General features: G+C 42.1%; 42 protein-coding genes, 1 tRNA gene and 1 riboswitch (2 of these 44 running past the window's edge). Of the genes, 30 read left to right on the top strand and 13 right to left on the bottom strand.

What is annotated here, in order from left to right:
- Positions 1 to 1,552, bottom strand: partial view of a tetratricopeptide repeat protein gene (locus QJ048_RS11940; RefSeq protein ID WP_282334585.1) — the 5' portion only. Its footprint begins 1,481 nt before the window's first position; only the first 1,552 of its 3,033 coding nucleotides appear in the window; its start codon is at positions 1,550 to 1,552; its stop codon lies beyond the left edge, outside the window.
- 334 nt (positions 1,553 to 1,886) lie between these two features.
- Between QJ048_RS11940 and QJ048_RS11935 the strand changes: the two genes are divergently transcribed.
- Positions 1,887 to 2,294 (top strand): DoxX family protein, encoded by a 408-nt coding sequence (locus QJ048_RS11935; protein WP_282334584.1) that lies wholly within the window; start codon positions 1,887 to 1,889, stop codon positions 2,292 to 2,294.
- A gap of 179 nt (positions 2,295 to 2,473) precedes the next feature.
- The gene (locus QJ048_RS11930; protein WP_282334583.1) at positions 2,474 to 2,887 is read left to right on the top strand and encodes an acyl-CoA thioesterase; all 414 of its coding nucleotides are present in this window, start codon (positions 2,474 to 2,476) and stop codon (positions 2,885 to 2,887) included.
- Positions 2,888 to 3,020: 133 nt separating this feature from the next.
- On the opposite strand, the gene QJ048_RS11925 is transcribed toward QJ048_RS11930, so the two are convergent.
- Together QJ048_RS11925 and QJ048_RS11920 are read right to left on the bottom strand one after the other, a co-directional pair.
- A complete protein-coding gene (locus QJ048_RS11925) occupies positions 3,021 to 4,289 on the bottom strand; it encodes an aspartate kinase (protein ID WP_282334582.1) in 1,269 nt (422 codons plus the stop codon).
- Positions 4,290 to 4,615: 326 nt separating this feature from the next.
- Positions 4,616 to 6,988 (bottom strand): TonB-dependent receptor, encoded by a 2,373-nt coding sequence (locus tag QJ048_RS11920; protein WP_282334581.1) that lies wholly within the window; start codon positions 6,986 to 6,988, stop codon positions 4,616 to 4,618.
- Positions 6,989 to 7,060: 72 nt separating this feature from the next.
- Positions 7,061 to 7,168: riboswitch (TPP riboswitch) on the bottom strand.
- Between the two features lie 144 nt (positions 7,169 to 7,312).
- Here QJ048_RS11920 and QJ048_RS11915 point away from each other — a divergent pair.
- From QJ048_RS11915 to der, 6 genes are all read left to right on the top strand, one after another.
- Entirely contained in the window at positions 7,313 to 8,026 is a 714-nt protein-coding gene (locus QJ048_RS11915) for a head GIN domain-containing protein (RefSeq protein ID WP_282334580.1), read from the top strand.
- An 87-nt stretch (positions 8,027 to 8,113) separates the two neighbouring features.
- Complete coding sequence (locus QJ048_RS11910) at positions 8,114 to 8,830, top strand: head GIN domain-containing protein (protein WP_282334579.1); 717 nt, start codon at positions 8,114 to 8,116, stop codon at positions 8,828 to 8,830.
- Between the two features lie 207 nt (positions 8,831 to 9,037).
- Positions 9,038 to 9,109 (top strand) — tRNA-Met (locus QJ048_RS11905).
- 17 nt (positions 9,110 to 9,126) lie between these two features.
- Entirely contained in the window at positions 9,127 to 9,666 is a 540-nt protein-coding gene (locus tag QJ048_RS11900; RefSeq protein WP_282334578.1) for a hypothetical protein, read from the top strand.
- A gap of 92 nt (positions 9,667 to 9,758) precedes the next feature.
- Positions 9,759 to 10,628 (top strand): GTPase Era, encoded by an 870-nt coding sequence (era, locus tag QJ048_RS11895; protein ID WP_282334577.1) that lies wholly within the window; start codon positions 9,759 to 9,761, stop codon positions 10,626 to 10,628.
- Positions 10,629 to 10,767: 139 nt separating this feature from the next.
- Entirely contained in the window at positions 10,768 to 12,084 is a 1,317-nt protein-coding gene (gene der, locus QJ048_RS11890) for a ribosome biogenesis GTPase Der (protein WP_282334576.1), read from the top strand.
- 240 nt (positions 12,085 to 12,324) lie between these two features.
- Here the strand turns inward: der and QJ048_RS11885 are convergent, their stop codons facing one another.
- Positions 12,325 to 13,887: a T9SS type A sorting domain-containing protein gene (locus tag QJ048_RS11885; protein ID WP_282334575.1), complete on the bottom strand. Its 1,563-nt coding sequence runs from the start codon at positions 13,885 to 13,887 to the stop codon at positions 12,325 to 12,327.
- A gap of 454 nt (positions 13,888 to 14,341) precedes the next feature.
- Here QJ048_RS11885 and QJ048_RS11880 point away from each other — a divergent pair, with 454 nt between their 5' ends.
- The 5 genes from QJ048_RS11880 (at position 14,342) to QJ048_RS11860 (ending at position 18,955) form a co-directional block, all read left to right on the top strand.
- The gene (locus QJ048_RS11880) at positions 14,342 to 14,998 is read left to right on the top strand and encodes a protein-L-isoaspartate(D-aspartate) O-methyltransferase (RefSeq protein ID WP_282334574.1); all 657 of its coding nucleotides are present in this window, start codon (positions 14,342 to 14,344) and stop codon (positions 14,996 to 14,998) included.
- Between the two features lie 207 nt (positions 14,999 to 15,205).
- On the top strand, positions 15,206 to 15,616 hold the full coding sequence (locus tag QJ048_RS11875) for an EVE domain-containing protein (protein ID WP_282334573.1): 411 nt from the start codon (positions 15,206 to 15,208) through the stop codon (positions 15,614 to 15,616).
- Positions 15,617 to 15,788: 172 nt separating this feature from the next.
- On the top strand, positions 15,789 to 16,478 hold the full coding sequence (locus tag QJ048_RS11870; protein ID WP_282334572.1) for an SIR2 family NAD-dependent protein deacylase: 690 nt from the start codon (positions 15,789 to 15,791) through the stop codon (positions 16,476 to 16,478).
- A gap of 168 nt (positions 16,479 to 16,646) precedes the next feature.
- The gene (locus QJ048_RS11865; protein ID WP_282334571.1) at positions 16,647 to 17,432 is read left to right on the top strand and encodes a hypothetical protein; all 786 of its coding nucleotides are present in this window, start codon (positions 16,647 to 16,649) and stop codon (positions 17,430 to 17,432) included.
- Positions 17,433 to 17,641: 209 nt separating this feature from the next.
- Complete coding sequence (locus QJ048_RS11860) at positions 17,642 to 18,955, top strand: hypothetical protein (protein ID WP_282334570.1); 1,314 nt, start codon at positions 17,642 to 17,644, stop codon at positions 18,953 to 18,955.
- Between the two features lie 61 nt (positions 18,956 to 19,016).
- Here the strand turns inward: QJ048_RS11860 and QJ048_RS11855 are convergent, their stop codons facing one another.
- Complete coding sequence (locus QJ048_RS11855; protein WP_282334569.1) at positions 19,017 to 20,315, bottom strand: saccharopine dehydrogenase C-terminal domain-containing protein; 1,299 nt, start codon at positions 20,313 to 20,315, stop codon at positions 19,017 to 19,019.
- A 256-nt stretch (positions 20,316 to 20,571) separates the two neighbouring features.
- Here QJ048_RS11855 and QJ048_RS11850 point away from each other — a divergent pair, with 256 nt between their 5' ends.
- Positions 20,572 to 21,165 (top strand): porin family protein, encoded by a 594-nt coding sequence (locus tag QJ048_RS11850; protein ID WP_282334568.1) that lies wholly within the window; start codon positions 20,572 to 20,574, stop codon positions 21,163 to 21,165.
- A 222-nt stretch (positions 21,166 to 21,387) separates the two neighbouring features.
- Here the strand turns inward: QJ048_RS11850 and QJ048_RS11845 are convergent, their stop codons facing one another.
- Complete coding sequence (locus QJ048_RS11845) at positions 21,388 to 21,603, bottom strand: hypothetical protein (RefSeq protein WP_282334567.1); 216 nt, start codon at positions 21,601 to 21,603, stop codon at positions 21,388 to 21,390.
- A 308-nt stretch (positions 21,604 to 21,911) separates the two neighbouring features.
- On the opposite strand from QJ048_RS11845, the gene gyrA reads away from it, so the two are divergent.
- The 10 genes from gyrA (at position 21,912) to QJ048_RS11795 (ending at position 31,336) form a co-directional block, all read left to right on the top strand.
- Positions 21,912 to 24,536 carry a DNA gyrase subunit A gene (gyrA, locus tag QJ048_RS11840; RefSeq protein WP_282334566.1) on the top strand — a complete coding sequence of 875 codons (2,625 nt, stop codon included), beginning with the start codon at positions 21,912 to 21,914 and terminating at the stop codon, positions 24,534 to 24,536.
- A 27-nt stretch (positions 24,537 to 24,563) separates the two neighbouring features.
- On the top strand, positions 24,564 to 25,844 hold the full coding sequence (locus QJ048_RS11835; protein WP_282334565.1) for a hypothetical protein: 1,281 nt from the start codon (positions 24,564 to 24,566) through the stop codon (positions 25,842 to 25,844).
- A gap of 113 nt (positions 25,845 to 25,957) precedes the next feature.
- Positions 25,958 to 26,371 (top strand): energy transducer TonB, encoded by a 414-nt coding sequence (locus tag QJ048_RS11830; protein WP_282334564.1) that lies wholly within the window; start codon positions 25,958 to 25,960, stop codon positions 26,369 to 26,371.
- 954 nt (positions 26,372 to 27,325) lie between these two features.
- On the top strand, positions 27,326 to 27,649 hold the full coding sequence (locus tag QJ048_RS11825; RefSeq protein WP_282334563.1) for an ArsR/SmtB family transcription factor: 324 nt from the start codon (positions 27,326 to 27,328) through the stop codon (positions 27,647 to 27,649).
- A gap of 175 nt (positions 27,650 to 27,824) precedes the next feature.
- Entirely contained in the window at positions 27,825 to 28,301 is a 477-nt protein-coding gene (locus tag QJ048_RS11820; RefSeq protein WP_282334562.1) for an SRPBCC family protein, read from the top strand.
- Positions 28,302 to 28,528: 227 nt separating this feature from the next.
- Entirely contained in the window at positions 28,529 to 28,930 is a 402-nt protein-coding gene (locus tag QJ048_RS11815) for a DoxX family protein (protein WP_282334561.1), read from the top strand.
- Positions 28,931 to 28,955: 25 nt separating this feature from the next.
- Positions 28,956 to 29,528 (top strand): YdeI/OmpD-associated family protein, encoded by a 573-nt coding sequence (locus QJ048_RS11810; protein WP_282334560.1) that lies wholly within the window; start codon positions 28,956 to 28,958, stop codon positions 29,526 to 29,528.
- Between the two features lie 215 nt (positions 29,529 to 29,743).
- Entirely contained in the window at positions 29,744 to 30,043 is a 300-nt protein-coding gene (locus QJ048_RS11805) for a hypothetical protein (protein ID WP_282334559.1), read from the top strand.
- A gap of 113 nt (positions 30,044 to 30,156) precedes the next feature.
- Positions 30,157 to 30,720, top strand: coding sequence for a DUF4256 domain-containing protein (locus tag QJ048_RS11800; protein ID WP_282334558.1), 564 nt, complete (start codon positions 30,157 to 30,159; stop codon positions 30,718 to 30,720).
- Positions 30,721 to 30,907: 187 nt separating this feature from the next.
- Positions 30,908 to 31,336: a helix-turn-helix domain-containing protein gene (locus QJ048_RS11795; protein WP_282334557.1), complete on the top strand. Its 429-nt coding sequence runs from the start codon at positions 30,908 to 30,910 to the stop codon at positions 31,334 to 31,336.
- Positions 31,337 to 31,425: 89 nt separating this feature from the next.
- On the opposite strand, the gene QJ048_RS11790 is transcribed toward QJ048_RS11795, so the two are convergent.
- The 3 genes from QJ048_RS11790 to QJ048_RS11780 all read right to left on the bottom strand — a co-directional run bounded on the left by QJ048_RS11790 (position 31,426) and on the right by QJ048_RS11780 (position 39,604).
- Positions 31,426 to 33,210, bottom strand: a complete 1,785-nt coding sequence (locus QJ048_RS11790; RefSeq protein ID WP_282334556.1) for a UvrD-helicase domain-containing protein — start codon at positions 33,208 to 33,210, stop codon at positions 31,426 to 31,428.
- Positions 33,203 to 35,356 (bottom strand): AAA family ATPase, encoded by a 2,154-nt coding sequence (locus QJ048_RS11785; RefSeq protein ID WP_282334555.1) that lies wholly within the window; start codon positions 35,354 to 35,356, stop codon positions 33,203 to 33,205. The genes QJ048_RS11790 and QJ048_RS11785 overlap by 8 nt, the downstream gene beginning before the upstream one ends.
- Before the next feature lie 75 nt (positions 35,357 to 35,431).
- Positions 35,432 to 39,604 carry a hybrid sensor histidine kinase/response regulator transcription factor gene (locus tag QJ048_RS11780; RefSeq protein WP_282334554.1) on the bottom strand — a complete coding sequence of 1,391 codons (4,173 nt, stop codon included), beginning with the start codon at positions 39,602 to 39,604 and terminating at the stop codon, positions 35,432 to 35,434.
- Between the two features lie 446 nt (positions 39,605 to 40,050).
- Here QJ048_RS11780 and QJ048_RS11775 point away from each other — a divergent pair, with 446 nt between their 5' ends.
- The 5 genes from QJ048_RS11775 to galA all read left to right on the top strand — a co-directional run bounded on the left by QJ048_RS11775 (position 40,051) and on the right by galA (position 50,632).
- The gene (locus QJ048_RS11775; protein ID WP_282334553.1) at positions 40,051 to 43,026 is read left to right on the top strand and encodes a SusC/RagA family TonB-linked outer membrane protein; all 2,976 of its coding nucleotides are present in this window, start codon (positions 40,051 to 40,053) and stop codon (positions 43,024 to 43,026) included.
- Between the two features lie 106 nt (positions 43,027 to 43,132).
- Positions 43,133 to 44,743 carry a RagB/SusD family nutrient uptake outer membrane protein gene (locus QJ048_RS11770; RefSeq protein WP_282334552.1) on the top strand — a complete coding sequence of 537 codons (1,611 nt, stop codon included), beginning with the start codon at positions 43,133 to 43,135 and terminating at the stop codon, positions 44,741 to 44,743.
- Between the two features lie 32 nt (positions 44,744 to 44,775).
- The gene (locus QJ048_RS11765; RefSeq protein ID WP_282334551.1) at positions 44,776 to 45,825 is read left to right on the top strand and encodes a SusE domain-containing protein; all 1,050 of its coding nucleotides are present in this window, start codon (positions 44,776 to 44,778) and stop codon (positions 45,823 to 45,825) included.
- A gap of 192 nt (positions 45,826 to 46,017) precedes the next feature.
- Positions 46,018 to 47,037, top strand: a complete 1,020-nt coding sequence (locus tag QJ048_RS11760; protein ID WP_282334550.1) for a glycoside hydrolase family 53 protein — start codon at positions 46,018 to 46,020, stop codon at positions 47,035 to 47,037.
- Between the two features lie 202 nt (positions 47,038 to 47,239).
- Positions 47,240 to 50,632, top strand: coding sequence for a beta-galactosidase GalA (galA, locus tag QJ048_RS11755; RefSeq protein ID WP_282334549.1), 3,393 nt, complete (start codon positions 47,240 to 47,242; stop codon positions 50,630 to 50,632).
- A 233-nt stretch (positions 50,633 to 50,865) separates the two neighbouring features.
- Here galA and QJ048_RS11750 read toward each other — a convergent pair whose 3' ends face one another.
- Together QJ048_RS11750 and QJ048_RS11745 are read right to left on the bottom strand one after the other, a co-directional pair.
- Positions 50,866 to 52,881 carry a hypothetical protein gene (locus QJ048_RS11750; RefSeq protein ID WP_282334548.1) on the bottom strand — a complete coding sequence of 672 codons (2,016 nt, stop codon included), beginning with the start codon at positions 52,879 to 52,881 and terminating at the stop codon, positions 50,866 to 50,868.
- 203 nt (positions 52,882 to 53,084) lie between these two features.
- Positions 53,085 to 53,825: a class I SAM-dependent methyltransferase gene (locus QJ048_RS11745; protein WP_282334547.1), complete on the bottom strand. Its 741-nt coding sequence runs from the start codon at positions 53,823 to 53,825 to the stop codon at positions 53,085 to 53,087.
- Positions 53,826 to 54,223: 398 nt separating this feature from the next.
- On the opposite strand from QJ048_RS11745, the gene QJ048_RS11740 reads away from it, so the two are divergent.
- Positions 54,224 to 55,564, top strand: coding sequence for an oligosaccharide flippase family protein (locus QJ048_RS11740; RefSeq protein ID WP_282334546.1), 1,341 nt, complete (start codon positions 54,224 to 54,226; stop codon positions 55,562 to 55,564).
- A 127-nt stretch (positions 55,565 to 55,691) separates the two neighbouring features.
- Here QJ048_RS11740 and QJ048_RS11735 read toward each other — a convergent pair whose 3' ends face one another.
- Complete coding sequence (locus QJ048_RS11735; RefSeq protein WP_282334545.1) at positions 55,692 to 56,999, bottom strand: NAD(P)/FAD-dependent oxidoreductase; 1,308 nt, start codon at positions 56,997 to 56,999, stop codon at positions 55,692 to 55,694.
- Positions 57,000 to 57,274: 275 nt separating this feature from the next.
- On the bottom strand, positions 57,275 to 57,671 hold the 3' portion of the coding sequence (serA, locus tag QJ048_RS11730; protein ID WP_282334544.1) for a phosphoglycerate dehydrogenase. Its footprint extends 836 nt past the window's final position; only the last 397 of its 1,233 coding nucleotides appear in the window; the start codon falls outside the window, past its right edge; the stop codon is at positions 57,275 to 57,277.

The following is a 57,671-nucleotide window of genomic DNA, read 5'->3' as shown; positions in this document are numbered from 1 at the left end:
AGCAATAACCAAGATCGTAATTCGCACTTACCGGTTTCACGTCGCCACTTGTCACCGGTGTTTTCAGATAATCGTTGTAATAACGTATCGCGTCATCTGTTTTATCCAGCCTGAAAGAAATTTCACCTTTCCAAAAGTTTACCAAAGGCAATACCGATTCGTTGAACTTCGCTCTCAAAGCCTTGTCCAATAAGTCATTCGCGGCTATCAGCATACCATCATTCACAAACTCCATTGCACGGCCATACAACACACGGGGATAGAGGCGCTGTACTGTTTCAGAAGGCGTTTTGATGCTTTCCAGCAAAGTAAGTGCATCTTTAAAGTTGTTGGTGTTCGCCATTAAAGCAACCATCAATTCTCTCGCCTCATTGATGTAAGAAGAGTTCGGATACTGTTGAATAAAACTTGCCAGTTCGCTTTGAGCCACATCCTGGTAACCTAATTCGTATGAAAGTTTGCCGTAGTTGAATTGGGAAATTTCCTTTTGCTTTTCATTGCTGCTATTGTTGGAGCAGAACAGGAAAGCATTGCGGGCATTGGCTTTTTGATTTGTTTTCAAATAAGCATCGCCTAGCAAATACATTGCGTTTTGCGCCAGCGAATCTTCTTTTCCACCCAATTGTTTAAACCCATCTATCGCTTTTGAGTAAGTACCGGCATTGTAGTAGCAATAGGATAGTTCATACAGATCCCGGCGGCTCACTTGTTTTGATTTGCTTACAAAAGCTTCCAGGTAAGGCAGTGCTTTAGCAAATTCACCCTTCTCAAAATACGCGTGGCCGATCAATTGCTTGAACTCGGCATCATAATACTGGTCGCCTTTTTTCAGTTTTGCTTCCGCGTATGAAAGTGCCTGGTCTTTTTGGCCGGTATTGTAATAGATGGTTGCGATGTAATAAGGCACGACTTTTTTGTAATTCGGTGCGTCCTCCACTTTTTTGAAACCATCCAATGATTCTTTGTATTTGCCTTCGTTGAAAAGAATGAAACTATAATAGTAGTTCGCGTCTAAATAGTTGGGATCTTTTGGCATTTGCCTGATGGCATCAAATAATGGTTTTGCCTCATCAAATTTTTGCAGGTTAAACAACGAATAAGCCTTGTGAAATTTCATATCGGCAATTTCACGGTTGCTTAATGCGTCGATGCTCGCCATGTTGTAATATGTCACCGCATCGGCATAATTTTTTTGGCGGAAAAAATATTCTGCCAAATGATAGGCCATCATTTCTCCACGCGTCGTATTGTTGTTGGCGGCAATGTAGGATTTTGCCATGTCAGAGGACATCGGCTCATCTTGTTTGAGCCCGCAAACAATTGCGTAATACTTTACCTCAAGATATTCCAGCGCCTTATCGGTGCGGTCCGGATGCGTAAGCTTTACGTCTAATTCTTTAAAGATCGGATAAGCCAAACTGTAATATTCCTTTTGGAAATATTCCTTTGCTTCTTTAAAAGCAATCTGCGGATCGTTAATGGCTTTTGTTTGCTGCGCCGTGGCACTTATAGCTATAAATGCTGAAAATGCTGTACAGATATATCTTTTCATGAATTATGGCTTGTTAAAATAGTAACGCGGTAAAGTTTCAAAATATTTTCCCTATGACCAAACATCGTTCCAAACAGGTGTGGATAAGTAGGAGTATTAACATTTTCTTGGGGGAAAGAAGGAAATTTAGTTATGAATTGGGAGCGATGAATGATAGATAAAGGCTAGCCGCATGAAAATTCAAAAGTAAAAAGTCAAAACCTTGAACCCGATACTGAGGATTCTTAGAAATTCGGCGACCGTTTTGATTTTTGAATTTTTACTTTTGAATTTTGATTTTCGCATTGAACAACATATCCACATATCCATTATTTTTGGCAAAATTCAATTCTTCATGAAAAGATTGTTGTCAATTACTTGTGCTGACTGGGCTTTTAACCTTGGAACTTTTTTACTGAGAATAGGAGCAGGCGCTTTATTGATGCCACACGGTTATGACAAACTGGTTCACTTCGCAGGCAAAAAAAATACTTTCATGAATTTTATGGGCATAGGCAGTCCCGCCAGTTTGTGTCTTGTTATTTTCGCAGAATTTTTCTGTTCGTTGTTTGTAGTAGTGGGGTTGTTTACCCGCATCTTCGCCATTCCACCTGCGATCGCGTTAGGTGTTGCACTCGTTAAGGCACATCACGGTGACGTATTTGGCGCCGGTGCAAACGCCGCATTATTCTTAACCTGTTTTCTTGCCATTCTTTTAATGGGACCGGGCAAAGCAAGTGTTGATGGGATGATTGGGAAGTAATTAAAATTGAAAGTTGAAAGTTGAAAATATAGGGGCGAATTGCATTCGCCCTGCTTCTTTGCATTGTTACTCATTTCGCCAATCCACTCGGTAGCTGCAACCGTTAATTATTCTTTATTAATTATTAATTACCTTGGCGCCTTCTAATTTCTAGTTCCTAATTTCTAATTCCTGACAAAATGTATTCCAGCGAAACACAAATACGCGTTCGTTACGCAGAGACAGATCAAATGGGCGTCGTGTATTATGGCAACTATGCTCAATATTATGAAGTGGGCAGGGTAGAAGCCATCCGCCAATTGGGTTTTGCTTATGCGGAACTGGAAAGAACAGGCGTGATCATGCCCGTAGTGGAAATGCATTGTAAGTATCTCAGACCTGCACTGTATGATAATCTGTTAACGGTAAAAACTATTCTAAAAGAGCTGCCGCTCCATCATAAAATTGAATTTCACCAGGAAGTGTATAATGAGCAGGGCAACCTGTTAAACACAGGAAAAGTAGTGTTGTATTTCCTCGAAGCCAAGACCATGCAGCGCACTGTTATGCCAGCAGCCATGAAAGAAAGATTGGCAGAATTCTTTCCGGCATAATTTGAAAATTTGCTAATTTGAAAATGCTTTAGGTGAATCATTCCGCATTTATATTATTAGCCTTATGGGCTGCCAATACTAAATAACGACTGATACACTGAACGAATTTTCAAATTTTCAAATCTTCAAATTCTCAAATTGCTGCCACCAGCGCCTGCACTGTGTCCACCGTCTGCTGCTTAATCAACAATTTCTTATCGGCAATCAGTTCGTCGAGAATGCCGTTGTTGTAATGGCGAACCGTTAGCAACGTCAAATCTTTTTGCAATTGCACATCAAACATTTCGGAAGCGGCAGCAGCGATCTTTTCAATCTTCTCTGGTTTGTTATCTACACAGCAAACAAAACTAATTGCCGCATTTTGAGTGAGGTTTGGACGCATGTTTTGCGCTTCCAGCAGCTGATACAATTTGCCCACCGCATGTTCGCCTACAAAAGAATAATCTTTAGAATTCAATTGCAGCAACACCTGGTTTGTTTTGATCACAATGATAGGGGGCAAGTTGTTTACTTTGCTGTTGTGAATGATCGTTCCCGGTAAATCTTTATTTAAAAAACATTTTACCAATAAAGGAATGTTCTTGTTCTGCAGCGGTTTGATGGTTTTAGGGTGAATGACCTGTGCGCCGTAGTAAGCCATCTCGATCACTTCTTTATAGTTCAGCTCGTTGATCAGTTGTGCAGCAGGAAATAATTTGGGATCGGCATTCATCACCCCTTCCACATCTTTCCAGATTGTTTGGCTTTCTGCATTCAGCATGTTGGCGAAAATAGCAGCGGTGTAGTCACTTCCTTCGCGACCAAGTGTCGTGCTTTCGTTATCGGCAGTAGCGCCAATAAAACCTTGTGTGATGACAAAGTTGGTTTCGTCAAACAATGGCAATACCTGCTCATTCACTTGCTGTTCAGTAAATGCCCAATCAATATTGGCATCACGGAAATTATTATCGGTCCTGAAAATATCACGCACATCGATCCATGTATTGGAGATTTGCTGGTCATTCAAATACAAACTAATGATCGCTGTAGAAAGTAATTCACCGGTACAGACTATCTGATCATAATAGTAGTCAAACTCCCGAACCGGTCTGTCGTGTAACAGCCATTCAACTTCCGTGAAAATATCCAGCAACCGGTCGTTTGCTCTCTGCACATTTTGTTGCAGGAGTTGCTTCGCTGTTTCCAGATGTTCATTTTTAATTGCAGTGAAAAGTTCGAGCGCCTTTTCTTTTTCGCCCTCAAAGAAAGCTTCCGCCACCTTCTCCAATGCATTGGTGGTTTTGCCGATGGCAGAAATGACAATCAATATTTTTTCACTTGAAAAGCTGCGAAGAATAGAGGCTACATTTTGAATACGTTCAATGCTGTTAACGCTGGCCCCGCCAAATTTGAAAACTTTCATGCGTGCGAAGGTAAAATTTATTGGCACACAGATAAGATTTCACGCAAAGGCGCAAAGGAATATTTTTTCATGCAAGAAAACTGTTTTTTTTCACGCAGCGAACGCTGCGAAAAAGCGACGCAAAGAGTTCTCGAAGGTCGACGTTTCAACGTAAGTTTTTTAAAAGATCTATATTCCAGACTCTTTAACCCATCAACAAACTCCAAACGATAACCTCCCCTGCATCGCCCGCTTTGTTGCGTTCGCTGCGTGAAACCCTTTGCGTTCTTTGTTTTTCCTTTGCGCCTTTGCGTGAAATCTCCAAGCGTCATCTGTGTGCCGTCTCTCTACAACTTCACGTTCACGCCTACCATAAAATTCGTTCCGGCATTCGGGAAGTAATAATTGTCGTTTTGGATGGAGCCATTTAGCATGGTTGCATATGCTGCGCCGTTTGTTTCAAAACGTTTGTTGAACACATTATTCACCTGGCCGATGATGTTCCACTCGCTGAACAGTAAATGCTTGATGGTAAATGTCGCCATCACATTTTGCGAATAATAATCGCTCAGCTTTCTTGTTTCATCCTGGGTATTATCAAGATATTGCTTGCCCACAAATTTCGCCGGCAAACTGATCACCAGGAATTTTGCCGGAATAAAGTTGATCGTTCCGCCAGCAATGATTGAAGGAGAGAAGGATATATCAGTGTTTTTATATTCTTTCGGAATTTGCTTTACCCACTCTCCGCTATTATCGTAATCGTCAAAATACGCATTGAATGATTTGATCTTGTTTTTGCTGAAAGCCAGGTTGGCATGGATGTTCATCCAGTTGTTCACGACCACGCTTCCCTGCAGTTCAATGCCTGCGCGGTAGCTGTTAGGCACATTCACACGAACGTAAGCTCCAACATCATTCATTTGTCCGGTTAAAACCAGTTGATCTTTGTAGTTCATGTAATACAAAGTTGCCCCATATGAAAACCATGAGCTCTTTTTTTCCATACCCAACTCAAAGTCCTGCAGTTGCTCACGCTTTGGTTGTTGTGAAGGATTTGCCTGGAAGTCGTCGCGGTTTGGTTCTTTACCTGCCATTGCAAAACTGAAATATGCATTGTAACTATTACGATTGTAGCTTATACCTGCTTTAGGATTGAAGAAGTCAAACTGACGGGAGATCGTCATTTCAGGGAAATCTTCAAAGCCCTCCATTCTGTGATAAACATGACGGTATTGCATGTCGCCAAATAGGTTCCAGTTCGTGCTCAATTGATGCAGCCATTTCACATAAACATTCTGATCTCTTTTTACCGCAGGATAATTGTAATAACGGTAATCTTTCGGGATGCCTACTTGCGCCCAAATCACGTCACCATAATGCTTTCCATCATATTCTGACCAGCCGCCGCCTATTGTTACTTCGTCTTTGGCAGACTTATGTTGAAAGCTCAAAACCTGTCCGTAGAAATAGTTATCGAGCCATCGCTGACGAACCAAATCGGTTTGTGTAACCGGAGCGCCGTTGATGGTTGTATCCGATAAACCATAGTTTTCAAAAGGTTGTTGTGCTTTGTATTCTTCATAATAACCTTTACCGCGAGTCAGGAAAGACGCCACGTTGAACGACCAGGTTTTTGATAACTCCTGGTTTACGAACAACTGATAATGGTCCTGCCAGTAATTGTCAGTTTGATTATTGTACGGATCACCGGGCTTTTCTGTACCGCAAGAGTTGTACGTACGATCTGTGTACAGCAGGGCTTCCGGCACACCGTTCCATGCCTGGTAAGTTTTTTCCTTTCCTTTTATCAAATTAAAACGAACAGATGTTTTGTTGTTAATATAAGCACCTGACAAGTACAATGATTGTAAATCGCTGCTTGCACGATCGATATAACCATCGCTTGTTATGCGGCTCAATCGTGCATCGACAGTGAAATGGTCATTGATCAAACCAGATCCTGCTTTCACCGTATTTTTCCATGTATTGAAAGACCCGAAACTGTTATTGATTTCGCCATACGCCTTGTCATTAAATTCGTTGGTGCTCAAATTGATCGTTGCACCAAACGCCCCCGAACCGTTTGTAGACGTTCCAACACCGCGTTGTACCTGAACAGAATTCAGCGAAGAGGCAAAATCAGGAAGATCCACAAAATAAGATCCCTGGCTTTCAGCGTCATTATAAGGAATGCCGTTCAATGTAACGTTGATGCGGGTTCCATCTGTTCCGCGAATGTGGATGCCTGTGTAGCCAACGCCATTTCCGGCATCTGAATTCACCACCACAGAAGGCGATTGGTTCAGGAGAAATGGCAGGTCCTGGCCGAGATTATTTTTCTCTATTTCCTTCTTACTGATATTTGTTTTGGTAAACGGAGATTTCTCGGAAGCTCGTACAGCCTTGATTTCTACTTCTTGTAGAAACAAATCCTGACGCTGCAGTTTTATTTCTGCGACAGTGGAAGAAGGCGATAATTTTTCTTCCAGTTTTTTAAACCCTACATTGGTAATATTTACAGTGTACGTTCCTTTTTTAACGGCCATGTAAAACAAACCGCTTTCATTGGTAGTAGTAATTCCGGCGCCTTCTACATCAATAGTGGCACCATTTACCGGAGATCCAGTAGCAGCATCTGTTACTTTGCCCTTGATTGTTTGGGCAAAAGTGAAAATTGATAACAAGATGAAGCAAATCCCCAAAATCAATTTTTTCATGCGAAATGCATTTGAGGTTAATAAAAATTGTTTTTGATGGAAATGCTGCGTAAGCGAATGCGGATAGAAACAACGAAGTTTTGGCCACCTTCCCTGCGCAGGCATTACCCTGATCAGGTTCTACGGGTATTATCTCAGCCATTTTGCATTTGCAAAAATTAGGCACCCCGGGAACTGAATTTTACAAGTCGATTACAAAAATGTGCCGGGCCCGGATCACGTCGTTATAATTGATTGTAAATAATACCGCAAAATTAATGGATAAAAAATGGAAAAACCTGTAACTTTTTTTCCGCAGGGCCGTCACACCTTAAAATAACTGTTATGCAAAAAATGCTCTTGTCCTTGCTGGGCCTCGCATTTGCCATGGTTGCCATAGCGCAGAATAAAGTTGTGAAAGACAACAACGCAGAAGTGAGAACCGTGGGAAAATTCAACGCCATTGATGTATCGGGAGGCATTCAACTCATGCTTTCCCAGGGAACCCAACAAGTGGTAGCCAGCGCAGCCACAGTAGAAGATCGTAACAATCTTATTACTGAAGTTCATGACGGTGTTTTGAAGATTTCTTTCGATTACAGTTTATATCCCAGAGGCACCAAGGGTAAGCAATTGAAAGTATATGTAGCCGTTCCGGAACTCGCTGCATTAGAAGGTTCTTCGGGTGTGCAGATCACGGTTGACGGCAGTCTTAGCTCCGGCCAAATGGTATTGAGTCTTAGTTCAGGGAGCAGTTTTAAAGGAACGATGAAAAGCAGTAAAATGGTGGTGCACCAAAATAGCGGATCACAGGTATCTCTTTCAGGAAGCGGGGACGAACTGGTAATAAAAACCAGCAGCGGCGCAGTGTTTAAAGGATATGACTTTGTAGCAAAAAATTGTACAGCCGATGTAGCCAGTGGCGGCATTATCGAAACAAATGTAAGCACGGGCCTCGTAGCCGAAGCATCGAGTGGCGGAAGTATTCGTTACAAAGGAACAGGCAATATTGTGAAGATCTCTACTGGAAGTGGCGGAAGCATTAATAAGTCTAATTAATTGAAAATTGAAAATGGGGTTGCCCCTCTGAATGTAGCACCCAACATCTCAAAACTTAAAACTTAAAACTCATAACTTACAACTCAAATGAGAAAAGCTATTTTTTTAATCCTAGTTACCATAGGTGCGTTAGTTGCAAGAGGCCAGGAAAAGGTAATAAACGACCCGAACGCGGTGTCTCGAACTGTTGGCACTTTTACAGAAATTGAGGTGTCCAGCGCTATTGATTTATATATAAGTCAGTCCGATAAAGAAGGATTGGCTGTAAGTGCCAAAGATGTGGAGGATCGCGACCATATTCGCACGGAGGTTTCCGGTCATACGCTTAAAATATCTTACGATCAGGGACACAAATGGAACAGGGGAGATAAAAAATTACGTGTGTATATTGCCGTTAAAACACTTACGTTGATCAAATCTTCCGGAGCCAGCGATGTATATATAAGTGGAAAATTGACCGGTGACTTGCTTGAGTTGTCAATGAATGGAGCCAGCGATTTTAAAGGTGAAGTGGAAGTAAAAAGATTGGTTGTTGGCTTGAGTGGCGCGAGTGACACAAATATAAAAGGCAGTGCAGAAGTGCTCGAAATTTCTGCGAGCGGTGCAAGCGATTTTAAGGGATATGATCTCCTGACAGAAAGGTGTTCTTTGAATGCTTCAGGCGCATCCAAAATAAAGATCACTGTAAATAAAGAACTGGATGCAAAACTGAGCGGAGCCAGCGACATATATTATAAAGGAACGGGCCTGGTTAAAAACATTCAATCCAGTGGAGCGAGCAGCATTGTGAAGAAGGATAAGTAAAGTGCTGGAGGCCTAATGCCTAATGCACTGACTCCGCATTGGGCATTAGGCGTTCACCATTGAGCGTTCTCCCAAAAAAACTTTGAAAATTTTTAAAAAATATTTGGTAGTCAATTTCTTATCCCTATCTTTGCACTCCAATCGAAACAAACGGTACAGCGATAACCGCGATTGGGACGAAACTTGAACATTTTAAACATATTATATCGCGAAGTAGAGCAGCGGTAGCTCGTCGGGCTCATAACCCGAAGGTCGGAGGTTCGAACCCTCCCTTCGCAACACAAAAAGAGGCTCGTATGAGCCTTTTTTCATTTGAGGATTTTGATAAGCTAATCTTCTTTATGAATTGTTTGGAAATAGTAAAGGATATATTTGAAATTATTGGAACGATTGCAACAGTATCGATAGCAATTCTTGTCTACTTTGCTCAAAAACAAAGAGATTCCTTTGATAAAAATTTGCAAAAGCCAGTTCTTGATTTTATTAGAGTAAAGAATAAGAATTGGGTACTTATGAATATTGGCAAAGGGCCAGCATTGTTTGTAAGATTCATAGAAAAAGACCCAAGTGGTACTTGGCGAACTCCAATAATTGGTTATTCCATCCCTTCAGAAATGGTGTTAGATATTAGTCAGGAAACTAGTACTGCTCAAGCATTAGCTGCAGTCTATAAAGATTTGGCAGGCAAAAACTATATGGTCTATTGTGTGGATGATACATGCAAGGTAATTGAGGAAGCCAATTGGAATAGCGAACAACGTGAACTCAATAGAAGGATTCATGATAATCCAAGAAGTAGTCAAAATCTTTTACTCATGAACTATGAGATGAGTTGATTTTTGACCTGAATGGTTATGGGTAGTCTATTTAACGGAATTTCTTTGCGATCTTTGCGCCACTTAGCGTCTTTGCGTGAAATAAAAAAGTCATGAAAACCGGTTTTGTAAACATATTTGGAAAGCCCAACGCGGGAAAGAGCACTTTGCTCAATGCTTTTATGGATGAAAAGCTGGCCATCGTTTCACCGAAGGTGCAAACGACACGCCATCGCATCAAAGGCATTCTGACCGAAAAAGATTACCAGATCATTTTCTCCGATACGCCCGGTATCATCGAACCGAAGTACAAGCTGCATGAAAAAATGATGCAGTCTGTAAAAGGTGCTTTGGAAGATGCGGATCTGGCCCTGCTGCTCGTCGATTTGTACGAAGATCTCGCAGAATGTGACGCTATTTTCTCCAGTTTAAAACTAAAAGTGCCCGCACTTGTTGTCATCAACAAAATAGAAGGCGCAAAAGGTACAAAGCTGGAAGACGCGGTAAACTTTTTTAAAGAGAAAAGCTACGCAAAAAAAGTAGTGGCAGTTTCTGCTCTAAAAAAAATAGGCATCGATGAATTGCTGAAAGAAATCCTTTCATTTTTGCCGGAAGGCGAACCTTTCTTCGAAGGCGATGAGTTGAGTGATCTGTCGACACGTTTTTTTGTGGGAGAGTTGATCCGTGAACAGATCTATCAACTGTACCAGGATGAAATTCCTTACCACACCACTGTTTTAGTGCAGGAGTTTAAAGAAAAACAGACCTTAATAAAAATTACAGCAGATATTATTGTGCAGCGCGATACCCAAAAGGGCATTCTTCTTGGCGAAAAAGGCAGCATGATCAAAAAGTTGGGTACACAGGCAAGAGGCGAAATTGAAAAGTTTGTCGGCAACAAAGTGTTCCTCGAACTGTTTGTAAAGGTGCGTCCGAAGTGGAGAGATAATGAGACGTTCTTGAAGGAATACGGATATAAATAATTAAGAATTAAAAATTAAGAATTAAGAATTGTTTAAGTGCATTATTCTTAATTGAAATAGAGTTTCAGGAATGACAGAATATCATCAGAAGAATCATGACAATCTTAAAAATCTGCGTTCCAAAATAAAATAAAGAATCATGGCAGGATTTACAGTGGCAATAGTAGGAAGGCCCAATGTGGGAAAAAGTACGTTCTTCAACCGTTTGTTGGAGCAGCGTAAAGCTATTGTTGATGATGTTAGCGGTGTAACACGCGACCGTCAGTATGGAGTGGCGGAATGGGCCGGAAAGTCATTCAACGTAATTGATACAGGAGGATTTGTGCCTCAGAGTGAAGACGTTTTTGAAAGAGAAATAAAAAAGCAGGTGTTAATCGCGTTGGAAGAAGCGAACGCCGTCATCTTTATGACGGATACCGTTACTGGTATCACCGATCTGGATGATGCAATGGCAGACCTTTTGCGCCGTTCTCCCAAACCAGTTTTCCTTGCAGTAAACAAAGTGGACAACCACGAAAGATATTTGGAAGCCTCTGAGTTTTACGGCCTGGGGCTCGAAAATACATTCTTCATTTCCGCTATGAGCGGTAGTGGGTCGGGTGAATTGCTCGATGCAGTTAGTGCTCTTATCACAGATGATCATCTGCAGGCAATGGAGGATGAAAAACCGCTTCCAAAATTTGCGATCATTGGTCAGCCCAACGTTGGTAAATCTTCTTTGCTGAATGCATTGGTGGGAGAGGAAAGAACCATTGTAAGCGACATCGCGGGTACTACGCGTGACACTATTCACACGCACTATAACCTTTTCGAGAAAGAATTCGTTTTGATCGATACGGCAGGTATCCGTCGTAAAAATAAAGTGAGTGAGGACCTGGAATTTTACTCTGTTATCCGCGCCATCAAAGCAATGGACGAAGCAGATGTTTGTTTGCTGCTGATCGACGCGAAACAAGGTATCACGGCGCAGGACCTGAATATCTTCGGTCTTGCTGCAAAAAAAGGAAAGGGTATTGTTTTCTTGGTAAACAAATGGGATCTGATGGAAAAAGAAACCAATACTGCCCGTGATTACGAGAAACAACTGAAGCTAAAAATTGCGCCGTTTACTGACGTACCTATTATTTTCATCTCAGTAAAAGATAAAACAAGAATTTTCAAAGCCATCGAAATGGGGTTGGAAGTGTTTGAAAACAAGCAACGCAAAATCCCAACTTCACAGTTGAATGAAGCGATGCAAAATGCAATGAAAGCATACCACGCGCCGGTTGTACGCGGTCACGCAGTTTCGATCAAGTACGTAACGCAATTGCCGACAAACGTTCCATCATTCGCATTCTTCACGAACTATCCGGATGATATCAAAACTCCATACAAGAATTACCTTGAAAACAAGTTGAGAGAAGATTTCAACTTTAAGGGAGTTCCGATAAGGATTTTCTTCAGGAAGAAATAAGAGACTTTGCTATAGTTATTTGAGACGCCTTACGGCGTCTTTTTTTTGCCACAGAGGCACAAAGGGCACTGAGTTTAAATTCGAGTCAAAAGTCAAAATGTTCGACAATCTAAAAGCTCTATTACTATCAGACATTTTTTGATTTTTTCTTATTCCTCTGTGTTCTCTGTGCCTCTGTGGCAAAAGCACAAAAAAGCCCCGGCGTAAGCCAGGGCTCAGGAAATGTGTCGGAATGCTTGATTAAAGCTTCATTAATCTATGATAATATTTTTCGCCGTTAGCGCTAATTTCCAATACGTATACACCTTTTGCCAAACTTGCTGGTGTATTGATTGTTACAGAAGCTGCACTGTTGAATGATTGTACCAAAATAACAGCACCTTGTGCATTGTATAATTTAGCAACAACATTACCACCGCCTTTCACATCTGCAAACTTCACAGTGAAATGATCAGTGAACGGATTAGGGAACACGCTGATCGCTTGTTGTTCTGTAGTCACACTGAATTTTACCGCAACTACCGCGCTGTAAGCAACTGGAGCATCAGTTGAAACAAGTTTCAAACGGTAGTAGTTAACGCCATTCGCTACGTTGTTATCAATATAAGAATAATTTTGAACAATTGTGCTATTTGTTTTTGAAGCAACTGTCTGGATATCTTCAAAGTTAGTACCGTCAGTGCTGCGTTGAACGATCATTGCTTTTCCGTTCAATTCAGAAACAGTTGACCAGTTTAATTGTGCTGCGTTACCACTTGCTCTTGCAGTAAAGTTCTGCAGAACGATTGGTAGAATTCCAGAACTCTCGTCAAGTCCACATGGTTTTGCAGGGCTAGCACCATTTGCTACAAAGTTAAAAGTATCTATAGCTGTTGGCGCTGTCGCCAAGAAAAACGAACCGGTTCCGCTTTTAGCGCCTGCGATACGAGCATACCCTGTACCGGCGATAACATCAGCATATGAAACAGCCCCATCAATTCTGAGATAAGAAACAGTGTTTGTTTGGGTGAAATTGTTGGCTGATGTAAAAGTTGTACTACCTGCTATCCAAATCAAACCATCGTTGCGGATCGCTTTGCTAATTGTAGCGCTACCGTCTACTACCAATACATTTTTATTTATCAGGGAGTCGTTTCCGGATATGCCAGTACCGGCATTGCTACCTAAAACAAGCTTGCCCTCGTTAGTGATTTTTCCGCGCAGAATATAAGTTCCGTAAACATACATTTGACCTCTGTTAGTCAATTGATTACCTGTTTCAAGTGTCAGGCCGCCGTTAACGAGCAGCGAACCGCTGTTGGTAATTGTAGAAGCATTAGAATTAAAAGTCAGCGCATTTGTAGTCAAATAACCACATGCAGTGTTATTAATAGTAACCTGACCGTTAAAATTAGCACCGTTAATATTCATTGTCGATGCATTAAGAATCTGACTACCACCAGCTAAGGTAAAATCAATTGTTGTAGTGCCGTAGTTAGTGACTTTACCACCGAAATTGTTCACTTTCTTTGGTTGGAAAGTTGCATTTGCCTGCACATAGATCTCAACATTGTTTGCTGCATTAATAGTAGCTTTAAACGTTGTTCCTGTTGGAATTACCAGTTGTGAACCACTGTTAAGAGTAATTGACTGATTGTTGGCAAGGCTAGAACCACACACTATCTGTCCGCTACCGTAAGTTCCGCCGTCTACAGCGGTGATAGATCCTGTTGGGCATTGTGCAAATAAAGAAATAGAAGAGAAAGAAGCGACTGTTAAAGTCAAGAGTGCTTTGCGCACACGGTTTGGGTACAATTTGATCATATTTGTATATTTTAATAAGGTAAAAACGGATTACTTGGGTCACTTCAGACATGCGAAAACTAGTTACGCATCGAGTGATGGGTATTCGCGGAATGGAATTAAAATATGGAAATGTCGATAGGAGATCGAATTGGATAACGCAAACCGATGGATTAGATCGGGCCTAAAAGCTCTTGTAGATATTAAATTTCTGGGAGGTAATAAATAGGTAGTGGACCGGATTAAAAACGGTTACGTAAATTCCGTAACACAACACGAAAATATACTGTGTTTTTGTTTTGTGCAAATTTTTGGACAGTTTTTTTAAAATAATACCCCTGAGCGCTTAATTAAAAAATAAGCAACGACGTTTTTATCATATTGATATCCAACTCTATGTGAATAAAAAAATAAGCTCCGTATTTGGCAAATAAAATAATCTTCTTAAAGGGTTTAAGTATCTTGCAGGCGACTTATGAGGACATTCGAAGATACATACCGACACAAAGGACTGCGCAAAAAACTGGTAGATTTACTACAATCAAAGGGAATCACCGATGAAAGAGTACTGACGGCGATCAACACAGTGCCGCGGCATTTTTTCCTTGATTCGGCTTTTGACAAAGTGGCTTATGAAGACAGGGCCTTTCCAATTGCCCAGCAGCAAACCATTTCTCAGCCTTATACTGTGGCTTACCAGAGTCAGTTACTGGACATCAATCCGTTTGACAAAGTTTTGGAAATAGGTACAGGAAGTGCTTACCAGGCTTGTGTTTTGGGGGAAATGAAAGCGCAGGTTTTTACGATTGAGCGTCAAAAAATGTTATTTGATCTCAACAAACAATTTGCATTATTAAAGAAGTATCCAAACATTAAATGCTTTTTTGGAGACGGTTTTGAAGGGTTACCAACTTATGCTCCATTCGATAAAGTAATCATTACGGCAGCTGCTCCATTTGTTCCACAAAAGTTGGTGGATCAAATGAAAGTCGGCGGCAGAATGGTTATTCCTTTGGGAGAAGGTGCCGTTCAAAAGATGAAACGCCTTACCAAACTGGCAGACGGCAGCTTGCACGAAGAAGTTTTCGATAACTTTTCGTTTGTGCCTATGCTGGAAGGGAAGAATAATTAGACTAATTGAAAATTGAAAGTGGAAAATTGAAAATGCTTTCTCTGTGGGTGTGTTAAGTTAGCTCAAACCAGCTTGTTTTCATAAATATAGATACCCACGCATAAAACCTCATTTTCAACTTTCCATTTTCAATTATCAAAACGTCTTATTTTTATAGAGTCAACAACTCACAACTCATAACTCATAACTTAAAACTCAAAACTTCACATGGCCCACTGGTTAGTAAAATCAGAACCTTTCAAATATAGCTGGGATAAGTTTGTAGAAGATAAGCAAACTTTTTGGGATGGCGTTCGCAACTATGCAGCACGCAATTTCATGAAAGCAATGAAAAAAAATGATCAGGTATTTTTTTATCATAGCAATGAAGGCGTGGAAATTGTTGGCATTGCCAAGGTTGCCAAAGAGGCTTACCAGGATCCAACAACAGATGATGAAGCATGGGTAGTGGTTGACCTGAAGCCTGTGAGAAAATTAAAAACGCCTGTTACACTTGCGCAGGTAAAGGCAGATAAACGTTTGAAAGATATGGCACTGGTGCGCCTCGGCCGCTTGTCGGTTCAGCCGGTTACGGACGAAGAATGGGATGTTGTGATGGAACTAGCCGGGGAGAAATAAGTAAAAAATAAAAAATAAAAAGTAAAAAACGTTGCGGACTGCCGCAAATGAGGTCTTTTACTAAAGTCTAAAGTCAACAAAACAATCGGGTCGCCTTTTAAAAATAAGTCTGCATTGCACGTTTTGACTTTTTCTTTTTGACTTAGCACATATCTTTTACAAACTCTCAACCATGAAAAAGAAACTTGTCGTTCTAACCGGTGCCGGCATCAGCGCGGAAAGCGGATTAAAAACATTTCGCGATAGTGACGGACTTTGGGAAGGATATGATATAGAAGAAGTGGCGACTCCGCAGGCCTGGATGAAGAATCCTGCATTGGTATTGGAGTTTTATAATTTCAGAAGGAAAAATGTACTGGACGCACAACCAAATGATGCACACATCGCATTGGCTGAACTTGAGAATGATTTTGATGTTCAGATCATCACGCAAAATATTGATGATCTTCATGAACGTGCAGGCTCCACGAATGTAATGCATCTGCACGGAGAGATTTTCAAAATGCGCAGCGAAAAGAACGAACATCTCATCGCTCCAATCAAAGAAGATATCAAGCTGGGAGATAAAGCCTCCGATGGTGCGCAATGGCGCCCACATATCGTGTGGTTTGGCGAAGCCGTTCCAATGATCGAAAGCGCCATCAGCGTTGTAAGGCGTGCGGATATTTTTGCAGTGGTGGGCACGTCATTGGTTGTATATCCTGCAGCAGGTTTGGTAAATTATTCGCCCGATCACATAGAAAAATATATTGTTGACAAACGCATTCCATATGTCTCATCCATCGGCAACCTGACAGCGATTGAAAAGCCCGCCACGGAAGGGATGAGGGAATTGCAGAAGATGCTGAGGAGGACTGAATGACCGAATAACTGGGTAACTGAGTAACTGAGTAACTGAATGGCTGAATACTGAATTATTGAGAAAAGATCGACGTTAAAGATCAGTTATTCAGTTACTCAGTTATTCAGTTTCCGGCAGAACTTTCAGTTTGCTTATTTGTAATGAATAATCACATTTGAGACCACCACTATGAGGAGAATTGCAAGAATAATTATCCGCTTCACTGTTATTTTTCTGCTGTTGCTGGTAATTTTCGTGCTGTTCATGTTGAATCCTCAAATCATGTATGCCAGCAAACACAACTACCGTGGCATTTCTGTATACTCCTCGATGCCTTATGATACAGCCTACAACAAAGTTTTCGACAAAGCTATTTCGCTTGTGCAGAACAGTGAAATTTATGATTCAGCTTTCAAACTCGATGTGTTTTTAAATGATGGCAGCGAGTTCCCCAAAATATTAAGGGGCATTTATGGAGATGCTTATGCATGGGGGTACCACAATAATATTATACTGAATGGCAAGCCAGATAATTCTTTTCAATGGATCGCGTTGAACGGCTTCAACCGCCAAATGGCGCGGACTGTAGCGCATGAAATGATCCACTGTTATCAGTACAATGCTTTGGGATTGTTCCATTCGAGACCCATCAAAAATATTCCGATCTGGAAATGGGAAGGCTATGCAGAATATGTTTGCTATAAATCATCCCAAACAGACGAAAAGGAAATTCTTCGCGAAAACATAGGCCGATTGGTCAATTATGAAAATGAGGGTTTTCAATATGCTCAGACCTTTGTAGATGAAGGTCCTACTTTTTTAGGCACTGCTTATCTTAAATTCTGGTTAATGGTGAAATACCAAATGGATATAAAAGGCCTATCTTTTAAGCAACTTCTCAATGACAAAATCACAGACATAGAAACTTATAATGAAATGAGAGCGTGGTATGAGCAACAATCAGTACACGGATGACACAGGTTAGACTGATTTACACGGATTTTATCCGTTGAATAACTGAGTAACTGAGCACAACTTCGACCTTCGTTTCAGTTATTCAATTATTGATCTGCGTAAATCGGTCTGATCAGCATCATCTGTGTACTAATGTCTTTGAAAGGTTAACATTTCATAATCACTATTTTATTACACATTCCTTTAATATTGCACACTAATTTTCTCAAATGCGTTTTAAAAGCTTTTTCCTGATTAGTTTCTTATTTGTTTCCATGGCCGTTTTTGCGCAGCCATCTCCTTATTTAACGCAGATAAAAACGTACATCAATACATCGAAAAAAAGTTTGGCAGACTCATCTGTTTTGCGATTAAGCGATAGAGTAAACAACAGGATCAACTATCTGTTTCCCTTATACGCCGCTTTGCAGAATGAAAACAAGATCAAGCGTTCTTTCCAGGACAAATTTTTTTATGATGATTTCAGCGACTACCTCACATCGGTTGCAGACTACCAATCGGCGCTGCATTATTCTGCAAAAGGATATGATACGCTGAGCAAAAAGGTTGCAACTTCTATCACATCATATGTTGATACTTTACGTAACATTCAACATGTGGACGCTAAGAAATACATACTCGACAGAACCGCTGCTGCAAAGGTGGTAATGATCAATGAATCACAGTGCAAGCCACAACACAGGGTGTTCACCATTTCTTTGCTGCAGGATTTGCATAAACAGGGGTTCAGATATTTTGCGGTAGAAGCCTTAAATAATAATGCAAGTGTAAAACCAGAAGTCATTGATATCAACAGCGGCAAATACATACATGAGCCCGTGAATGCTGAGATGTTGCGCATGGCAATGAAGATCGGCTTTAAACTGGTGGCTTACCAGGACTCAGTGTATTCCCATTCTTCGTTTCAGCGAGAGTTGGTGCAAGCCGCTAATATTTACAAAGTATTACAGGAAGACAGTTCAGCGAAAATAGTCGTTCAGGCAAGTCATGGACACATTTTTGAAGAGCCGATCGACAAATATATTCCGATGGCGCTTGCATTTAAACGACTCTCTGATATTGATCCGATTACTATTAACCAAACGGATATGACCGAGCTAAGTGATTTTGAATACGGAAGAATTTTCTATGATCAATACATTGGCCGATATCCGATTTCAAAACCTTCTGTTGCCATAAAAAACAATCAGCCCGTAGATTTGCTGGCAACAACGGGTTATGACATTGTGGTCGTTCATCCGCAAACACAATATAAAAATGGCCGTCCGGATTGGTATTCGATGAATGGTTTGAAAAAAGAATATCCGGTAAAACCGACGGAGAAAAGTTTGTATCTCGTTCAGGCTTACTATCTAAGCGAAGGTGTAAACAAAGATATCGGCGTTTTGATTCCTGCTGACCAAACATACAACACGGCAGAAAATGGTTACTATTATTTATACCTGCAACCCGGCAAATACAAGATCGTTTACAGGGATATTGAGTATAAGATACTTTCGGTGAGAGACGCGGAAGTTAATTGAGAATTGAAAGTTGAAAATGCTTTGGGTGCGACACTTTAAGACCATTTTCAACTCTCCATTTTCAAATTTCAATTAATGAAAATTTCACGCCCAGCTTTTCCAGCTCGCTCATCACCACGTTATAAATTTCTGGAACAGTAGGAATATGTAATCCGCGGAGGGTAATAGTTCCGTCTAAGATCTTTGTTGCTGCGATTGCAAGAGGCAGGCCCACTGTTTTGGCCATGGCCGTATGGATGTTATCATCTCCAGTGACTACAAGGCTGCTTTTGTGCAAATGCGTGTTGCCATTTTTTTCAAATTCAATTTCGTGCAACATCACGATCATGTCTTTATCGGCTGGCGTGAGTACAAGATTTTTCTCGAGCAGGTATTGCAATATTTCACAGGGCGTAAACAAACCTCTGTTGATGTGTTCTCCATCGTCGTAAAAATCTATGAACGCAAACTGCTCGAGTACTATTGGATCGTCTGGCAATGCCTTTTGCAAACCATTTTCATCCACATGCTTTTTAAAGAAATCGGCAGGAGACAGCCCGTCGGTTTGCAGTTTTTTTGTTTCGTCTGTTAAATGTAATTCAACAATGGCGGCCCAGCCTTTGATAAAATCAGGATGACGCAATGTGGTTCTTACAAAAGTTTTTGTATCGTGCAGATTGTACAGGTCGATGTATGCAAGTGAGTCCCGGTTGGCATAAAAAGAATAGAGTTCATCATTTACCATCACCTTATTTTCCGGAGAAAAAAGATGATCGTAAGTGATGTTTTTTATCTCACCATCTTCTTTAAATGAAGCGCCTGCCTTGCCCGCTCTTACAACGTTTGCAGGATTCCATGATATTTTGTAGTGCCACGGATTGTTGTCACTCTCCGGCGCAACAAGACCACCACAATGCGATTTGAATGAAATAATTTTGCCGCCATCTTTTTGTATAGCATGTATCATTTGCATGGCACTCATGTGGTCAATGCCGGGATCGAGCCCCATTTCGTACAAGAACAAGATGTTCCTGGTTTCTATTTCCTCAGTCATTTTTTTTACGGCTTCGTCGGTGTAAGAAGCAGTGAGCAAATGTTTTTCAAACAATACACAATCCTTTGCCAACTCGATGTGCAGGGCAGGAGGCAACATGGAAATAACGATATCGCTTTTGCGCACCAGCTGTTGTCTTTTATCAATATCATTCACATCAAGCTTCTCTGCAGTGCCGTATTTGTTGCCATTTATTTTATCAACTGCATTCTTTAAAAATGCATCAGCAACGGTAACATGCAAATCCTTTTCTGCAGCGTGTTGCAAAAGATATTCAATCAGGAAAACAGATGATTTACCTGCACCGGCAACGAGGATTTCTTTCATGATAATTTTTTTTGCCCAATGCTCAACGCTAAATGCAGCGAGCTTCGCGTTAAGCGTTTAGCATTTAGCGTTGAGCTCTCACATGAAATTAAGTTATTTAAAATGATACGCAAGATGAAGATGGAACGATTATTGAAAGGATGATCTCGCAATATCGTTAAGACAACAATTTGTTTTGTTGAATTAAACATGTTGTGTTGTACACAGTCAATGTTAGTACCGTTTTAAAACTATTTAAACACACAAAAAAGACTTTATGAAAAAGATTCTATTTGCCTCATTGTTATTTGTCAGTAGCGCGAGTTTTGCACAAAAATTTCAGCTAGGTGTAAAAGGAGGCGTAAACGTTAGCAACTTTACCGGAGGAGATTTTTCCACAGCAAAGAAAAGTTCATTGATAGGTTTCCATGCAGGTGCATTTGTAAACTATAAATTCGGAGAAGTAATTTCATTGCAGCCGGAACTTTTATTCTCCACTCAGGGCGCAACAATCGAAGACCGTGAAACTGGTAATAAGCAGGATTTTAAACTGAATTACTTCAGCATTCCTGTTATGTTGAAAGTACAAAGTCCCGGCGGTTTTTATGTGGAAACAGGTCCGGTAGTTTCTATCAACGTAAGTGGTGGCGACTTTATGAACCAGAGTGTGAAAGATGTAACCAACGGCGCTGATTTCGCATGGGCAGCAGGTTTAGGTTATCATACAAAATTTGGCCTGGGAATCGGAGCCCGTTATAATGTGGGTCTGACAAAAGTTAGCAACGTAAGCAATGCATCCTGGAAAAGCGCAGACTTTAAAAACAGCGTGTTGCAAGTGGGATTGTTTTATACGTTGTTCAACAATAAGTAATGAGTTCTGAGTTGTGAGTAAAAGCCCATAGAGCCAGATAGTTTTAGAAAAAGCTATCTGGTTTTTTATTTACGTTGATATTTTGCCTAATAAACGCCCGACTCAGAACTCAGAACTCATTACTCAAAACTTATAAAAGCAAAAAGCGGTTCCAAAATTGAAACCGCTTTTTGCTTTTATACAAATGCCAGGCTTTTTTGTCAATAATCGTTAGGTGGAAAATTAGTTACTCATTTGTGCAACTGGTCGTTGTCTTGTCATCAGGTTCGTGAAAATGTTCATTGAATCTGTTTCGTTCGCTACGTCTGCCTCTCTTTCTAAAGAAAATTTCGGCGCTACGAGGCTACCTTTCGAACGTTCGTGTTTCTCGTAGATCCTGATTGCGTGCAAGGTAGTTACCATGGCAACCACCAGGATCAAGGTAAGTGAAGCTCTCATCTGACTAGGTTTAAATTATTAAGGCAATGTGTTATAGTGGGTTAATATTCCCAAGATTTATGCCAGATAATTTAGTTATTGGATTTATTTGTTGGTTTTAGTGTAGGTTTTGGTCGCTGGGTTGATTTATGTCATTTTATATTGTTTTGTTGTTATTAACCTTTGTAAAAAGTGGAAAAAACACCCCAAAAAGTCACGCTATAAAACTGGTTTTCATTGGTAAAACAGGTAAATTTGCCACTATTCTAAAAGATTTTTAATAATAAATTAATAAGTAACTACATAAACGTTACTTTTTGGAAAAAAGTATGGAAGATAACCAATTACCATCTCAAACGAACGACCAGAACCGTATTCAGCCCATAAATATTGAAGAAGAAATGAAGTCCGCCTACATCGATTATTCGATGTCGGTTATTGTAGGACGTGCCTTGCCAGATGTACGGGACGGTTTTAAGCCTGTTCACAGAAGGGTGCTGTATGCAATGAATGAGCTGGGAAACAGTTACAACAAACCTTATAAAAAATCTGCCCGTATTGTGGGTGAGGTGTTGGGTAAATATCACCCACATGGTGATAAATCTGTATATGATACCATGGTACGTATGGCGCAGGAGTGGAGCATGCGTTACACACTGGTGGACGGTCAGGGTAACTTTGGTAGCCAGGATGGCGACGGACCGGCGGCTATGCGTTATACGGAGGTTCGTATGCACCGTATGGCGGAAGCTATGCTGGACGACATCGAAAAAGACACGGTTGATTTCCAATTGAACTTTGACGACTCCCTAAAAGAGCCAACCGTTTTACCTACACGTATTCCTCAATTGCTTATAAACGGTTCCACCGGTATCGCGGTAGGTATGGCAACGAATATTTTGCCGCACAACCTTACCGAAGTTATCGACGGATGTTTCGCCTATATTCAAAACCGCTCCATTACAGCGGAAGAAATGTGCAATATTATTAAAGCACCGGATTTCCCGACAGGTGGTATCATCTGGGGAATGGAAGGCGTGAAGCAAGGTTTGATGACTGGCCGCGGAAGAGTCGTTCTTCGTGGCCGCGTGCACGTGGAAACCAAACCAAGCGGACGAGAAACGCTTATCATTACCGAAGTGCCTTACCAGGTTAACCGTGATGCTCTTTGCGATAAGATCGGTCAGCTCGTGGTTGCTAAAACAATCGAAGGCATCGCTCACGTAAACAACGAATCCAACAAAAAAGAAGGTACGCGTATCGTGGTAGATCTGAAAAGAGATGCCGTTGCGAATATCGTGATCAACCAATTGTACAAATTCACCGAGCTGCAAACTTCATTTGGTATCAATAATGTGGCGCTGGTAAAAGGGAAACCTAAAACCCTTGGCGTTCGCGAAATGGTGGCAGAGTTTGTGGATTTCCGTCACGAAGTAGTTGTTCGCCGCACACAATTTGAATTAAGAGAAGCTGAGAAAAAGGCCCATATATTAGAAGGTTATATGATAGCGCTGGATCACCTGGATGAAGTGATCGCGTTGATCCGTAACTCTACCACACCGGATATTGCGAGAGAAGGTTTGATGACGAATTTTGGAATGACTGAGATTCAGGCAAAAGCCGTTCTGGAACTGCGTTTGCAGCGTTTAACCGGAATGGAAATTGACAAGATCCGCGAAGAACATGCTGCGATTATGCGCCTTATTGCCGACTTAAAAGAACTTTTGGCCAACGAAGGCAGAAGATTTGAAGTGATCACAAAAGAACTGGAAGAAGTAAAAGCAAGATTTGGTGATGAGCGTAAAACAGAGATCACTTACCTGGCTGACGAAGTAAACGTTCTTGACTTTATTGAAGAGGAAGACGTGGTAATCACCATTTCCCACCTTGGTTATATCAAACGTACATCTGCAAGCGAATATCGCCAGCAAAGACGCGGTGGCCGCGGTGCTTTGGGTGGAAAAACCCGTGACGAAGACTACATAGAGCACCTGTTTGTGGCATCTACTCACCACACCATGTTGTTCTTTACAGAAAAGGGACGTTGCTACTGGATGAAAGTCTATGAAATTCCTGAAGGCGAGAAGAACAGCAAGGGGCGTGCGATCCAGAACCTGATGCAAATTCCGCCGGATGACAAGATCAGAACGATCCTTGATATTCAGAACCTTGGCGACAAGGATTTTGTTAGTCAACATTATATTATCCTTTGTACAAAAAGAGGTATTATTAAGAAAACGAGCCTGGAAGATTTCAGCCGTCCGAGAACAAGTGGTGTAAACGCAATTACCATTGTTGAAGGCGATGAATTATTGTATGCGAAACTGACCGACGGAAATTGCGAGATCATGATGGCTGTGAAAAGTGGCCGTGCGATCCGTTTCCCTGAAGAAAAAGTTCGTCCAACAGGTCGTGGTGCCATCGGTGTTGCAGGAATTGAGGTAGATGATGAAACCGACGAGGTAATTGGTATGATATGTGTTAATAAGGAGGATCAATCAAAAACCGTGTTGGTAGTAAGTGGAAAAGGCTTCGGTAAAAGAACACCGATCGACGAATACAGAATTACCAACAGAGGCGGTAAAGGTGTAAAAACCATTTCCGTTACCGATAAAACCGGTCCGCTGGTAGGTATTTTGGAAGTAACTGAGAAAGAAGATCTGATGATCACTTGTAAATCTGGTTTGACCATTCGTACAGCCATAGGCGATATCCGCGAAGCGGGACGTGCAACCCAGGGTGTGAAACTGATAAGGCTGGATGACGGCGACGAAATTGCAGCGATCACCAAACTGGACGAACACGAAGAAGAGAAAGTTGTGGAAAATGCTGAAGAAGGCATTACAACCGGCGATGGAGTTGACACTGTGATCAATGAAAATAGTGCACAAGAAGAAAACGGTTCTCTGGAAGATGAAAATGGTACCGAAGAAACAAATAATGATACGCTATAAAAATCCTTACATTTCAAATTCAAAAAAATGAAAAAAGCAGTTTTTTCTCTATTGCTACTTGCCGTAGGAGTTGGCTCATTTGCCCAAAAGCTTGACAAGATCAAGGATCTGGAAAAGAATAAAAAGTATGAAGACGCAAAGACTCAGATCGATCAATACCTTGCTGTAGAAAAGAACGCGAAAGAGCAGGATGCATGGTACACAAAAGCTAAAATTTACAATGGCCTTGCTGCTGATTCTTCCATTTCTTCAAAATATCCAACTGCACGTGTAGACGCTTTCGACGCATTGAAAAAATACGTTTCAATGGACGAAAAAAAGCAATACCTGCAATTGCAGATCGACAATTACAAGCCGGTAATGGATATTTACCAGGGTTATTTCAAATCTGGCGCGGCGGCTTACAACAGAGGAGATTACAAAGATGCATATCCTAACTTCCAAAAATGTTTGGAAGCTGGCGCTTATATGTTCGACAACAAATGGAGTACTGTTTCCCTGGATACAAACGTAGTTCTGTACGCCGGTATCTCTGCAGAAAAAGCAAACCTGAAAGATGACGCTGCTAATTACTATGCAAAATTGGCTAATGCAAAAGTGCATGGTGAAGGTATGGACCAGATCTACAAATGGCTGGTTGTATATTACGCTGATAAGAAAGATGACGTAAACATGAAGAAAAACCTTGGTTTGGGTAAAGAAGTTTATCCTGCCGATGGTTTCTGGGAAAGCTACGAGTTAGACTACCTGCGTGAAAAAGGCGACAAACAGGCTTTGTTCAACAAGTACAAAGAAATGATCGCTAAATATCCTGATAGTTCTGTTTACAGATTCAACTATGCGGTTGAACTTTACCAGGAAGCATATAAAGCAGACGCTGCAGCTCGTCCGGCTAACTCAGACGAGTTGATCAAAGAAGCACAGGAAAACTTCAAAAAAGTACTGGAAATTAAGCCTAACTACGCACAGCCAAACCTTGTATTGGGACAAATCAGCTACAACCAGGGTGTTGACCTGAACGCGAAAGCAAAAGCAATTAAACCAGGTGCAGCAGGTAAATTGACTCCGGATCAAATCAAACAAAAGGCAGCTATCAGAGATGAAATGAATAAAAAATTCGATGAGGCAGTTCCTTACTTTGAGAAAGTTGACCAGATCCTTGGTAGCCAGGGTAAATTGAAAATGGACGACAAATCAGCGTTGAAAGATGCGCTTGATCTGTTGGTTACCATCTACGACCAAAAAGGTAACAAAGACAAAATGAAAGTTTACGAAGACAAGTTTAACAACGTGGATAAGCAACACTAGAAGTGGCAAGTAAACTTAAAGTATATAGAACCGGCAGATAATTCTGCCGGTTTTTTTATTTTGCACGGTATTCACTATTTGTCATTTACAATTAATCAATCAAAAACTACCGAATGAAAAGAATCCTTATCGCCCTTGCTGTGGTATTTTTTGCATCGGCGTCCGCACATGCGCAGCAGGCCATTTTCGCCGATTCGATGGACGCGAAAGCTACCCAACCCGACACAGTTGAGTCGTCATTTCCAGGAGGAGTTCCTGCCTGGAACAAGTTTCTCGCTCACAATCTTGTTTATCCAGACAAAGCGGTCCGCAAAAGAGTTGACGGAACGGTTGTCGTACAATTTATTGTAGATAAAGACGGATCAATTTATGATATACAAGCAATTAGCGGCCCTAAATTACTGCAGGACGCTGCCATGGACGTTATTAGAAACAGTCCGAAATGGAAGCCGGCAATCGTAAAGAGTGTAAAGCTGAAATCGTATAAAAAGCAGCCAATAACGTTTAAGATTGTGGAAGACAAGTAAATATTTTAATCGACAAGGCAGTTTAAGCGATAAAACCGGCGGAGTTGTTCCACCGGTTTTCTTTTATTGATAAGACAGAAGTCATCCGCTTTAATGAATGTCAAGGCAGAAGGTCAGGTAAATCTTCAACAAATTATAGGAGACCGGTATTTGAATTTCCAGTGGCTTTTCTATTTCCAGAATATTACAATCAATTACAAATTGACGTGTTAGAAGGCTGTTAATAAATGTGGTGGGGTATAGAATCACTATAAAATCGCCATGACTCTATTTAACATAATATAAATTATAAGACAAAATAAGCTGATGAAAAACTGCGCTGGATTGAGGTTGAATCTGGTCAAATCCAATACAGGATTGCCATACATTGGAATGGCTGGTTTGAAGGCCACACGAACCATCCGATGAAAATTTACCGGACTACCCTGAATTCGGCTTGATATTTTTATGCCGAGCTACGGGAAACTTGTGGATTTCCTGGCTCATTCAGTTCATCATTAAGCTATTGTTTGAGATAAAATCTGTGCGTTGGCTTGCGGGTTATTCTGGCTGCTTTCAGCACCCATTGTATGAGAATATTAACTTGAAGATTTATCGTTCCCTGGAACCGTTGGCTGAAGCTAAATAACGGCTTCTATGCTAGGTTTTGTTTTTAAAATATATACTAATCAATAGGTTATGACGTTTTGCTCTTATTTTAAACCAATCTTTAAGATAGTGTCATTAATTCGCTTATTTTAAATAAGTTATGAGTGTTTGTTTCATTAAAATTTAGTGTTGTTTAACTAAAAGACAAGTCCTAAAGTGGTCACTGATCAAGTTATTCCCTCAAACAATAATCCGTGCAAATCCGTCCGATCCGTGTCATCCGTGTGCCCTCTCTCCAAAAAAAATCTCTCAAAAACTTGCGTAGTCAAATAGCTACATATATATTTGTAGCCAAATAGCTACGCAATGAATTTACGTAGAGATGTCTTTCAAGCTATAGCTGATCCCACGCGACGGGCCATCCTCGTTCACGTGGCTTCGCAATCCATGACCGCCGGTGCCATTGCTGCCAATTTCGATACTGCCCGGCCGACCGTTTCTAAACACCTTGCCATTCTAACCGAATGCGAATTGCTTCGCCAGGAACAAAATGGCCGGGAAATTCATTACCATATAAACGTCCAAAAAATGAAAGAAGTTGACGACTTTATCGAACCATTCCGCAAGATGTGGGATGAGCGATTTGATAAGCTGGAGGAGATTATGAAAGCTTACAAGCCAAAGGAATGACTGAATAAACTGAATAACTGAATAGACTGAACTTGAAGGTCAACATTGCATTATGGCAGCAGTTATTCGGTATTTCAAATACTCAACCCTTCAGTTTATTCAGTTATTCAGTCTATTCAGTCATTAAAGCACCATAAACTTGTTCGAAATTTAAAAACCATTTTACACTAAAACTATGGAACGAAAAACAAAAGTCACTGCCGAAGAAGGCAAACACGATGTAGTCATTACAAGAGATTTTGAATTGCCGGTTGAATTGCTCTTTAAGGCATATGTTGAACCGGAAATTGTGGAACAATGGATGGGCACCAAAGTGCTGAAACTGGAAAGTAAGAAACATGGTAGCTGGCAGTACCAGACCAGCGATCCCAAAGGAAATGTTGTCTTCAGCGCCAGCGGTGTGATTCACGAATTGGTTCCGGAGAAAAAGATCACCCGGACATTTGAAATGGAGAACACTCCTTTCGGTGTGCAGCTCGAGGTCTACGAATTTGAAAAACTCACCGACAATTCCAGTCGCCTCAATATGCATGTCATTTACGAAACTGTCGCCCAGCGCGACCAGGTAATGAAACTTCCGTTCGTCGGCGGTATCAACATGGCGCACAACCGCCTTGAAGAAGTTGTAAGCAAAATGAAACAACCTATTTAAAAATCAATAGCACACGGATGACACTGATTTGACGGATTTGCACGGATTTGTTAGTGGCTTTTTAAGTGATAACGGATTAGAGTGTAGCAAGGCTTCGACAAGCTCAGCCTGACACCCAGAGTATACCATTAGCCAATAAGGTCTGCTACATTTTTAGAGCAATTTCAAAAAAGATCCGTGTAAATCCGTCTAATCCGTGTCATCCGTGTGCAACAAAAATCAACATCATGACAAAAACACAAAAAATCATCTACTGGATCTCCACCGCCTGGTTGGCTTTGGGAATGATCTCTACCGGACTTGTACAATTAATGAAAACAAAAACCGGAGCCGGAGGCTACGACAGTGTTGTGAACACTTTAGGTTTCCCTGCTTATATGCTGACGCTGCTGGGTGTTCTGAAAATCGTTGGCGCGATCGTTGTGCTGATTCCTAAATTTCCGATCCTGAAAGAATGGGCCTATGCAGGTTTTTTCTTTATAATGTCAGGCGCATTATTTTCGCATATCGCAGCGGGTGATACTTCTGCCGGAGCCATTTTTCCGGTAATATTGCTTTTAGTGCTCACTGCGGTATCGTGGTATTTCCGTCCGGCGGATAGAAAACCTGTAGCGGTAGTTGTTAGTTAATTAATAAACTCATCACATGAACGGCATGAATCCTAAGGCTGATTTTTACTTCGAGAAAGACAAAGCCTGGAGTAAGGAAACAGAGAAATTGAGAAAAATTATTCTTGATTGTGGCCTTACCGAAGAAGTGAAATGGGGCTGCCCTTGCTATCAGTACGAAGGCTCTAACATTGTGCTGATCCACACTTTTAAAGAATACTGCGCGGTGTTGTTTTTCAAAGGAGCATTGTTGAATGATCCCGAAGGCATACTAATACAGCAAACAGAAAATGTGCAGGCACAGCGTCAGATCCGTTATACCAACATAAAAGAAATTAAGGAACGCACGTTGAAGTCCTACGTATACGAGGCCATTGAAGTAGAAAAAGCCGGACTGAAAGTGCCACTTAAAAAGACGAAGGAATATCCCGTTCCCGAGGAGTTCCAGTCACAACTGAACAAAAAACCAGCGCTGAAAAAAGCATTCGAAGCCCTAACGCCCGGCCGCCAGCGCGGATATTTGTTGTACTTCTCCCAAGCCAAACAAGCGAAAACGCGTGAAGCCAGAATTGAAAAGTATATGCCACAGATATTAGCGGGTAAAGGACTTGAAGATTAGGAATTAGAATGTTGACCGCAATACGAAATGAAACTTTGTCAATTTCGCACCGGCGAAGCAATCCCCGTGTGCCAGCAGAGATTGCTTCGGCCGTTCATAAACGTGGGACTTTATTTATTACTTTCGATCTGCAAACTCCGCTGACCTCGCCTGTCCGAATGGATTCATCCGGGCGGGCAATGACGCAGTGTAATATTCGGGAAAATCAAAAGCGCATGAATTTAAAAGAAGCCATACTGAATAGTGCTACAATAAATGATGATCTGGTTTTGTACGCCCGAAAAATAGACGGCAAATTATTGCCTTCTTCAGAAGTCATATTATTGGAATTGACGGAAGAAGAAATGGAGATGAATACAACGGATATTACCAATCAAAAATGCCCGGGATTTAGTTATTGCATGGAGATGTTTTTAATCAAGGATATGATGAAGGACATCGATTGGCTTCCGGAAAAAATGGACACCGACAAGGTTGTGGAACGTATAATTTATTACATTGAATTTGATGCATGAAACATAGGCTGCAAGACCTGACAGGTTTCACCAGGCAGTCGAAATATTTCAACCATCTCACCAAAACCTGTCAGGTCTAGTCGCCGATCATCAACCAACAAATCAAACCAACCATGAAAAAAACAAACAAACTCTCCGCCGCCGAAACCGGCGAACTACTAAAAACTTTAAAGACACGGTTCGAAAAAAACATGAACTGCCACAAAGGTCTTGACTGGACCGCCGTGCAGGCAAAGCTGGAAGCGCAGCCAGACAAATGTTGGTCGCTGCAAAAAATGGAAGAAACCGGCGGCGAACCCGACGTGGTAGCTTACGATAAAAAAACAAACGAGTTTACTTTTTATGATTGCTCCGCGGAAAGTCCCAAGGGCCGCAGAAGTCTTTGTTACGACCACCAGGCGCTGGAATCAAGAAAGGAACACAAACCCGAAGACAGCGCCATCAACATGGCTGCCGACATGGGCGTTGACATCTTAACCGAAACCCAGTATCGCGAGTTGCAGCAACTCGGCCAGTTCGATTTAAAAACCTCCAGTTGGGTATCCACTCCTGCCGACATCCGCAAACTCGGCGGCGCCGTTTTTTGTGACCGTCGCTACAACACCGTGTTCCTGTATCATAACGGCGCAGAAAGTTATTATGCTGCAAGAGGATTTCGGTGTTCATTAAAAGTGTAAATTTGCGCTCCCCTACCAAATACTTTTCCACTCAAATACTTATTAAGGCATGCTAAACGCTTAATGCCAAATGCTCAACGCCTAACGGAGTGCCCGCATCTTCGAGGTGCCCCGCGTTATGCGTTGCGCGTTAAGCCTTAGGCCTTAAGCTTTTCAAAACTCAAAACTTTTTTCTTAATTTGCTCTTATGGCAACACACAACCCTACGCACAAAATACACGAAGGCCGCAACGTAAAACGTTTCCGTGAAATGAGAGGCTGGAAGCAAGAAGGCCTCGCTGATGAAATGGGCGAAGAATGGACCCAACGCAAAATTTCCTTACTCGAACAAAAGGAAACAATTGAACCCGAGATTTTACTATTGGTTTCTACTGCCTTGAATATTCCTGTAGAGGTTTTCCAAAATTTAGATGACGAACAAGCCATCAATGTAATTTCCAATACAGCTAATTTCGATCATTGTCAGCAACCGTCATTTTTCAATAGCAATCCTACATTCAATCCAATTGATATGATTGTTCAATTGCATGACGAGAAGATTGCGCTGTATGAAAGGATGTTGAAGGAGAAAGAGGAAATGATTGCGAGGTTGGAGAAGTTGATGGAGGGAAAGTGACTTCAGCGCTATTAATCTTAAATAATTTTTAAGAAGTTAAGATTTAATCCCAGAGGTGTGGCAACTTAAGTTCCCACACCTAAAAAATTCTAAAAAACATCGTAGTCATAGGTATAGTTTTTTAAGTGGCTTGTTGGTAACAGATTTTCTCTTCTCCCATTAACTCGCCCCGTCTCCGAAATAATATGAAGATTCTTTCTGGCCCTCGATGCTAATACATACAACATTTTCTTTGAGGTTTCGTCTCCTCGCTCGTCACTGAAGTGAGGAACGTAGTTGTGCAACAGCCCAAATCCAATCATTGTATCGTATTCTTCGCCCTTTATACCGTGAAGAGTAGATACGGTTATTCCATCTTTTTGTTTAAAAACTTTTCTGAAATTTTCAATGTCAGAGATGTATGCTCCTCCATCTTTTTTAAGTCTATCTATTCGAGCTTGAGAGCTTTCGAAGAATGATTTGTAATGTTCTTTCAGCATTGGGAAATGATCGATGTCTATCGACAACCTTTGACTCAATTGTTTAAAAAAGATTTGTAGATATGTTAAACCGTCTTGTTCACCCAAGGTGATAGAATTACATATGGATAGGAAGTTTTTGTTTGACATGTCAGTAACATTGATGCCCATTGAATTGAGTTCTTCTAATATCACTTTGGCCCAACGTAAACGACGTACATACATAAACGGCGAAGGTTCAGTCAATACAATCCTAGAAACTTTAAACCAAAAATTTTCAATATCTCTTGAAAATGGAGCCATCCCAGGACCATCAAAACTATAATCCGGAAGTTTCACCATTAGCCGCCTAGTGATGCTTGCGATATGAACCCATTGAGGAGCTGCAATACATATTTCATTTGGTGAGATGCCTAGATCTTCTATATTGAATTGCAGTAGTCTCGCGATTTCATCAATTAGGTTATTAACGGATACAACGCTATTGAATGTGATGAGGCTATTATGTTCTTTGTGTTTACCCGCCGCGATTATTTTGCTTGGATATACTTTATAATATTCAAAGTATTTGGTGATTTTCTCCGAAGATCTATAGTTGTTTTTTAATTCGAATTCCGCCAATTGAAAACCAAACAGGTTTTCTAATTCACCTTTGGGCATTGGGTAACCTCCAAGCGATTCAAAAATAGATTGATTGGGGTCGCCTACAATTAAAGTTTTTGAACTTTCTTTATTTGCTTTTAGAATTTTCGCGATAATATGATATTGAATCTCTTTTGTGTCTTGGTATTCATCCACTAAAATGAACGGAAACAAATTGCCCAATGTTTTTGCAATTATTGGATTCTTTAGCAATATTTGATAGGAATAAAATAATATTTGTTCAAAGTCTATCTGATTATTGTCTTTCAAGATTTCAAAATATCTTTCATAAATCTGCTCAATGTATTTGTGTTTTCTTTTATCCAAGCAGGTTATAACTAATTGATCAGGTCTGGCCAAGAGGTTACAGTCCCAAACCGAAACTCCTGGAAACTTAAAATGGTTGCATAGATCAGCAAGCAACTTTTCTGATTCGTGTGAGTTGATCACTCTGAAGCCATATTTTAATCTTTCGTGATATAAGCCATAAGGGCGTAAAATCCATTGTGAGCAGAAAGAGTGAATTGTTCCGATCCATAAGTTTGCAATGTCAACTCCCAATAATTCTATTCTGTCCTTGATTTCATCTGCCGCATTATTAGTGTATGTGATTGCAATAACAAACTCTTTGCTGGATTTAAGTCTTGAAAGTTCATATGCAATTTTATATGTCAAAGTTCTTGTTTTGCCACTTCCCGGACAGGCCACAAGTAAGACACTCTCAGCGCAGAGTATTGAATTTTGTTGCTCCAGATTTAAATCGTTGTTATCCAAGGAAAACATTTAGTTCAATTCTTTTAAGTACTGATATAATTTGGTCGTTTGCCATTGTCTGTTCTAATGTTGAAATTAACTCCGTTATATCGATTTCTCTCTTTCTGTATAGCGTCAACGCAGATTTACAATTTGCAGAATACATTGTCGTTTCAAAGGAGTAATTTCTAATTCTGAATTCTACAATGTCGGCAATTAGGTTATTTGAATAATATTCTTTCGCGAAAAGAACTGCATTTACGATATATTCGGGAATAATAGTGTGACAAGTAATTTCTTTTGCTAATAAAATTGCAAACCACCCTTTCCCTACATGTTTCGCCATTGTAATGACACGCTTGCCATATATTGAAACATCATTTGAAAAAAGTTCTGCATCGGCTAACTCTATAGTTTCCGTGTCCTTGTAAATCTTATTTGATATTCTACTTACCTCAAACGCGTTGTCTGCCTTTATTAAATCTACCTCAAAAGTGTGGGTGGCATAAAATACTTCGAGCCATTCGTTTTTTAGTGCAAGCTTATCCAAAGTTTCTTTTCTTTGCCTACCAACACTTTCAGATCTTTTGAGTCGTTTTTTGTACGTTTCAATTTCTTCGCTATCTTCTGGTAAGACACTTGTGTCGCATATTGCTTGATCTAAATCTGTAATTATACCACACTTCCTGCGAATCCGATCTGAGTGAAATAATTGGGCGACATTCGTGAAGCCAGTACTTCTAATGTTGATTAAACTAATTCCTAATTCGTCAAGACTAACACCCCATACCTGTTTTATCAGTTGAGGAATCAATATTTCTTCGGCATCTCCTTCGACTAATATTACTCCTTTTGCAAAAAGCAAGTTAGTTCTTACTGCGTCTAAATACCTCTGGACTTCAGATATATTCTCTGGATCTAAACCTGCAGAGGGTTGGTATACTTCAGCATAGTTTGTTTTTTTTGCCAGAATATTTGCATTTTCAACATTACTTACCTCTGAGATTTGCGTTGAATGTGTCGAATAGATAATTTGAGTATCCGAGTAATCTAATTTATCAAAAAGTGTTTTTTGAATATGAGTGTGAATATGAGCTTCAGGTTCTTCTATCATTAGAAAATTGGCAAAAGAATCTTTAGTTTTTTGATATTTAAATTCCAATAATTTTAATGTAAGAAAAACAAGGTTTGCTCCACCCAAACTTAGCTCATGAATATTACCTTCGTAGGCTTCGTCCGATTCTCCGATAAAAAGTTTTAATGATTGTAAGAGCTTATCAGCATCATCAGGAACACTCGATTTAATCGAAAGTGAAGATGGTGAATAAGTTCGACCAACTGTGTCTTGAATTGTATTTTTTATATCCTCTCTAATACTTTCAACATCCTCCATTGATTCTATTTCTTGATTTAGCTTTTCAACTAATTCATTTATTGGTTCAAAAGTTTCCGGTTTTATTTTTCCGCTTTTGTTTTTTAATAGAGTTAATAGAGGATTTGTTTTGTTGTTTTGAAAATCACTAACAACATCGCGTAGCGCTTTAATAAATGTGAAACAAACTTCTTTTGAAATAGAAAGTTGATGTGGGATCTTAGTTCCAAAAAGAGAAGCATCGAAGTATGTTGGTTCTGGAAATTCAATCTTTTCAAAATCTCCTACCAGTTTCTTATATGTTTGGAAATTATTAAAGTCAGCTGTACTTTTTCCAGTAAAAAAAGTTTCATAATCTTTTATTGTTATCTCTCGAAGGATTTTGTTTAAGCCTTCCGTATCGCCTTTTTTTAAATCCGAAAGCTTTTGTCTAACATTTATTTTGGGACGAAAGAATAATGTATAGGTGGCCTTATTGACATAATTTTCCTGAACTAATCCAGTGCCATGAATAAATAATGATTGAATTGCTTCATTGTTATTTATTTTATCAAACTCTATGCTAATAATAATCCATTGTCCTTTCCAATCTTTTAATGATCTATTGAAATCATTTTCGGATAGCTTATAAGAGTATTGTAAATATGAATCGTCCAACAATAATCGAAGAGCTCGAAAAAGATTTGTCTTCCCGGCTCCGTTCTCTCCGATTATCGTATTAATTCCTTCTTTAAAAATAAATTTAGAGTTTTTAAAATTTCGATAGTTTCTGATGCTAACTTTTGATATGAACATTTTGACTCTAGATAAGGGGTTAATATTTCAATTAAAATTTAATTGAATCGTAAAATACAAATAAAACCTCTTCCCTCACCTCTTCAACTCCTTCAAAAACTGGCTAGGCGTTTTCCCGAACTCATTCTTAAATGCTTTCGTGAAATACGACTGCGTTTGTATCCCCACACTGTACATCGCTTCGGTGATTGAGATGTCTTCTTCTGTTAAAAGCTGGGCGGCTTTTTTCAGGCGGATGCTGCGGATGAATTCGCCGATGGATTGGCCGGTGATGCTTTTTATTTTATGGTAGAGGCTCGTGCGGCTCATGCCGATTTGCGTGCAGATGTAGTTGATGTCCATTTCCGGGCTACTGATGTGCGTTTCAATTACAGTGATCAGCTCTTGCAGGAAATCCTTGTCCTTGCTGCTTTGTACAATGTCCTTCACTTCACTGTAGTAGTCGCGGCGGTATTTTTCCTTTAGCTTTTCTTTTTGCTTGAAGATGTTGTCGATCGTTTTTTCCAGCAGGTTAATGCTGATCGGTTTGGTAAAATAATGATCGGCGCCGGAGTCGGTGCCTTCTATTTTTGATTGCAGCGATTCCTTGGCAGTCAGCATCAGGAAGGGAATGTCGGATATCTCCACATCTTCCTTCACCTGGCGGCAAAGATCAACGCCGTTCATTACCGGCATCATGATGTCGCTGATGATGAGATCGGGATGGTCGGCTTTTGCAAGCGCCAAACCATCTTTGCCATTCGCCGCTTCGGCAATGCGGTATTTTTTGCCAATGCTGTCCCTTAAAAAGTTGCGCAGTTCGTCGTTGTCATCCACGATCAGAATGAGCGGCGCGTTGGTGTTTTCTGGTTGTGGCTCCTCCTCTACCGGCAGTTCTTCCGCTTGATCGTCCACGTCGTATGCACCGGCAAAAGTTGAGTTCGGCGTTTGGTTGCTCATCCAGCGTTCTTCATCGCTAAAGTCTTCGCGTGAGCAAGGCAATGCCACAATGATCTCTGTGCCTTTGTTGCGTTCGCTGTACACACGAATGCTTCCCTTGTGCAGCGCCGTTATGCTCTTCACAAAAGCCAGTCCGATGCCGTAGCCCATGTGCGTGTCGGACACTTTATAGTAGCGTTCAAACAAATGCACGATGGATTCTTTGGAAATACCAATGCCATTGTCGGCCACGCGCAGGTAAATTGTTTGCAATGGCTTGTAGTCGCTGGCAATATTTAAGTGGTTTTCAAAAGGCGGTTTGTAACCCTCCATGGAAGCGACAGCTTGCACGGTAATGGTGCCGCCGCTGGCCGTGTATTTAAACGAATTGCCGATGAGGTTGATGAGTATTTTTTCCAGTATCTGACGGTCGAACCAGCTTTCGTTGGGAATGCCGGAGGTGCTAACGGTAAAGTGTATGTTTTTTTCATTCGCCGCTCCGCCAAACTCTTCGGCTATTTCCTGCAGAAAAAGTTCCATGTTGCCGGGCATGACGTGGAGTTTCAAAATGCCGGATTCTGCTTTGCGGAAATCCATCAGCTCGTTGATGAGATTCATGAGGCGGTAAGCGTTCCGGTAAATGATGTTATAGTATTGATGATGTTGCGAAGCGGTTTTGTCCTGTATGAGTTTTTCCGCCGGACCCATGATGAGTGAAAGCGGCGTGCGGAACTCGTGCGAGATGTTGGTGAAGAACTGCAATTGCATTTGATGCACTTCTTCCTTCTTTTCCTCTTCCAGTTTCTGGCGCTCGAGTTTTCTTTTGTTTTGGTAAAAGCTATACGCAACACCACCAACGATCAGCGCGACAATTGTTTTGAACCACCATGTTGCCCAAAACGGCGGTGTGATCACGAGGGTGATCTCTTGTCCTGTTTCGTTCCAGATGCCATCGTTGTTGGAGGCTCGCACGCGGAAGGTGTATGTGCCCGGGCTCACGTTGGTGTAAGAAGCCTTTCGATCATTGCCCGCTTCGATCCAATCTTTGTCCCAGCCATCAAGTTTGTAAGCAAATTTGTTGTTCTCCGATGCCACGTAATTGAGCGCGGCAAATGAAAAGGCAAAGGTCGATTGCCTGTAACTCAGCACCACTTTGTGCGTGTAGCTGATGTCTTCTTTTTGCTTTGCAGATGGATGCGGGTCGTTGGATATTTGCAGATCGGTAATGTAAACCGGCGGAACAAAGCCGTTGGTTGAAATGTTTTTGGGATAAAAACTATTGAAGCCGTTCACGCCACCAAAGAAGATCTGGCCGTCTTTTGTTTTGAGAAATGCATTCGCCTCGAATTCCATGCCCTGTAAGCCATCGGCGGTGTTGTATTTTTTAAACGCAAGTGTAGACGGATCAAACTTTGTGAGTCCATTGGAAGTAGTGATCCAAAAAATGCCGTTGTTGTCTTCCTCCATTCCTTTGATGAACTCGTCGGATAATCCGGCTTTTTTGGTGAAGAGTTGAAAGGCGTTTTGTTTTTCGTCAAACAAATACAAACCTTTTTGTCCCACCCAAAGCCTGTTGTGGCTGTCGACAAATATCACACGCAGGTCAGGCTTTTTTTCCTCATTGTTGAAGTAATGGATAAACTCGCCGGTAGAGCGTTGCAGGCAGTTCAGGCCGCCGTCATCAGTACCTATCCAGATATTGCCGCTTTTATCTTCGTTAATGGAAACGGTATTGTTGCCGGAAATTTTTGTTTTTCCACTGGCGCTTGTTTTCACTGCAGAAAACTTCCTCGTGTTTTGATCATACAAATTCAAACCGCCATAGTAAGTGGCGATCCAAAGGCGCTGCTGGCTGTCTTCAAAAATAGCCTGTATAAAATTGGATGAAATGGAGCCGTTGTCTGCCGCGTTGTGTGTGAGTCGTGTAAACGTGCGGCTGGCGCGGTCGAGCAGGCACAAACCGCCGCCCCAGGTACCCACCCACAATTTGCCTTTGCTGTCTTCCGTAATGCCGAGCACTTCGTTGGAAGCGAGCGAACGGGCATTGAGCGGATCATATTTAAAATGCGTGAAGGTCTTTTTGTTTCGGTCAAACAAATTTAACCCGCCGCCGTCGGTGCCGATCCAGATATTGCCTTCGCGATCTTCGCAGAAAGATTTTACGTCGTTATAGCTAAGGCTGTTGTCGCTACGCTCCTGCCGGTAAAGGGAAAATTTTTCCGTTTTGGGCATATATATATTAACACCGCCGCGGTGCGTGCCCACCCAAAGATTTTCCTGGTTGTCTTCGAACAAAGCGGAAACCGTTCTTTGCGATAAACTTTGCGGATCGCCGGGTTCATATTTATAATTAAAGAAACGTCCGCTTACCGGATCGAACAGATCGAGACCGCCGTTCACCGTCCCGGTCCATATTTTGCCGGAGGCGGTTACCCAAATGGCCCGCACAAGATTGCTGCTGATGGAAGCATTATCGGTTACGGAGTGACTGAATTGTTTGAGTGTATTGAACTGTTGGTTGAACAAATAGAGCCCATTGCCCGCTGTGCCGATGATGAGGTTGCCGCCTTTGTCTTCTTTAATCGCCGTTACTGCGTTGCTGATGTTGCTGACTTCAAGAGGTGTTTTAAAAAAAGCATTTTCTGCGTCGAAAATTTGCACGCCTGCATCGGAACCTACCCATGTGTTGCCGCGGCTGTCTTTATATAAACAGTAAATTTTGTCGCTCGCCGGTCCTTTAGCGGTTCCGTTTTGGCGGAGCGACGTAAAGGATTTGGTGTTTTTGTCAAAAATATTGAGGCCGCCGCCGAGCGTACTGACGAGGAGGCGGTTGTTGCTTTCTTCTACAATGCCGCTGATATAATTATAACTGATGCTGCCGGATTTGCCGCTGTATTTGTAGCGGGTAAAGGCGTTTGTAACAGGATCGAAACTGTTGAGGCCGTTGGCAGTGCCTATCCAAAGTTGCTGGGATTTGTCCTGGAAGAGGCAAGTGATGAAGTTGTCGGAAATGCTTGTGGCGATCGAGTCGTTTGTTTTGAAGACTTTTATTTTATAGCCATCATAACGGTTAAGGCCATCGCGTGTGCCGAACCAAATGAACCCGCGGCCATCCTGGTAAATGCATTCGATGGTGCTGTTGGAGAGACCATCCTCATTCCGTATATGCTTAAAATTAATAGCCGGCGCCTGGCTGGTTCCACGCAGAGGCGCAACAAAAAGCAAACAACAAAAGCAAACAATCAAACGGGTCATAAGCACTACAAATTTTGGCACTCTGGTGGTGCGGCAGTTTTTTTCACGCAAAGGCGCAAAGGAAATTAGTTCCATCGCTAACACTCTGTTTTTTTTCACGCAGCGAACGCGGCGAAAAGCGACGCAAAGGGTACCCGAAGGTCAAAGTGTCATTACTGATTTGCAAGATGTCGACAATCGAGAAGTAACAATTCGTCAGCGAGCTTAGATTTAAAACTTCTCTTTGCGCCTTTGCTCCTTGTGCCCCTTTGCGTGAAATCCTCCGTTGCGTCGCCGCCTCGTTGCGATCGCCGCGAGAAACCTTAGCGCCCTTGGCTTTTTTTCTTTGCGCCTTTGCGTGAAAATCCCGTGAGCATGCGCGAACTTAAAATTATCTCAATTGCCTCACTTACTGCGGGAAAACTTCAAAAAAAACCATTAGAACCAAACATATGATTGCTCAGATAAGTGCTCTTTTGACACTCATTATAATTTTATAGCACGAACTAAAACAAAACTCACCATTTAAAATTTGCTTGTGTATGAAAATTACCAGACGTGTCCGTCCGGCTGTTCTTCTGCCCGTCCTGCTATGTTGTGTCATGATGACATCGGCGCAACAAAAGATCTCCGGCAGGGTAACAGATGAATCCGGGAACCCGCTTTCCGGTGTTACCATTTCTATTAAAGGCAAAAACATCGCAGTCGTTACCGATGCCAAGGGTAATTACACCATTCCCGCTGCCGGCGACGATGAACTCATTTTTACTTATATCGGTTTCGCGAAAGTTGAGCAAAAAACAGGCGGCACTACGCTGAATGTAAAACTGGCCACCGACAAACAAAATCTAAATGAAGTGGTGATCGTAGGTTATGGTACCACCCGCAAAAAAGATCTCACCGGTTCTATTTCTACCGTTACAGCTAAAGATTTCCAGAAGGGACAAATCTCCACACCGGAGCAAATGATTGCCGGTAAAGTGGCGGGTGTTTCTGTTATTTCCAACAGCGGACAACCCGGCGCAGGAAGTACGATCCGCATTCGTGGCGGTTCTTCTGTAAACGCAAGCAACGATCCGTTGTTTGTGGTAGATGGTGTGCCTTTGGAAAACAGCAGCATCTCCGGTGCATCCAATCCGCTGAGTTTTATCAACTCGAATGATATCGAATCTTTCACGGTTTTGAAAGATGCTTCTGCGGCTGCGATTTACGGAACGCGTGCAGCGAACGGTGTTATTTTGATCACCACTAAAAAAGGAACGGGCGGAAGGTTGAAAGTTAATTTCACTACCAACAACTCTCTTTCCACAGTAGCCAACAAAGTGGATGTGCTGAGTGCAGATGAGTTCCGTTCCGTTGTAAATGCAAAAGGTACGGCTGCGCAAAAATCGGCGCTGGGTACTGCGAGCACCAACTGGCAGGATGAAATTTACCAGACGGCTTTTTCAACAGATAATAATATAAGCATCAGCGGAGGTATTAAGAAACTCCCCTACCGTTTGTCGATTGGTTATTTGAACCAGAGCGGTATTTTAAAAACGGATAACCTGCAGCGCACTTCGGCGACGTTGCGCATCAATCCAAGTTTTTTTGACGATCACTTAAAAGTGGACCTGAACTTGAAAGGAAGTTTCCAGAATACACGTTTCGCCAATACGGCAGCGATTGGAAGTGCAGTAACTTTTGATCCGTCTCAACCAATTTACTCTACGATTAAGGATGGCCGTTATGGCGGCTACTGGGAGTACCGCGATCCAACGAGCCCAACTGGTTTATCTCCGCTGGCTGGCCGCAACCCTGTTGGTTTGCTGAATCAACGGATTGACAAAAGCAATCCAATGAGAGGCATTGGAAATTTGCAATTGGATTATAAATTTCACTTTCTTCCTGACCTGCATGCCAACATGAACCTTGGTTATGATGTGGTGGATGGAAAAGGAACGGTGTTTGTTTCCGACAGTGCAGCGTCTGATTATGCAGCGGGTGGCACGGGCGGACAAAACAACAAGTATCGCCAAACACAAAAAAACACAGTGTTTGATTTTTACCTGAATTATTCAAAAGACATTCCTTCGATCAAAAGCCATGTGGATGCGATGGCCGGTTATTCTTACGTAGATTATTTAACCAAAGTATACAACTACGCCAGCTATAATGCAGCGGGTGTAAAATACCCTAACTCTGATCCGGCTTTTCCTTATAATGAACCGGAACACAGTTTGGTCTCTTTCTTCGGCAGGGTGAATTATTCTTATGCCGACAGGTATTTACTGACAGGAACATTGCGCCGCGACGGATCATCACGTTTTGGTCCGCTGAACAAATGGGCAATGTTCCCTTCTGTTGCCTTTGCATGGAAAATCAAGAACGAACAATTCTTAATGACGAACAATACTTTGTCTGATTTGAAATTAAGAATCGGTTATGGTATCACGGGGCAACAGGATGGTATTGATAACTATGCGTTCCTTGCAGCGTATGGCTTGAGTTCTTCCAACGCTTCTTATCCGTTTGGTTCTACCTACTATCAAATGTACAGACCGGGTGCTTACAACCCTGCGATCAAGTGGGAACAAACAGCAACGTCTAACATCGGTTTGGATTATGGATTTTTGAACAACCGCATCACGGGTAGCATTGATCTGTACTACAAGAAAACATCTGACCTGCTCGTGAAAGTGCCGCAACCTGCGGGCTCGAACTTCGCGGCGTACTTCCTTGCGAACATTGGCGACATGACGAACAAAGGTGTTGAGTTTAGTGTGAATGCACAGATCGTAAGAACGAAAGACTTCACATGGGATGCAGGTTTCAACATTGCCTACAACAAAAACAAGATCACGAATCTGTCTGTAATTCCTGGTACTCCGGCAACGGATATTCCAACAGGTGGTATTGCCGGTGGTAAAGGCGGTTATGCGCAAGTGTTTGCCGTAGGCTATCCACGCAACACTTTCAATTTGTATCAGCAAGTGTATGACTCTGCAGGCAAGCCTTTGGAAAACGTGGTGGTAGATGTAAATAAAGATGGCATCATTAATGAAAAGGATTTGGTGAAAAGCAAAAGCTCGAATCCGGATGTCTTCATGGGTTTCACCACTAATTTCTCTTACAAAAAATGGAACGCAGGTTTTGTATTGCGCAGCAGCATTGGCAACTACGTGTACAATAATATTGCGAGCAACAACGGCAACCGAAATCAAATTCTTGGAAACCCTGTGCTGTACAATGCTTCACGCAGTTACCTCGATACAAAATTTGTTGGCAGCAATATCGACTTGTTGAGCGATTATTTCATGCAAAATGCATCTTTCCTGCGCATGGATAATTTCACGATAGGTTATAATGCCGGTGCAGTGTTCAAGAAAAAAGCAAACTTAAGATTGAATGCAGGCGTGCAAAACGTGTTTGTGATTACCAAATACAAAGGCATTGATCCTGAGATCAGTTCCGGAATAGACAATAATATGTATCCACGTCCGAGAATATTTACACTCGGAGGAGCAATCGACTTTTAGTTTGCCACTGAGGCACAGAGATACAGAGAAGAAAAAATATCTGTGTAAATCAGTCTAATCAGTGTCATCTGTGTGCTAATTGTTTTCAAATATCAAATTTCAAATCATGATTAATAGACTCTATAATATATTCGCAACAGCGGTTCTTCTTGTGATTGTCGCCGCTGGTTGTACAAAAAAACTTGACCTCACACCTACCAACGACGTAACGGCAGATGAGGTGTATAAAACACCGTTGGGTTACAAACAGGCGCTTGCAAAAGTGTACGGTGCCTTTGCATTAACCGGAAACACCGGCGGTACGGGCACTCCGGACATTTCCCCGGAAATCATCAGCGATGAGGGTAACTCAGATTTCCTTCGCCTCTACTGGAACCTGCAGGAACTTACTACGGACGAAGCGGCATGGTCATGGCCGAATGACGCGGGCATACAAGGCTTGAAAGAAATGAGCTGGTCGAGCGACAACCCAATTGTGAAAGGTGTTTACTATCGTTCCATGTTCCAGATCGCGATTGCCAATGATTTCATTCGCCAGTCAACGCCGGATAAAGTAAGCGGTCGCGGCATTACAGGCAACGACGCAGCGGACATCAAAAAATATCATGCAGAAGCAAGATTCATCAGGGCTTATCAATATTGGGTGTTGATGGACCTTTACGCTAATCCGCCATTTGCTGATGAGAACACAACGATCGCGGTAACGGTTCCTGATCAAATCAAACGCGCCGATCTTTTCAAATACATCGAATCAGAATTAAAAGCAATCGAGCCAGACATGGCTGCACCAAAAGCAAATGAATATCCCCGTGCTGACCAAGGGGCTGTTTGGGCGCTGCTTTCAAGGTTGTACCTGAATGCAAAAGTGTACACTGGTACAGAAAGATTTACCGATGCGATCACTTATTGCAACAAGATCATTGCCGCAGGTTATACGTTGAATCCTAAGTACAGGAACTTAACAGTTGCAGACAATAACCTGAACACGGATGAAAACATTTTCATGATTGCCTATGATGCCAAATACACGCAGAATTGGGGCGGTACAACTTACCTGGCTCACGGGCCGGTAGGCGTTCCTGCTGCAACATCCGGAACTAGTGGAAGCTGGACAGGTTTGCGTCACACACAACAATTTGTGGCGCTTTTCCCTGATCCTTCTGGTAACACAGACGTAAGAGCACAGTTTTACACGCCTGGTCAAATCCTGGAGATGAAAGAACTGTACAAACAAACAGACGGCTACTCATCATCCAAATACAGAAACTTAACGCATGACGGCAAACCCGCGCCAAATGCCGATCCCAATGGCAACTGGGCGGATATCGACTTTCCTATTTTTCGCTTGGGTGAAATTTATCTGACTTACGCAGAATCAGTTTTACGCAACGGAACAGGTGGCAATGCAACACAAGCGTTGACTTACATTAATGCGCTTCGCAAACGTGCGTGGGATAATAAAACCGGTGGTGAAATCGCTGCGGCTCAGCTAACCTTGAATTTTATTTTGGATGAACGCGGACGTGAGTTGTATTACGAAGCACAACGTCGTACTGATCTTGTTCGCTTTGACAAATTCACTACGGACACATATTTGTGGGCATGGAAAGGCGGCTCGGCAGCTGGTAAGAGCGTGAATACTAAATACAATGTGTTTCCGATTCCGTCGATTGATTTGACGTCGAATCCGCATTTGGTGCAAAACACGGGGTATTAAGAAGTAAAAAAGAAAAAGTAAAAAGTAAAAACATGAAACAACTCATTATCATACTAACATTTACCGCCCTTCTATTGGGTTGCAAAAAAGATCTGACCAACACCGTGATGCGGCAGGGACCGGCGCCGGTTGTGACATTATCTGCTAGTCCGCTTACATTGTCGGAAGCTAGTGCGAAAGACACCGTGGAAACGATTCAATGGAACGCTGCAGATTACGGCTTCTCTGCGGCAGTAGGTTATACTGTGGAAATTGCAAAAGCAGGAACCAATTTTGCTGCACCAAAACAAGTGAGCAATGGCAGCGCAACAATATTAAAATACGTTGGCTCCAACTTGAATGAAGCTGCCATTTCATTAGGCATTGCACCAGGTACAACAGGACAATTAGATATTCGTGTGCGCTACTCCGTTAGTGATTCCGTTTTTTCCTATACAGATAAAAAGACATTGCAGTTGACAACGTATGTGGTAAGTCTGCCTGCTTTGCTGGTACAAGGCGGTAATGGCTGGACAACGCCTTCTGCCCGTACCAATGGTTATTTGCTAACTTCAGTAAATTATGACGGCAAATATGAAGGTTATCTGAACCTGCCAAACGCAGATGGCTGGGGTGGTGATGCTTTCAAACTGATCTCTACTACCGATGGAAAATCTTATGGCTGGGGAACCAGCAGCACAACAATGTCTGCAGGTGGCGGCAATTTATGGCTCACGCCTTCTCCCGCTTACATGAAAGTGAATGCGGACATCAATGCGCTGACTATCAATTACACAGCGGTGAAGTTTTACATTTCAGGTGATAACAATGGCTGGAGCACTTCTTCGACGCCTATGACTTACGATGCTACCAGTAAAACATGGGTGGCAAATAACGTATCTTTTACTGCTGGTAACGCGTTTGTTTTCACGAGCAATGGCAGTTATGATATTAGTTATAAAGTGAACAACGATGGTAAACTAACTTACGCTGGTCCTCCGGGCTGGGCTGGTAAAAATATTCCTGTGAGTACAACGGGCACTTATAAAGTGACGCTGGATTTGAGTGGCGGGGATGGGAATTATAAATATAAGATTGAGTAGTGTGGTGACACCCTAATCTTTACCACTAAGGCACTAAGGACACTAAGTTTCACTAAGAGTTGCCTATTGTTCTTAAACCGCTGGTTATAGCAAGCAACGAGGGGTAAAAGATTGAGGTACCCTTAGTGTGGCTTAGTGCCCTTAGTGCCTCAGAGGTGAATTGTAAACTTTGAATTTTTTGAATGTAAGATTATGAATAGATTATTCGGCTCTCTACTGGTTTTGGTTCTAATGATTTCCTGTAAGAAAAGCAACGGTGATGGCGGAACTCCGAATCCTCCTGTAACAACTGACACCCTAGTGAAAGGCGCCGACGTAAGCTGGGTAACAGAAATGGAAGCCTCCGGCAGAAAATTTTACAACAGCGCCGGAACGCAAATGGAATGCATGGCGTTACTGAAATCGCTCGGCGTAAACACCATCCGCCTACGTGTTTGGGTAAACCCTACATCCAGCTGGAACAATGCTGCTGATGTTGTGGCAAAAGCCATTCGTGCGAAAAACCTCGGTCTGCGCATCATGATCGATTTTCACTACAGCGATACCTGGGCAGATCCCGGTCACCAGACCAAACCCGCGGCGTGGGCCTCACTGGATTTTGCGGGATTGAAAACTGCACTCGCAACGCACACCACCGATGTTTTGAACCAATTGAAAACAGCCGGTGTAACTCCTGAATGGGTGCAGGTGGGTAACGAAACAAACGACGGCATGCTCTGGCCCGATGGCAAAGCATCGACGAACATGAGCAATTTTGCGCAGCTAGTAAATGCCGGCTATGATGCGGTGAAAGGTGTTTTCCCTTCTGCAAAAGTAATTGTGCATATTTCTAATGGTTACGACAACTCTTTGTTTCGCTGGATGTTTGATGGTTTGAAAACAAACGGTGCAAAGTATGATGTAATTGGTATGTCACTGTATCCAAGTACCTCAAACTGGTCAACCTATAACACACAATGTCTTACTAACATGAATGACATGGTGAGTCGTTACGGTAAAGAAGTGATGGTGGTGGAAGTGGGTATGCCGTGGGATAGCCCGACTGTATGTAACTCGTTCCTGAGCGATTTGATCAAATCTGTTCCGAATAAAAAAGCATTGGGGATATTGTATTGGGAGCCGGAAGCTTATAATAATTGGAATGGCTATACTCTCGGGGCTTTTGATAATTCCGGAAAACCGACTGTGGCCTTGAACGCATTTTCAAACTAAGAGTTCAAAACTTTACCACTAAGACACTAAGGGCACTAAGTTTCACTAAGAGAAGCTTGATGTTCTTACAACCTGCGTGGTAATTTAAATAAGGAACTTTGCTTTCACGGCAACCCTTAGTGTGGCTTAGTGTCCTCAGTGCCTTAGTGGTGAAGGAAATAACAGCACACAATGTATTTAACAACTTGAGATAACAACAACTATGCGAAAGAATAAGCTCATTGGTCTTTCTTTATGCCTTGCATTGGCTTGCTTACAGGCTGGTGCACAGAAGAAGATCAATATTGATGAAGATTGGAAATTTCATTTTGGCAGTGCATCCGACCCTGGAAAAGATTTCAATTATAGTCTTACCGCGCTTTACTCGAAAAACGGCGGAGCAAAAAAGACAGCCATCGATCCGTCCTTTGTTGACACCAGTTGGCGCACCCTCAACCTGCCGCACGATTGGGCAGTCGGATTGCCATTTGTCAACCACTCTGATGCCAACCTGGAATCGCACGGCTACAAACCAGTTGGCGGCTACTTTCCCGAAACAAGCATCGGCTGGTACCGCAAGCGCTTCAATGTAAACGTAGCAGATTCAGGAAGCCGTTTCGCACTTCGCTTTGATGGTATTTATCGCGATGCAAATATTTGGGTAAATGGATATTTTGTTGGCAACAACATCAGCGGTTATTTGGGTGCAGCTTATGACGTTACAGACATCATCAACTTCCACGGAGAAAATACAATCGTGGTAAGAGTTGACGCTACACAGTCCGAAGGCTGGTTCTACGAAGGTGCCGGCATTTACAGACACGTGTGGCTGGAACAATCCAACAACATTCATATTCCCGATGGCGGATTGTTTGTGTACTCAAATGTGCAATCGAACACCGCAACAGTAAATATTGAAACAACGGTTGAAAACAAAAACATTGCTCCTTCCAACTGTTCCGTATTTACCTACATCACAACAAGAGATGGTAAACTTGTAGAGCAGGTAAAAGAACAATCATTTGCCATTGCCACCAACGAAAAGCAAAGTATCAAACAACAACTCAAAGTTTCCAATCCTCGCTTGTGGGATTTGGATGATCCGTATTTATATCGTGTGGTATCTGAAGTGAGACAAGGAAAACAAGTACTGTATAAAAAAACAGAAAGATTTGGCATTCGCTCCATTCGTTTTGATGCAACAGAAGGTTTTTTCCTGAACGGAAAACATTTAAAAATACAAGGCACCAACAATCACCAGGATGCGGCAGGTGTTGGCAGCGCCGTACCCGATGATCTCAATTATTACCGTATCCGTTTGTTGAAGAACATGGGCTGCAATGCCTACCGCACCAGTCACCACGCTCCCGCTCCTGAATTGCTTGAAGCGTGTGATAGCCTCGGTATGCTTGTGCTCGACGAACAACGCCTGCTCAGCAGCAGCGACGAATACATGAGCCAGTTTGAAAGATTGATCCTGCGTGACAGGAACCATCCTTCCGTTTTCCTATGGAGCATTGGTAATGAAGAAGGATTTATTCAAACAACTACTGTTGGCAAACGCATTGCGGAGACATTGATCGCTAAACAAAAAGAACTCGATCCAACAAGGACGAGCACTTACGCCGCTGATCTTCCAAACGTTTACAAAGGCGTAAACGAAGTAATTCCAATCCGTGGGTTTAACTACCGCGAATTTGCCGTAGCCGATTATCATAAAGATCATCCGAATCAGCCGGTGCTTGGCACAGAGATGGGCAGCACTGTTACCACTCGTGGCATTTATAAAAAAGATTCTGTTTGGGGCTATCTTCCCGATCATGACCTCACCGCTCCGTGGTGGGCAAGTACAGCAGAGGCATGGTGGAAACCAGCAGCTGAAAATGCTTACTGGCAGGGCGGTTTCATTTGGACGGGCTTTGACTATCGTGGTGAGCCTACACCTTTTTCATGGCCAAATATCAGTTCGCATTTCGGTGTGATGGACATGTGCGGTTTCCCTAAAAACTTATATTACTACTACCAAAGCTGGTGGACAGACAAAGATGTGCTGAACATTTCTCCGCATTGGAACTGGCCGGGCAAACGCGGACAAAATATTGATGTGTGGGTAAACAGCAATGCCGATAATGTGGAGTTGTTCCTCAACGGTAAAAGCCTTGGCAAGAAAGACATGCCGCGCAATAGTCATTTGTTGTGGACAGTGAAATATGAACCAGGCAAGCTCGAGGCAATTGCTTATAAAAAAGGTAAAAAGCTCACGGCAAAAGTGGAAACAACTTCCGCCCCTACGGAAATTTTACTAACTCCTTACAGAACTACGATGCTGGCAAACGGCACTGATGTTTCTGTCATGAATGTTTCTATCGTAGATAAAGAAGGTCGCGAAGTGCCGGATGCCGCGAACATGATCAATTTCACTATTAGCGGACCGGGCAAAATTATCGGCGTGGGCAACGGCGATCCGAGTTGCCACGAGCCGGACATTTGCGCCGATGGCAGATCGCAGCGCAGTGCCTTCAATGGCAAATGCCAAGTGCTGGTGCAATCAACTAAAACGCCGGGCATGATCAAGATTGAAGCAAGTGCCGGTGGCTTGTACAGCGGTTCCACTGATGTGGTGACTGTTACTTCAGAAAGTGTTGCAGAAGTTTCCGTTGATAAAAAATACACGCTGCAAGGCGAAGCGGCGAAGCCTCGCGAAACAGGCAAAATGATTGGCGCAGATATTTCGTTTCTTCCTGAATTGGAAAATCGCGGTGTGAAGTTTTCTGACAATGGAGTGGAGAAAGATGCAATACTGATTTTGAAAGATCATGGTTTCAATTACATAAGACTGCGTGTATTCAACGATCCAGCGAGAGACAGCGGTTATTCCCCGGGCAAAGGTTTCTGTGATCTGCAACATACTTTGCAAATGGCGAAGCGCATCAAAGCGGCGGGCATGAAGTTTCTGCTCGATTTCCACTACAGCGATTACTGGGCCGATCCCGGAAAGCAATACAAGCCTGCTGCGTGGAAGAACATGAGCTTCGATCAAATGAAACAGTCGCTGTACGATTTTACCAAAGAAGTGATCACTGCTTTAAAACAACAAGGCACAACGCCTGACATGGTGCAGATCGGTAACGAGATCAACCACGGCATGGTGTGGCCGGAAGGGAGTATTGCTTCGGTGAATAATCTTGCACAGTTGATCAGTGCCGGAACAGCTGCGGTGAAAGCGGTTGACCCGAATATTGAGATCATGCTGCACGTGGCATTGGGCGGACAAAATGAAGAAACGGTTTTCTTTATTGATAACATGGTTGCCCGCAACGTACATTTCGATGTGATCGGGCTCTCCTATTATCCGCAGTGGCACGGTACGTTGGATGATTTGCGCGACAACATGAACGACCTGGTGAGACGTTATAATAAAGACATCGTTGTGGTTGAATACTCTGCGAAGAAACAGGAAGTGCACAAACTGGTGTTTGATCTTCCAAACAACAGAGGCAAAGGCGCATTCATCTGGGAGCCGCTAAATACATGGGAATCTATTTTCGACAAAACCGGCAAGAGCAATGACTTGCTGAAGTTGTATGACGGGATAAGTGCGGAGTACCTGAAATAGAGAGCACACAAAGAGAGAGCACGCAGATGACGCAGATTAGACTGATTGGCGCAGATTTTTTGCACACGGATGACACGGATTGGACGGATTTACACGGATTTTTTTTCTGAATAAACTAAGACAGGTTTTACAGTTTTTGAAAAGATCAGTGCAAATCTGCTAAATCAGCGTCATCTGCGTGCCATCAAAAAGATCCGTGTAAATCCGTCCAATCCGTGTCATCCGTGTGCCAATCATTTTTCGGCAAGCAGCACAAACACCGGCACTTCTGAAACATCGAGTTGAAGAGTATTTTCTTTCGCGGTTCTTTTTTCGTCTGCAGGAATCGCCTCTCCAACAGAAAACCAATTAAGCTTTATATAACTCCCACCCTTAACCGCCGGTATTTTAAAATTGAAATACTGAACTACCTTTCCATTCTTCGTTGGGCTTACAAAATAATACGCTACCGAATCCGGGTGTAACTTATTCCGCAATTTATATATCCAAACATCTCCCTTCTCGCTGATAATTGAATCCGGCTGATAATTCGCGAGTTTGTTCACCACATTTCTCCAATAATACCAAACGGGATACACAATGTGTCCACCCGGCCCGCTGATCATTCCCGAACTGCCGAATACACCCGGAGGATTTTCATCGTTAGTGGAATTCCTCAACATAAAATAATTGTACATATCGAAGCCACTCATGAATGCCGCCATCACAGAACGAATCGTCATGATGCCCTGTGATTGTGCTTCATTATAACCAGGCAGTAAAGGCACGCTTTGCCATGATGTCTGGTTTCTGTCGTAGCCGTTCTCTCCCAAAATCGCCGGAACAGTTGGCACAAGCCGATACTGCGCTTCCCGAACGGCAGCGAGTTTTTCGCGCAACTTATTTTCTTCAGGTGTTAATCCTCCCTTTGGCGGAGAGGTTAAGGTAGCACCGTTACAGTAGTAATGATATTGTACACCTCCCTGCCAAATGAACTGTTTGTCTTTTCGTAAAGTTTGGCAGAGAAAGTTGAGCACCTTAACTCTTTGCGTGTCCAATTGAATCATTCCGCTCATCATGAGTTTGGCATTCGGGTCGGCAACTACCAAGCCGTGTTTGGGACCAAGTTGTTTTTCGTGCCCATCGTAATCGGCCGATGAAACGGCGAAGTATTCTGTCGGCAGCCAGTAATCTTTCGTCCATGTCGCATCTTCTTCGTTGCCGTTTTCCACTACTTCAAAACTTCCCGCACCGCTGAATCGTGGCACATCGTGAAACTGTAATTCATTTGTATCAAATTTATTAGAGCCGTATACTGCCATTAAATTCCAGTACAATCGTGAATGGCGTTCGTACGAAAGCGGGTCTTCCGTGTTCATACCAGGCGCTGTAACCGGTTTGCTGTTTTGCGAAAAGCCATTCTTTGCGAGATAAGTTGGGACGCCACGGATACTTAGCCACAATTGATTCCCAAATTGCTGATGCAAGCTGTCCACATAGTATTTAAGCTGTTGTTCTTTGGGTAATTTATATGAATTAAAATTGAAGGAAATATTTTCAGAATTGTTCACAGTATCGTTGTCGTATGAGCCGATGCTTTGGTACAAACGCGTGGCGTAAAATGGCTGCATGTATTTCATCGGCGCATGGTCATAAGAGTTAACGCCCATGAATGTGCGCAATGTTGGTTTGGGCAAACGTGCCCCGGTGTAAGCGTAGGTTGGCGGGTCGGGCAGTTTTTCCAAAGGATGGCCATACAATGCCAGTTCCGTGATGGTGGATTTATGACTGTTAAACCGGATCATTACATAGCGAGTCTTCACACTATCATCTAGTGCAAACTTTTTCCAGCCCCATTGCGACGAGCTTCCTGACGTTTTTAAACCAGCCTTCAAATTCCATTGATGCATATCGCCGGTATACACCCAAACACTATCGCTTTCAAAGCCACGTTCATGCAAATAAATTTCAGTTAAATTGCATAACACCTGCAAGTCGATGACAATACGAAAACCTCTTCCCTGTGGAAAAAACAAATCAAGACCGCGATTAGGCAAAGGATCGGTAACAGGTTTTCCCGGTAGACCGTTTTTGGGATCGCAATTTTCATCGAATAGTTTGTAGGGATTTCCACCCGTAGCTTCCGAGCCAGACAGATCAAAGAGGTATTCTTTGTGGATTTTGATTCTATCGGAGCCTACAATTGTTTGTGTTACAACGTTTGGTGATTTCTTGCTAAAATATAAATAGATGCGTTCTTTATATTGCAAAAAAATAGCCGCAATAATAATTGCAACTATTAATAAGGTGATTATATGGTTTTGCTTAATAAAAATTTTACGAGACTTTAGAGTGGGGCACCAGATTAACCACAAAGAACGCAAAGGTTGCGCAAAGGAAACGAAGGAAGTATCGTAAAAAAAAACTTTGCTCTCTATGCGCAACCTTGGCGCCCTTTGCGGTTAAAAAAGCCTTAATATACGTTACGCTTCAAAACCTTCGATTGGAAAGATGTTTTTGTAATGTGCCACATAGCACCCGCTGCATCTTTAAACTCCTGCCACATGGTTTTAGGCGGGAAAAATACATGCGCCCATTCTTCCTGCCATTTGCCGGAGAAGTATTTGAGTATCTCAGGGTCGGTAGGATTTACTACAAACTTAAAATCGTCCTTCCACTCTAAACGTATAGTAATCAGGTTGGGATGCGTTCTTTCTAAAATTTTAAAACCGATAGAATGTTTCGGTAAATACATTTGCGTAAGCTCAGTAAGGTCATAGCCCACTTTAAAATCAATGGAGCTTTTGTCTACGAGATATAAAGTGTTATCGATCTCGTGCATGATCCATTTGTGCGATTCACGGGGGAAAAGGTATTCGCCCAACAAAGAAGGCACTTCAAGAAATCCCTGCTTCGCAACACGAAACTGTTCCGCCAGAAATTTCTCAGGATGTTCCACATGTTCCAGCACCTGGCAACAAATCGCGTAGTCAAATTCTTTGTCTTTAAACGGGAGATTTTCACCATCGGCCTGCATGAATTCCTGGTGTTTCAGCACTTTAATATCGCCGCTGCGGTGGTAATTGGTATCCAGAAATTTATCTACCACCAGATTTGCCCTTGGGTGCGGATTGTGCCCACCACCCACTTCTAGTACTTTGTCAGATTTCTTAATGTTAAGGTCAGATCTATTTTTCGGATTCCTAAGTTTCATGTAAGCTAAATGGTTTGATTGGTTGTCGTGTTTCAAATGTAGTTCATGTCGGTTTCCTGTGCAAGAATGACTTATCAATTAATTTATATTTATTTGTATTGTTAATATGAATTGAGTGGTATTTTCGGGGAGGAATTGCCACTGAGGCACTGAGGGACAGAGGGAAAAACTTTTCTAAGCGTTTTGCGTACGAGATACATTTTTTTAGAAGCACACCGCAAAGACATTCGTACACAAAAACTCTGTTTCTCTGTGCCTCTGTGGCAATCCAAAGGGCAACTGCCGCCGATTTCTAATTTACTATGAGCACCGTACTGTTGTGGCCATTTGCCTAACAATTAAAACTTACCATTTTGCGAATCATTAAAGCTGTCAAGTCATCGTTCTGGTTAAACTCTATGTTTTTCTCGATCATGATGCGTTTTTCACTGGTCTTTTTTGGTGCTATCTCTTACATTCTTCTTGCCCGTATTTTTGCCAAAGGCGATTCGCTGGTGCAAATGAACTACTGGTCACTATTTACCGTAACTACTGCCACCATCGAATTGACGAAGGGCGGACTTCTTCGAAATGCGTTTATCAAATACCTGCACTCGGTTGAGTTTATAGATAACAAGGCGATTGTACAATCATCTTCGCTGTTTATCAACGCAAGCTGCACCTTATTAGTAATCCTTGCCATAGTTTTTGGCGGAGGATGGTTCGCTCATTTTCTAAAGGCTCCGCCGCTGGAAAACCTTTTTTACTGGAGCTGCTTTTTATTTATTGCGCTGGTTCCGTTTAATCACTATGAAATTATTCTGCAGGCCAATTTCCAGTTCCAGCTAAACTTTTATGCTTACATGATCAGGCAGGGATCCTTCTTCCTGTATATGCTATTGGGTGCTATTTTCTTTCCGGCATACATAACATTTGATAATCTTCTGCTGGTGCAAATTTTAGGAGTGGTAGGCGCAGACATATATATGTACATAAAATGCCGACCTTATTTAAGCGGCAAGTTGATTTACAATTCGGCCGTAATAAAAAAGCTCCTGGGTTTTGGGAAATTTGTTTTCGGGACAGCTCTTTTTGCCAATGTTTCCCGTTCTGTTGACCAGTTGGTAACGGCAAACATTATGAACAATATCAACGTGAATGCGGTAAGTTATTATAACGTGGTATCCCGTGTAAGCAACATGATGGACTCTCCCACCACGGCAGCCGCTGATATTTTGTTTCCTAAAAATGCCCAGGCAAGTGAGTTGGAGGGCAATGCCAAAGTGAAGTATTATTTTGAAAGAATGGTAGCCACGCTAACCGCTTTAATCATTCCGATCGGGTTGTTCATTTTCGTTTTCCCCAAATTTGTGGTGATGATTATTGCCGGTCCCAAATATTATCCGGCGATTCCGATTTTGCAGTTGATGGCAATTTCTTCATTTATTCGGCCGTTCATTTTCAACTTTGGACATACCGTCGATGCCATTGGCAAACCAAGAACAAACTTTTTAGTGAATGTAGCTTTGATGATCCTTAATACGGCAATCACTTATTTCTGCCTGATACAATTTGGATTGATGGGCGCTGCGTATGCAACATTCGCAGTTAATGCAATCACCTTCCTTGGATTCTATTTGATCTTGAGAAAGGTGTTGAATATTGAGTTGAAGAATATAGCGGTGTATACAAAACTCACATACATTAATCTCTTCCATTTGGTGAGGAAAATTCTTTTTAAACAGACCGTCAGTGTGTAGTCGCTAATATTTACCACTAAGACACTAAGGGCGCTAAGTCTCACTAAGGGTTGTTTTAAATTTAGACCTCTCTTAGTGAAACTTAGTGCCCTTAGTGCCTTAGTGGTGAATTGTAAAGACCGAAATATTAAACTTTCGCCACCTCATGCACACCTACAGGCGCTTCCTCCGGATCTTTCGGTCTTTCAAATTCATTAAAGATCAAGCGTAGTGACTGATCAAAAGTCAAATAATTATACAACCAGTTGATAAACACAAAAAACCTGTTCTTCACGCCCAATATGAGCATAAGGTGCAGGAACATCCACACCATCCAGGCAAATAATCCTTTAAAGTGAACCTTCGGCGTTGCCAGATCAACCACCGCCAGGTTACGACCAATAGTTGCCATCGAACCCTTGTCCACATATTCAAACTCTTTCTCAAAAGAGCCTTTCTTCGCAAAACAGATAAAGTTCTTCGCCAGATTTTTCGCCTGTTGTATCGCAACAGACGCCAATTGTGGATGACCGTTAGGATACAAAGGCGTTTCCATAGAAGAAATGTCACCAACCGCATAAATGTTTTCGTAGCCAAACACTTTATTGTATCTGTCCACTTGAAGTCTGCCACCTTTTACAACAGTTGCTTTATCGGTACCCGCGGGAACATTGGCTTTTACACCGGCACCCCAGATAACAGTTGCCGTGGGAATGGTCGCCCCTGTTTTAAGCGTCACTTTTTTACCGTCATAATCACTTACCTGGGTTCCGGTTTTAACGATAACGCCAAGCTCAGTCAGATATTCCTGCGACTGCTTGCTGGATTTCTCGCTCATTACGCCCAACGTTTTTGGAGAGCTTTCGATCAGATAGATCTTCATTTTCCTGAAGTCCAGTTCAGGATAATCCTTCGGCAAAACGAAGTTGCGCATATCCGCAATGGCTCCGGAAACTTCCACACCTGTAGGACCACCACCCACTACCACTATCGTCAATAGCCTTTCCAATTCTTCAGGCGTTTTTACATACAGAGCATCCTCCAGGTTTTGAAGCAGACGGTGCCTGATCTGCAAGGCATCCACAGTCGACTTCATTGGGAAAGCATTTTTGGCGATGTTTTCATTACCAAAAAAGTTGGTACTCGCACCGGTTGCGAGCACCAGCACGTCATAATCAATTTCACCATTGTTGGTGATCACAATATTTTTATCAGGAACAATTTGTTGCACTTCCGCAAGGCGCACATGCACGTTGTCGGCTTTTTGGAAAACCTTTCTAAGCGGAAACGATATATTGCTGGCGTCGAGGCCGGCCGTAGCAACCTGGTAAAACAGAGGTTGAAACTGGTGGTAGTTGAACTTATCCACCAGCGTAACATCTATGCCCTTTTGGTTGCTTAATTTCCTTGCCAGTCTCAAACCCGCAAAACCGCCACCTAATATTACCAGTTTCATAAAATAATTTTGATTACAAATATACAAAGTTTTCAGAAATAATTGAAACTTGTGAACGGGGCAATTTGAAAATTTGAAAATGCGTTCTGTGCATCACTCCTTGCAATTTTCATTCATTCTTGCAGGGCAAGTTGTTTCAAATTAATAAGTGAAGTCACACCAAAAGAATTTTCAAATATTCAAATTTTCAAATTTTCAAATTGCCACGCTTCAGCACATAAAAAAAAGCCCCGCCTTTCATGGCAGAGCTTCTTCAATAAAGGTCGTATATATTTTTAATATAACAATCTCACTTTAATCGTGTCCTTTACAGATTTCAGGAGGTTGAAGGCCTCGCCGGAAATCTTTTTGTCAACGTCAAGCACTACGTAGCCAATTTCATCATTTGTCTTTAAATATTGTGCCAATATGTTGATATTGTGCTGACTGAGTGTAGTGTTGATAGATGACAATACGCCCGGCACGTTTTTGTGGATGTGCAGGATTCTGTGAGTACCTTCCTGTGGTGGCAAAGCTAATGGCGGTACAGTGTGTGAGCCATTGGTAATTCCCATTTCCAGGTATTGGTACAGTTTGTTGCTCACGTCTTCACCAATGTTTTCCTGTGCCTCTTCAGTAGAACCGCCGATGTGCGGAGTGAGGATCACATTAGGCAAACCTTGGAGTGGAGAG

It is taken from the genome of Pinibacter soli (assembly GCF_029961145.1).
Taxonomy (GTDB): domain Bacteria; phylum Bacteroidota; class Bacteroidia; order Chitinophagales; family Chitinophagaceae; genus Pinibacter; species Pinibacter soli.
Note: the sequence above shows the minus strand (reverse complement) of the source record. Positions and strands in the feature narration are given on the sequence as shown.

What these genes read in the sequence shown, in the direction of transcription:
- QJ048_RS11935 (WP_282334584.1), top strand. Translation starts at nt 1,887, where the DNA reads ATGAAAAGATTGTTGTCAATTACTTGTGCTGACTGGGCTTTTAACCTT.
- QJ048_RS11930 (WP_282334583.1), top strand. Translation starts at nt 2,474, where the DNA reads ATGTATTCCAGCGAAACACAAATACGCGTTCGTTACGCAGAGACAGAT.
- QJ048_RS11925 (WP_282334582.1), bottom strand. Translation starts at nt 4,289, where the DNA reads ATGAAAGTTTTCAAATTTGGCGGGGCCAGCGTTAACAGCATTGAACGT.
- QJ048_RS11920 (WP_282334581.1), bottom strand. Translation starts at nt 6,988, where the DNA reads ATGAAAAAATTGATTTTGGGGATTTGCTTCATCTTGTTATCAATTTTC.
- QJ048_RS11915 (WP_282334580.1), top strand. Translation starts at nt 7,313, where the DNA reads ATGCAAAAAATGCTCTTGTCCTTGCTGGGCCTCGCATTTGCCATGGTT.
- QJ048_RS11910 (WP_282334579.1), top strand. Translation starts at nt 8,114, where the DNA reads ATGAGAAAAGCTATTTTTTTAATCCTAGTTACCATAGGTGCGTTAGTT.
- QJ048_RS11900 (WP_282334578.1), top strand. Translation starts at nt 9,127, where the DNA reads ATGAGCCTTTTTTCATTTGAGGATTTTGATAAGCTAATCTTCTTTATG.
- era (WP_282334577.1), top strand. Translation starts at nt 9,759, where the DNA reads ATGAAAACCGGTTTTGTAAACATATTTGGAAAGCCCAACGCGGGAAAG.
- der (WP_282334576.1), top strand. Translation starts at nt 10,768, where the DNA reads ATGGCAGGATTTACAGTGGCAATAGTAGGAAGGCCCAATGTGGGAAAA.
- QJ048_RS11885 (WP_282334575.1), bottom strand. Translation starts at nt 13,887, where the DNA reads ATGATCAAATTGTACCCAAACCGTGTGCGCAAAGCACTCTTGACTTTA.
- QJ048_RS11880 (WP_282334574.1), top strand. Translation starts at nt 14,342, where the DNA reads ATGAGGACATTCGAAGATACATACCGACACAAAGGACTGCGCAAAAAA.
- QJ048_RS11875 (WP_282334573.1), top strand. Translation starts at nt 15,206, where the DNA reads ATGGCCCACTGGTTAGTAAAATCAGAACCTTTCAAATATAGCTGGGAT.
- QJ048_RS11870 (WP_282334572.1), top strand. Translation starts at nt 15,789, where the DNA reads ATGAAAAAGAAACTTGTCGTTCTAACCGGTGCCGGCATCAGCGCGGAA.
- QJ048_RS11865 (WP_282334571.1), top strand. Translation starts at nt 16,647, where the DNA reads ATGAGGAGAATTGCAAGAATAATTATCCGCTTCACTGTTATTTTTCTG.
- QJ048_RS11860 (WP_282334570.1), top strand. Translation starts at nt 17,642, where the DNA reads ATGCGTTTTAAAAGCTTTTTCCTGATTAGTTTCTTATTTGTTTCCATG.
- QJ048_RS11855 (WP_282334569.1), bottom strand. Translation starts at nt 20,315, where the DNA reads ATGAAAGAAATCCTCGTTGCCGGTGCAGGTAAATCATCTGTTTTCCTG.
- QJ048_RS11850 (WP_282334568.1), top strand. Translation starts at nt 20,572, where the DNA reads ATGAAAAAGATTCTATTTGCCTCATTGTTATTTGTCAGTAGCGCGAGT.
- QJ048_RS11845 (WP_282334567.1), bottom strand. Translation starts at nt 21,603, where the DNA reads ATGAGAGCTTCACTTACCTTGATCCTGGTGGTTGCCATGGTAACTACC.
- gyrA (WP_282334566.1), top strand. Translation starts at nt 21,912, where the DNA reads ATGGAAGATAACCAATTACCATCTCAAACGAACGACCAGAACCGTATT.
- QJ048_RS11835 (WP_282334565.1), top strand. Translation starts at nt 24,564, where the DNA reads ATGAAAAAAGCAGTTTTTTCTCTATTGCTACTTGCCGTAGGAGTTGGC.
- QJ048_RS11830 (WP_282334564.1), top strand. Translation starts at nt 25,958, where the DNA reads ATGAAAAGAATCCTTATCGCCCTTGCTGTGGTATTTTTTGCATCGGCG.
- QJ048_RS11825 (WP_282334563.1), top strand. Translation starts at nt 27,326, where the DNA reads ATGAATTTACGTAGAGATGTCTTTCAAGCTATAGCTGATCCCACGCGA.
- QJ048_RS11820 (WP_282334562.1), top strand. Translation starts at nt 27,825, where the DNA reads ATGGAACGAAAAACAAAAGTCACTGCCGAAGAAGGCAAACACGATGTA.
- QJ048_RS11815 (WP_282334561.1), top strand. Translation starts at nt 28,529, where the DNA reads ATGACAAAAACACAAAAAATCATCTACTGGATCTCCACCGCCTGGTTG.
- QJ048_RS11810 (WP_282334560.1), top strand. Translation starts at nt 28,956, where the DNA reads ATGAATCCTAAGGCTGATTTTTACTTCGAGAAAGACAAAGCCTGGAGT.
- QJ048_RS11805 (WP_282334559.1), top strand. Translation starts at nt 29,744, where the DNA reads ATGAATTTAAAAGAAGCCATACTGAATAGTGCTACAATAAATGATGAT.
- QJ048_RS11800 (WP_282334558.1), top strand. Translation starts at nt 30,157, where the DNA reads ATGAAAAAAACAAACAAACTCTCCGCCGCCGAAACCGGCGAACTACTA.
- QJ048_RS11795 (WP_282334557.1), top strand. Translation starts at nt 30,908, where the DNA reads ATGGCAACACACAACCCTACGCACAAAATACACGAAGGCCGCAACGTA.
- QJ048_RS11785 (WP_282334555.1), bottom strand. Translation starts at nt 35,356, where the DNA reads ATGTTCATATCAAAAGTTAGCATCAGAAACTATCGAAATTTTAAAAAC.
- QJ048_RS11780 (WP_282334554.1), bottom strand. Translation starts at nt 39,604, where the DNA reads ATGGAACTAATTTCCTTTGCGCCTTTGCGTGAAAAAAACTGCCGCACC.
- QJ048_RS11775 (WP_282334553.1), top strand. Translation starts at nt 40,051, where the DNA reads ATGAAAATTACCAGACGTGTCCGTCCGGCTGTTCTTCTGCCCGTCCTG.
- QJ048_RS11770 (WP_282334552.1), top strand. Translation starts at nt 43,133, where the DNA reads ATGATTAATAGACTCTATAATATATTCGCAACAGCGGTTCTTCTTGTG.
- QJ048_RS11765 (WP_282334551.1), top strand. Translation starts at nt 44,776, where the DNA reads ATGAAACAACTCATTATCATACTAACATTTACCGCCCTTCTATTGGGT.
- QJ048_RS11760 (WP_282334550.1), top strand. Translation starts at nt 46,018, where the DNA reads ATGAATAGATTATTCGGCTCTCTACTGGTTTTGGTTCTAATGATTTCC.
- galA (WP_282334549.1), top strand. Translation starts at nt 47,240, where the DNA reads ATGCGAAAGAATAAGCTCATTGGTCTTTCTTTATGCCTTGCATTGGCT.
- QJ048_RS11745 (WP_282334547.1), bottom strand. Translation starts at nt 53,825, where the DNA reads ATGAAACTTAGGAATCCGAAAAATAGATCTGACCTTAACATTAAGAAA.
- QJ048_RS11740 (WP_282334546.1), top strand. Translation starts at nt 54,224, where the DNA reads ATGTTTTTCTCGATCATGATGCGTTTTTCACTGGTCTTTTTTGGTGCT.
- QJ048_RS11735 (WP_282334545.1), bottom strand. Translation starts at nt 56,999, where the DNA reads ATGAAACTGGTAATATTAGGTGGCGGTTTTGCGGGTTTGAGACTGGCA.